Annotated in this window: 69 protein-coding genes (1 of these 69 running past the window's edge); 28 read left to right on the plus strand and 41 right to left on the minus strand. The window is 34.9% G+C overall.

Annotated elements, in window-relative coordinates; all coding sequences use genetic code 11:
• The first annotated feature begins 131 nt into the window (after positions 1 to 131).
• The 19 genes from SC79_RS18195 (at position 132) to SC79_RS18290 (ending at position 18,438) form a co-directional block, all read left to right on the plus strand.
• Complete coding sequence (locus tag SC79_RS18195; protein ID WP_039076282.1) at positions 132 to 1,088, plus strand: hypothetical protein; 957 nt, start codon at positions 132 to 134, stop codon at positions 1,086 to 1,088.
• Positions 1,089 to 1,210: 122 nt separating this feature from the next.
• The gene (locus SC79_RS18200) at positions 1,211 to 1,552 is read left to right on the plus strand and encodes a CagC family type IV secretion system protein (RefSeq protein ID WP_052245633.1); all 342 of its coding nucleotides are present in this window, start codon (positions 1,211 to 1,213) and stop codon (positions 1,550 to 1,552) included.
• A gap of 64 nt (positions 1,553 to 1,616) precedes the next feature.
• A complete protein-coding gene (locus SC79_RS18205) occupies positions 1,617 to 2,021 on the plus strand; it encodes a hypothetical protein (RefSeq protein ID WP_039076283.1) in 405 nt (134 codons plus the stop codon).
• Positions 2,018 to 2,596, plus strand: a complete 579-nt coding sequence (locus tag SC79_RS18210) for a hypothetical protein (RefSeq protein WP_039076284.1) — start codon at positions 2,018 to 2,020, stop codon at positions 2,594 to 2,596. Before SC79_RS18205 ends, SC79_RS18210 begins: the two co-directional genes overlap by 4 nt.
• A 22-nt stretch (positions 2,597 to 2,618) precedes the next feature.
• Positions 2,619 to 4,628, plus strand: coding sequence for a VirB4 family type IV secretion system protein (locus tag SC79_RS18215; RefSeq protein ID WP_052245634.1), 2,010 nt, complete (start codon positions 2,619 to 2,621; stop codon positions 4,626 to 4,628).
• An 11-nt stretch (positions 4,629 to 4,639) separates the two neighbouring features.
• Entirely contained in the window at positions 4,640 to 6,028 is a 1,389-nt protein-coding gene (locus SC79_RS18220) for a hypothetical protein (RefSeq protein ID WP_156122681.1), read from the plus strand.
• Positions 6,025 to 7,098 carry a bifunctional lytic transglycosylase/C40 family peptidase gene (locus tag SC79_RS18225; RefSeq protein ID WP_052245635.1) on the plus strand — a complete coding sequence of 358 codons (1,074 nt, stop codon included), beginning with the start codon at positions 6,025 to 6,027 and terminating at the stop codon, positions 7,096 to 7,098. The genes SC79_RS18220 and SC79_RS18225 overlap by 4 nt, the downstream gene beginning before the upstream one ends.
• 12 nt (positions 7,099 to 7,110) lie before the next feature.
• Positions 7,111 to 7,692, plus strand: a complete 582-nt coding sequence (locus tag SC79_RS18230; RefSeq protein ID WP_039076287.1) for a hypothetical protein — start codon at positions 7,111 to 7,113, stop codon at positions 7,690 to 7,692.
• Positions 7,693 to 7,701: 9 nt separating this feature from the next.
• Positions 7,702 to 8,127, plus strand: a complete 426-nt coding sequence (locus SC79_RS18235) for a hypothetical protein (protein WP_039076288.1) — start codon at positions 7,702 to 7,704, stop codon at positions 8,125 to 8,127.
• Positions 8,120 to 9,709, plus strand: a complete 1,590-nt coding sequence (locus SC79_RS18240; protein WP_039076289.1) for a VirD4-like conjugal transfer protein, CD1115 family — start codon at positions 8,120 to 8,122, stop codon at positions 9,707 to 9,709. Before SC79_RS18235 ends, SC79_RS18240 begins: the two co-directional genes overlap by 8 nt.
• Positions 9,710 to 9,711: 2 nt before the next feature.
• Positions 9,712 to 10,572, plus strand: coding sequence for a conjugal transfer protein TrbL family protein (locus SC79_RS18245; protein WP_039076290.1), 861 nt, complete (start codon positions 9,712 to 9,714; stop codon positions 10,570 to 10,572).
• Positions 10,573 to 10,584: 12 nt separating this feature from the next.
• Positions 10,585 to 11,922, plus strand: coding sequence for a hypothetical protein (locus tag SC79_RS18250; RefSeq protein ID WP_039076291.1), 1,338 nt, complete (start codon positions 10,585 to 10,587; stop codon positions 11,920 to 11,922).
• A 52-nt stretch (positions 11,923 to 11,974) separates the two neighbouring features.
• Positions 11,975 to 13,021 (plus strand): DUF3991 domain-containing protein, encoded by a 1,047-nt coding sequence (locus tag SC79_RS18255; RefSeq protein ID WP_052245636.1) that lies wholly within the window; start codon positions 11,975 to 11,977, stop codon positions 13,019 to 13,021.
• A 54-nt stretch (positions 13,022 to 13,075) separates the two neighbouring features.
• Positions 13,076 to 13,432: a hypothetical protein gene (locus tag SC79_RS18260; RefSeq protein WP_039076292.1), complete on the plus strand. Its 357-nt coding sequence runs from the start codon at positions 13,076 to 13,078 to the stop codon at positions 13,430 to 13,432.
• An 86-nt stretch (positions 13,433 to 13,518) separates the two neighbouring features.
• Entirely contained in the window at positions 13,519 to 15,570 is a 2,052-nt protein-coding gene (locus SC79_RS18265) for a DNA topoisomerase (protein ID WP_039076293.1), read from the plus strand.
• Between the two features lie 46 nt (positions 15,571 to 15,616).
• Positions 15,617 to 16,252 (plus strand): restriction endonuclease, encoded by a 636-nt coding sequence (locus SC79_RS18270; protein WP_231559214.1) that lies wholly within the window; start codon positions 15,617 to 15,619, stop codon positions 16,250 to 16,252.
• Positions 16,253 to 16,283: 31 nt separating this feature from the next.
• On the plus strand, positions 16,284 to 17,381 hold the full coding sequence (locus SC79_RS18275) for a DUF6012 family protein (protein WP_039076294.1): 1,098 nt from the start codon (positions 16,284 to 16,286) through the stop codon (positions 17,379 to 17,381).
• A 25-nt stretch (positions 17,382 to 17,406) separates the two neighbouring features.
• Positions 17,407 to 17,646 (plus strand): hypothetical protein, encoded by a 240-nt coding sequence (locus tag SC79_RS18280; RefSeq protein ID WP_039076295.1) that lies wholly within the window; start codon positions 17,407 to 17,409, stop codon positions 17,644 to 17,646.
• A gap of 567 nt (positions 17,647 to 18,213) precedes the next feature.
• Positions 18,214 to 18,438, plus strand: coding sequence for a hypothetical protein (locus tag SC79_RS18290; protein WP_039076297.1), 225 nt, complete (start codon positions 18,214 to 18,216; stop codon positions 18,436 to 18,438).
• 105 nt (positions 18,439 to 18,543) lie between these two features.
• Here SC79_RS18290 and SC79_RS18295 read toward each other — a convergent pair whose 3' ends face one another.
• From SC79_RS18295 to SC79_RS18320, 6 genes are all read right to left on the minus strand, one after another.
• Complete coding sequence (locus SC79_RS18295) at positions 18,544 to 19,356, minus strand: ATP-dependent DNA ligase (protein WP_039076298.1); 813 nt, start codon at positions 19,354 to 19,356, stop codon at positions 18,544 to 18,546.
• 125 nt (positions 19,357 to 19,481) lie between these two features.
• A complete protein-coding gene (locus SC79_RS18300; RefSeq protein ID WP_039076299.1) occupies positions 19,482 to 20,123 on the minus strand; it encodes a hypothetical protein in 642 nt (213 codons plus the stop codon).
• Between the two features lie 190 nt (positions 20,124 to 20,313).
• Positions 20,314 to 20,583, minus strand: a complete 270-nt coding sequence (locus tag SC79_RS18305; protein WP_039076300.1) for a hypothetical protein — start codon at positions 20,581 to 20,583, stop codon at positions 20,314 to 20,316.
• Positions 20,584 to 20,602: 19 nt separating this feature from the next.
• Positions 20,603 to 21,073: a hypothetical protein gene (locus SC79_RS18310; RefSeq protein WP_039076301.1), complete on the minus strand. Its 471-nt coding sequence runs from the start codon at positions 21,071 to 21,073 to the stop codon at positions 20,603 to 20,605.
• Between the two features lie 337 nt (positions 21,074 to 21,410).
• A complete protein-coding gene (locus tag SC79_RS18315; protein WP_039076302.1) occupies positions 21,411 to 21,968 on the minus strand; it encodes a hypothetical protein in 558 nt (185 codons plus the stop codon).
• Between the two features lie 100 nt (positions 21,969 to 22,068).
• The gene (locus SC79_RS18320; RefSeq protein WP_039076303.1) at positions 22,069 to 22,659 is read right to left on the minus strand and encodes a hypothetical protein; all 591 of its coding nucleotides are present in this window, start codon (positions 22,657 to 22,659) and stop codon (positions 22,069 to 22,071) included.
• A gap of 350 nt (positions 22,660 to 23,009) precedes the next feature.
• Here SC79_RS18320 and SC79_RS18325 point away from each other — a divergent pair, with 350 nt between their 5' ends.
• Positions 23,010 to 23,201: a hypothetical protein gene (locus SC79_RS18325; protein WP_156122682.1), complete on the plus strand. Its 192-nt coding sequence runs from the start codon at positions 23,010 to 23,012 to the stop codon at positions 23,199 to 23,201.
• A 1,418-nt stretch (positions 23,202 to 24,619) separates the two neighbouring features.
• On the opposite strand, the gene SC79_RS18330 is transcribed toward SC79_RS18325, so the two are convergent.
• From SC79_RS18330 to SC79_RS18390, 13 genes are all read right to left on the minus strand, one after another.
• Positions 24,620 to 27,655: a DEAD/DEAH box helicase gene (locus SC79_RS18330; protein WP_039076305.1), complete on the minus strand. Its 3,036-nt coding sequence runs from the start codon at positions 27,653 to 27,655 to the stop codon at positions 24,620 to 24,622.
• A 55-nt stretch (positions 27,656 to 27,710) separates the two neighbouring features.
• Entirely contained in the window at positions 27,711 to 28,502 is a 792-nt protein-coding gene (locus SC79_RS18335; protein WP_039076306.1) for a hypothetical protein, read from the minus strand.
• Between the two features lie 1,116 nt (positions 28,503 to 29,618).
• Entirely contained in the window at positions 29,619 to 29,975 is a 357-nt protein-coding gene (locus tag SC79_RS18345; protein ID WP_039076308.1) for a hypothetical protein, read from the minus strand.
• A 13-nt stretch (positions 29,976 to 29,988) separates the two neighbouring features.
• Positions 29,989 to 30,246 (minus strand): hypothetical protein, encoded by a 258-nt coding sequence (locus SC79_RS18350; RefSeq protein ID WP_039076309.1) that lies wholly within the window; start codon positions 30,244 to 30,246, stop codon positions 29,989 to 29,991.
• Positions 30,243 to 30,590: a hypothetical protein gene (locus tag SC79_RS18355; RefSeq protein WP_039076310.1), complete on the minus strand. Its 348-nt coding sequence runs from the start codon at positions 30,588 to 30,590 to the stop codon at positions 30,243 to 30,245. Before SC79_RS18355 ends, SC79_RS18350 begins: the two co-directional genes overlap by 4 nt.
• Positions 30,587 to 30,847 (minus strand): hypothetical protein, encoded by a 261-nt coding sequence (locus SC79_RS18360; protein ID WP_039076311.1) that lies wholly within the window; start codon positions 30,845 to 30,847, stop codon positions 30,587 to 30,589. Before SC79_RS18360 ends, SC79_RS18355 begins: the two co-directional genes overlap by 4 nt.
• A gap of 1,156 nt (positions 30,848 to 32,003) precedes the next feature.
• On the minus strand, positions 32,004 to 33,569 hold the full coding sequence (locus SC79_RS18365; RefSeq protein ID WP_052245637.1) for a DNA cytosine methyltransferase: 1,566 nt from the start codon (positions 33,567 to 33,569) through the stop codon (positions 32,004 to 32,006).
• A 535-nt stretch (positions 33,570 to 34,104) separates the two neighbouring features.
• On the minus strand, positions 34,105 to 34,470 hold the full coding sequence (locus SC79_RS18370; protein ID WP_039076312.1) for a hypothetical protein: 366 nt from the start codon (positions 34,468 to 34,470) through the stop codon (positions 34,105 to 34,107).
• A 29-nt stretch (positions 34,471 to 34,499) separates the two neighbouring features.
• On the minus strand, positions 34,500 to 34,760 hold the full coding sequence (locus tag SC79_RS18375; RefSeq protein WP_039076313.1) for a hypothetical protein: 261 nt from the start codon (positions 34,758 to 34,760) through the stop codon (positions 34,500 to 34,502).
• A gap of 88 nt (positions 34,761 to 34,848) precedes the next feature.
• Positions 34,849 to 35,070: a hypothetical protein gene (locus SC79_RS18380; protein ID WP_039076314.1), complete on the minus strand. Its 222-nt coding sequence runs from the start codon at positions 35,068 to 35,070 to the stop codon at positions 34,849 to 34,851.
• Positions 35,054 to 35,728, minus strand: coding sequence for a hypothetical protein (locus tag SC79_RS18385; RefSeq protein WP_039076315.1), 675 nt, complete (start codon positions 35,726 to 35,728; stop codon positions 35,054 to 35,056). Before SC79_RS18385 ends, SC79_RS18380 begins: the two co-directional genes overlap by 17 nt.
• A gap of 22 nt (positions 35,729 to 35,750) precedes the next feature.
• Entirely contained in the window at positions 35,751 to 35,909 is a 159-nt protein-coding gene (locus SC79_RS21085; RefSeq protein ID WP_156122683.1) for a hypothetical protein, read from the minus strand.
• 43 nt (positions 35,910 to 35,952) lie between these two features.
• A complete protein-coding gene (locus tag SC79_RS18390) occupies positions 35,953 to 36,210 on the minus strand; it encodes a hypothetical protein (RefSeq protein ID WP_039076316.1) in 258 nt (85 codons plus the stop codon).
• A gap of 642 nt (positions 36,211 to 36,852) precedes the next feature.
• On the opposite strand from SC79_RS18390, the gene SC79_RS20805 reads away from it, so the two are divergent.
• A complete protein-coding gene (locus SC79_RS20805) occupies positions 36,853 to 37,131 on the plus strand; it encodes a hypothetical protein (RefSeq protein WP_082022836.1) in 279 nt (92 codons plus the stop codon).
• Here the strand turns inward: SC79_RS20805 and SC79_RS18395 are convergent.
• The 3 genes from SC79_RS18395 to SC79_RS21455 all read right to left on the minus strand — a co-directional run bounded on the left by SC79_RS18395 (position 37,095) and on the right by SC79_RS21455 (position 38,763).
• Entirely contained in the window at positions 37,095 to 37,829 is a 735-nt protein-coding gene (locus SC79_RS18395; protein WP_039076317.1) for a DUF2786 domain-containing protein, read from the minus strand. The genes SC79_RS20805 and SC79_RS18395 overlap by 37 nt on opposite strands.
• Before the next feature lie 144 nt (positions 37,830 to 37,973).
• On the minus strand, positions 37,974 to 38,204 hold the full coding sequence (locus SC79_RS18400; protein WP_039076318.1) for a hypothetical protein: 231 nt from the start codon (positions 38,202 to 38,204) through the stop codon (positions 37,974 to 37,976).
• A gap of 7 nt (positions 38,205 to 38,211) precedes the next feature.
• Positions 38,212 to 38,763, minus strand: a complete 552-nt coding sequence (locus SC79_RS21455) for a hypothetical protein (RefSeq protein ID WP_231559215.1) — start codon at positions 38,761 to 38,763, stop codon at positions 38,212 to 38,214.
• Between the two features lie 101 nt (positions 38,764 to 38,864).
• Here SC79_RS21455 and SC79_RS21570 point away from each other — a divergent pair, with 101 nt between their 5' ends.
• The 7 genes from SC79_RS21570 (at position 38,865) to SC79_RS18430 (ending at position 42,656) form a co-directional block, all read left to right on the plus strand.
• On the plus strand, positions 38,865 to 38,990 hold the full coding sequence (locus SC79_RS21570; RefSeq protein WP_269423621.1) for a hypothetical protein: 126 nt from the start codon (positions 38,865 to 38,867) through the stop codon (positions 38,988 to 38,990).
• Between the two features lie 523 nt (positions 38,991 to 39,513).
• On the plus strand, positions 39,514 to 40,050 hold the full coding sequence (locus SC79_RS18410) for a RipA family octameric membrane protein (protein WP_039076319.1): 537 nt from the start codon (positions 39,514 to 39,516) through the stop codon (positions 40,048 to 40,050).
• 137 nt (positions 40,051 to 40,187) lie between these two features.
• Positions 40,188 to 41,030: a phospholipase D-like domain-containing protein gene (locus SC79_RS18415; RefSeq protein WP_039076320.1), complete on the plus strand. Its 843-nt coding sequence runs from the start codon at positions 40,188 to 40,190 to the stop codon at positions 41,028 to 41,030.
• 200 nt (positions 41,031 to 41,230) lie between these two features.
• A complete protein-coding gene (locus tag SC79_RS21705; RefSeq protein WP_124048666.1) occupies positions 41,231 to 41,317 on the plus strand; it encodes a putative holin-like toxin in 87 nt (28 codons plus the stop codon).
• A 223-nt stretch (positions 41,318 to 41,540) separates the two neighbouring features.
• Entirely contained in the window at positions 41,541 to 41,843 is a 303-nt protein-coding gene (locus SC79_RS18420) for a hypothetical protein (RefSeq protein ID WP_039076321.1), read from the plus strand.
• Positions 41,830 to 42,210, plus strand: coding sequence for a homing endonuclease associated repeat-containing protein (locus SC79_RS18425; protein ID WP_039076322.1), 381 nt, complete (start codon positions 41,830 to 41,832; stop codon positions 42,208 to 42,210). Before SC79_RS18420 ends, SC79_RS18425 begins: the two co-directional genes overlap by 14 nt.
• Before the next feature lie 176 nt (positions 42,211 to 42,386).
• Complete coding sequence (locus tag SC79_RS18430) at positions 42,387 to 42,656, plus strand: hypothetical protein (RefSeq protein WP_039076323.1); 270 nt, start codon at positions 42,387 to 42,389, stop codon at positions 42,654 to 42,656.
• A 332-nt stretch (positions 42,657 to 42,988) separates the two neighbouring features.
• On the opposite strand, the gene SC79_RS18435 is transcribed toward SC79_RS18430, so the two are convergent.
• The 19 genes from SC79_RS18435 to mobQ form a co-directional block, all read right to left on the minus strand.
• Positions 42,989 to 43,339: a hypothetical protein gene (locus SC79_RS18435; protein WP_039076324.1), complete on the minus strand. Its 351-nt coding sequence runs from the start codon at positions 43,337 to 43,339 to the stop codon at positions 42,989 to 42,991.
• 103 nt (positions 43,340 to 43,442) lie between these two features.
• Entirely contained in the window at positions 43,443 to 44,693 is a 1,251-nt protein-coding gene (locus SC79_RS18440) for a Y-family DNA polymerase (RefSeq protein WP_039076325.1), read from the minus strand.
• The gene (locus SC79_RS18445) at positions 44,686 to 45,018 is read right to left on the minus strand and encodes a YolD-like family protein (protein WP_039076326.1); all 333 of its coding nucleotides are present in this window, start codon (positions 45,016 to 45,018) and stop codon (positions 44,686 to 44,688) included. The genes SC79_RS18440 and SC79_RS18445 overlap by 8 nt, the downstream gene beginning before the upstream one ends.
• 136 nt (positions 45,019 to 45,154) lie before the next feature.
• Entirely contained in the window at positions 45,155 to 45,352 is a 198-nt protein-coding gene (locus tag SC79_RS18450; RefSeq protein WP_039076327.1) for a hypothetical protein, read from the minus strand.
• 530 nt (positions 45,353 to 45,882) lie between these two features.
• The gene (locus tag SC79_RS18465) at positions 45,883 to 46,440 is read right to left on the minus strand and encodes a site-specific integrase (protein ID WP_231559217.1); all 558 of its coding nucleotides are present in this window, start codon (positions 46,438 to 46,440) and stop codon (positions 45,883 to 45,885) included.
• Between the two features lie 261 nt (positions 46,441 to 46,701).
• Positions 46,702 to 47,193, minus strand: a complete 492-nt coding sequence (locus tag SC79_RS18470; protein ID WP_039076331.1) for a hypothetical protein — start codon at positions 47,191 to 47,193, stop codon at positions 46,702 to 46,704.
• A gap of 49 nt (positions 47,194 to 47,242) precedes the next feature.
• Entirely contained in the window at positions 47,243 to 47,392 is a 150-nt protein-coding gene (locus tag SC79_RS21095; RefSeq protein ID WP_156122684.1) for a hypothetical protein, read from the minus strand.
• Between the two features lie 24 nt (positions 47,393 to 47,416).
• The gene (locus tag SC79_RS18475; RefSeq protein WP_039076332.1) at positions 47,417 to 47,626 is read right to left on the minus strand and encodes a hypothetical protein; all 210 of its coding nucleotides are present in this window, start codon (positions 47,624 to 47,626) and stop codon (positions 47,417 to 47,419) included.
• A 47-nt stretch (positions 47,627 to 47,673) separates the two neighbouring features.
• On the minus strand, positions 47,674 to 48,498 hold the full coding sequence (locus tag SC79_RS18480; RefSeq protein ID WP_039076333.1) for a DUF3895 domain-containing protein: 825 nt from the start codon (positions 48,496 to 48,498) through the stop codon (positions 47,674 to 47,676).
• A 392-nt stretch (positions 48,499 to 48,890) separates the two neighbouring features.
• Positions 48,891 to 49,364: a hypothetical protein gene (locus SC79_RS18485; RefSeq protein ID WP_039076334.1), complete on the minus strand. Its 474-nt coding sequence runs from the start codon at positions 49,362 to 49,364 to the stop codon at positions 48,891 to 48,893.
• Between the two features lie 35 nt (positions 49,365 to 49,399).
• Complete coding sequence (locus tag SC79_RS18490; protein WP_039076335.1) at positions 49,400 to 49,624, minus strand: hypothetical protein; 225 nt, start codon at positions 49,622 to 49,624, stop codon at positions 49,400 to 49,402.
• A 165-nt stretch (positions 49,625 to 49,789) separates the two neighbouring features.
• Positions 49,790 to 50,896 carry a DUF262 domain-containing protein gene (locus tag SC79_RS18495; protein WP_039076336.1) on the minus strand — a complete coding sequence of 369 codons (1,107 nt, stop codon included), beginning with the start codon at positions 50,894 to 50,896 and terminating at the stop codon, positions 49,790 to 49,792.
• A gap of 50 nt (positions 50,897 to 50,946) precedes the next feature.
• On the minus strand, positions 50,947 to 51,102 hold the full coding sequence (locus SC79_RS21575) for an aspartyl-phosphate phosphatase Spo0E family protein (RefSeq protein ID WP_082022840.1): 156 nt from the start codon (positions 51,100 to 51,102) through the stop codon (positions 50,947 to 50,949).
• A 313-nt stretch (positions 51,103 to 51,415) separates the two neighbouring features.
• Positions 51,416 to 51,979, minus strand: coding sequence for a hypothetical protein (locus SC79_RS18500; protein ID WP_039076337.1), 564 nt, complete (start codon positions 51,977 to 51,979; stop codon positions 51,416 to 51,418).
• Positions 51,976 to 52,398 (minus strand): hypothetical protein, encoded by a 423-nt coding sequence (locus SC79_RS18505; protein ID WP_156122685.1) that lies wholly within the window; start codon positions 52,396 to 52,398, stop codon positions 51,976 to 51,978. Before SC79_RS18505 ends, SC79_RS18500 begins: the two co-directional genes overlap by 4 nt.
• A gap of 277 nt (positions 52,399 to 52,675) precedes the next feature.
• Positions 52,676 to 53,392: a ribbon-helix-helix domain-containing protein gene (locus SC79_RS18510; RefSeq protein ID WP_039076339.1), complete on the minus strand. Its 717-nt coding sequence runs from the start codon at positions 53,390 to 53,392 to the stop codon at positions 52,676 to 52,678.
• 168 nt (positions 53,393 to 53,560) lie between these two features.
• Entirely contained in the window at positions 53,561 to 53,734 is a 174-nt protein-coding gene (locus SC79_RS21100; protein WP_156122686.1) for a hypothetical protein, read from the minus strand.
• A 14-nt stretch (positions 53,735 to 53,748) separates the two neighbouring features.
• The gene (locus SC79_RS18515) at positions 53,749 to 55,230 is read right to left on the minus strand and encodes an ArdC-like ssDNA-binding domain-containing protein (RefSeq protein WP_156122687.1); all 1,482 of its coding nucleotides are present in this window, start codon (positions 55,228 to 55,230) and stop codon (positions 53,749 to 53,751) included.
• A gap of 25 nt (positions 55,231 to 55,255) precedes the next feature.
• On the minus strand, positions 55,256 to 57,281 hold the 3' portion of the coding sequence (mobQ, locus tag SC79_RS20260) for a MobQ family relaxase (RefSeq protein WP_052245638.1). It continues 71 nt past the right edge of the window; the window shows 2,026 of its 2,097 coding nt (coding positions 72-2,097); the start codon falls outside the window, past its right edge — the gene reads right to left on this strand; it ends in the stop codon at positions 55,256 to 55,258.

The raw sequence follows: 57,281 nt of genomic DNA on the forward strand, positions 1-57,281 counted from the left end.
GATTATTGGTGTAGCAATCGGCACATTGCTTGCCGCAGCATTACCTGAAGTATTCCAGCAGCTGATCAACATCATGAACAAAAAAATCAATACGATTGTTTAAGTAATCTAAATTATAGGGGGAATCGAAATTGAAAGAAGACAATTTGTTAGACATACAACGGACTCTCAAAAATGCTCTTGATTTGTTGAAAAAAATGACGAATCCAGAACTTAAAGATGACTTGTCCGTATCTGTTCAAGTGATTGATCAGATGATTGATAAAAATGAATTGAAAAAAGATGATTTGTCAGAAATTAAACGTGATCTTAATAATGCCTTGGATTTCTTTAAAGGTGGATCAAATGATCTAGAAATCGTAAAAGAACTATCAGAATCAGTTCAAAAGGTAGATGGGTTGTCTCAGCAATTGTTAACTGAGAAAGGTTTGGGAAACCTGAATCAGCAGCCTGATGTGTTTGAGAACATCGAAAAACGCTTTGCCGAGATTGAAAGGATGTTGAAAAGTATTGAGGTAAGCATTCAAGGATCTGGGAAAAATGAAATTAATGTGAAAGAAGAATTCGAAAAAATATTAGAGCAATTAAAGGAATTAGTCACAAAATATGTCGACCAACTTAAATCTTCATTAGAGGGAAAAGTTGATCATATTAAAGCTGAAGCTAATCACTTAATTGCAAGTAAGGTTCAAAATGTTAATCAGAAGATTAAAGATTTATCTGAAACCATTGATAAAACCTTCCCTTTAAAAAGTGACCAGCAAGCTACTAAGGAACTAGCAAAGGCACAATCGTTAGACAAAACAAAGGATATATCTGAAAAAAATAATACTGAACAACGACCTGGTGAAAAGAAAGGGAAATATCACCACAGTGAAGTGCAGCCAGTTAGCAAGATAGAAAAAGAAAACGAAGGTTTAAAAACTTTTCTCAAAGCTTTTAAAGAAAGATATCCGAATGAATTCAACAATGTGCTTGATTCGATGAATCAAGCAATACAGTCGGGTGACAAAACAAATGATTTGACTAAAAATAATTCACTTCAGAAAAAAACTGTAGTTGAAGAAAAAGAAGTATTGGAGTTATAAAACATATATTTCATCCATCTGAGTAGTGCCACCAACACTACTAGATTGGGTATTCTTAATACTTTGAAAAACGACATGATAGAGAAAATTGCTTTTTTGATGAAGATAAAAGGAGAATGGAAATGAATTTTATAAAAAAGAATTGGATTATGCTTGCAATGATTGCATATGTACTTGTATTGACCTTTTTAATTCCAGACACCAGTTTCGCTGCGTCATCAACTGGACAAGTTCAAACAAAATTGAATAAAGGTATTGTGGCTATCCAAGGTGTTGCTACGGCTATTATTGTAGCAATAGGTGTATTCGCTGGATCGAAAATTGTTGGTAAATTTTTACCTTCATTAGATGATCCTCATAGTAAAACGGAAATGTGGAAATCGTTGGGGGCAGTAGCTATTGGTGTTATTGCCGGTGCTGCAATGCCGTGGATTCTTCCTTGGCTATTCGCAACTTTCAAATAAACACTGTTTTAAAAAGAGGATTAGGGAACACTTAATCCTCTTTTCTCTTTGGGAGGGAAACTTTATGAATATTATGGACAAGGAAAATGTAAAGGAAGCAATTGTAGAACTCCTCGGTGAGAGTAGTTATAAAGGGAGAAAGTGGTTCTTTCCTAAGAATGTAGATAACAAATACAAAATTTTTGGGAACGTGACTGTCAAAGAGTTGTTTACTGTTATTGCACCATTCATTTTACTTGCTGTAGGAGTAGCTGCTTTACCCCCCTACAGTTCTATTTTCTTCTGGATATTTAAATTTTTTATGGTTGTATTACTTATACTTATTCCCACTATCTATATAAATTATAGGCCAGTAAAATATCGAGAGAACATCAGAACGAAGGATTGGATAAAAGAAGTAATTGAATACCGAAAAAAACAAAAAGTATATTTTATTAATTCTAAAGACAAAGGAGTTGACCCTTTTTGAAGTCATTTAATGATATTAGTCCACTGGAAGGCGTTTATTCTGACTTTGTATTCCTTAAAGAAAATGCCTTGGTTACCATTATAAAAGTTCCTGGTATAAATGTTGATCTATTATCATCGAATCAGCAAAATTTGCTTTTTGACAGTTATGGAGCGTTTGTGTCTCAATACGTTCATTATAAATTGCAAACATTATCAATGACCGTTCCTGTTAAGATGGATGGTTATATAAAAAAATGGAAAGAAAGATACATTGAATCACTAAATGATCGTAATATGACTAATGATTTAAAACAACTTATAGCCTCATATCTATATGAATATCAAAAAAGTGAAACAGATTTGGACACTGCTGTTAAGGCACATTTTATGGTATTGAAAGAAGAACTAAAAGAAACTACTCTCGAAAATTTAAGACTGGCTGAAAAAAGGTTGATTGAAAAAAGGGATGAGGTTGTTAGATCGCTACATTCAGTTTTAGAGGAATACGATAGTAATCCAGAAATTTTGACAGCCACTGAAAGTTTATCACTTTTACACCAGTTTTTAGATTATCGTTCTTCGATGTTTTCATAATAGAAAGAAAGGATGGATTATATTGAGTTTATCTGCGTTATTTAAGAGTTTTAAGTCGAAAGAACAGAAGAATGACAAGGGAAAAGAAGTAAATGAAATTAAGGGGTTAATTGATAAGGATGTAATTGATAGCATATACCCCTTCGTATTTGAAACTAACAGGGATCACATCGCAGCAGGAGGAAATTTTATAAAACCTTATGTTGTTTTGAGTTATCCAGGCGAGCCAACAGGGAATTGGTTGTCGCCTTTAAAAAGATTAAAAGGTAATGTGGCTATTTCCCAACATCTAGAGCCGGCAAACGGGGAGACATTAAATCATTTCTACAATGAGACAATTAAGAATAAAGAAGCTGAACTGTTAAGAACTCTTGATCCATATAGAAGTGAAAAAATAAAAAAAGAGATTAAATCTGCGAGAATGCAGCTAGAACAATCTTTAGATGAAAAGAGCACATATTTATATTTATATACTTATATTATCCTTCAAGGGAAGTCTGAAATGGAACTGAATTCACTAGAGGAAGCATTAAATCGAGTTTTAATTAAAACTAACCTAAAAGCGATTGTTCCATACAGGAAAATTGATGAGGCTTTTTGGTCTTGTCTACCCCTTGGATTAAATAAACTCAGTGAATATACCTACTCTATGACTAACTCTGTTAGTGCTAGTTCTTTCATGCCATTTGATGATAATGAAATATGTGATTTAACACAAACATCCACAATAGAAGGGAAAAATAAGGATACAAACAGCTTCATAGCTGTAGATTACCTTAATCGAAAGAGGACTTTAAATCGTAACAAAAGTGTTCTAGGTACATCCGGTGGAGGGAAATCAACATATATCGGGAAAAACATTTTGCAAAATGTTGCAGAAGGATCATCAAATATTTATTTAATTGATCCAGAAGCTGAAAGCAGTCAGAGAGTTCTTGCACTTGGTGGTACTGTCATAGATTTATCAAGTGCTAGTCCTGTCAGATTAAATCCTTTTGAAATTCAGTCTGTATATTTGGATGCTGATGATGACGATACAGTAAAACAAATAGACAGACAGCTGAAAGATGAAGAGGTTGACAACTTGATTAGACAAAAAGTCCAAAGGCTAAAAGGGATACACAGAGCTATCATGCCTGAAATGAATCGAGTTCAGTTATCCATTATTTCAAAGGAAACAATGGGGATTTACGATACGTTTAGAAAAACTAAAAATTTAGGAGAAATGAGTTCAAGTGATTTCCCTATCCTTGAAGACTTATATAATGCTTTAAAAAGATTAGAAAAGACAGACATAGAGAAATACAAATTGATAGAAGAATATTGCTTTATTTTAGAAGACATGGTTCATGGATCAAGCACTATTTTAAATGGGCATACTAATGTTGATTTGTCATCAAAATTAATTTCTTTCAACTTGAAACCATTACAAACTGAGACAGACATGCAATCAGTGGTTTATTTGAATACATTTGGATTCTTGTGGGATATGATTACCAGCAATAAATCTGTATCAGATTTGCTCTTCTGTGATGAATTTCACTTCTTACTTAAAAATGAAGATAGTGCTGACTTCTTCTTACAAGCATATAAACGCTTCAGGAAATATAACGCCGGAGTTACTGTAACAACTCAACAAATTGGTGATTTGCTAAAATCGACATCTGAAGGCGATGAATTGATTGGGACAGCTATTTTAGGAAATAGTTATACGAAGGTCTTTTTCGGAATGGAAGACATGGAGGTTGAGACGATTAAAACTAAGTTAAAAATAAATCTCTCGAAAAAAGAAGAAGACTTTTTGAAAAGCAAAAGACAAGGGGAAGCACTGTTTATGTACGGGAAAAAAAGAGCAGAATTAAAAGTTAACCTGACTCTCGAAGAATTGAGAATTTTCAACCCAGAAAGATACAAAGAGATAACTGGCGAAGATCCTAAAGTAGTCCCTGATTGGTCTTCTAAAGTTTACCTTACTCAAAGTGAATTGTTGCAACTATCCTCGGATTTAGATAGGAGAGATCATGCAGTATGAAGAGGATTACAATGATTGGTGACTTAACGTCATACGTTAATGAGAATGAGTATAAACTCGAAATCGATGAAAAGTTATCGAGTGTTACAAGTTTAGAAGATTTGGAGGACTTAGAATATCCTTCAAACAATTTTTTTGAGTTGGAAAGCGCAAGCAAACAAGAAAATAAAATCTTTTTAGTTTATAGTATCCCCAAAGATTTTAAAACATTACATGCAGCTAAAAAATATAATAGGGTTATAAAGCTACAGATGATTAAAAACCTTCTTGATAATGATCCATTAGGAGAGTGTGGAGGGAAGACATATCTTGATCTTAACAATATTTTCTTCAGGGGTTTTAACGAGATTAAGCTTATGTATAGGTCAAATGGTAACACTCCTTATTCTAAAGAAAGTATTTTAGATCAATATAAGTTATTTATATTTGGGTTCTATAGTGATCAATTTTCATATAAACGATTTGCAATAAACAAGGATGAATTGTTAGTAAAAGAAGACAGTGAATTCATGTTTTCTATAAATCACTCGGTATCGTTTGCAGAACTAAAATCTTATGTTGAAAAAGAGCTTGAAAATGAACAAATTCGAACTTATAACCAAATCCAAAAGTCTACCAAAAAGAAGAAAAACTCTTGGGTAAGAAAACTGATAATTGGTGGTGCATCAGTTGTAGTGTTGCTTCTTCTCATGGTCATTGTAATCAAACATACTGAAAGTAGTGTTGCCTCAGAATATGAGCAAGAAGCTAAAGATGTTGAGTTACAGAAGGATCTGTCTATGGCTTTGTCTAGTGGGGATACTGATAAGGCAATAACACTTATGAAAAGACAGGGTAGCAGCAAACATGATATTGCTAAGATGTTGCTCGATGCCGGTAAATATGATGAAGCTATTTCATATGATGGTTCAATTGAAGAGGAAGTTGTTAAAAAGCTATATAAATTAAAGAATACTAAACAAATTTTAAAATTAAAATCCAATTCTCCTTTTATGGCGGTAGAAAAAGATATTGTGCGTTTCAATGTTGATGATTTGTCTACACAGGCTACATTAATTGAGAATAAGAATTCACTCAAAAGGTTGGGAATTGCCTTTTTAGATCATAATGAATATGAGTTAGCCAAAGATGTCTTTGACAGGATGGTTAATGGTGATGATTCAGACGGACTAAAACTGAATAAAAAAGACAAACGGGAAGCATCATATTATTCAGAAATAGCGAAGCTGAAAATTGAAATTGATGAAATAAATCAAAGTATCTTGGCCATAAAGGATAAATTTAAGAATGATCCAGAAAAGTTGAAAAACAATAGTGAAATGAATAAATTAGAAGACAGCTTGATGGATAAACAAAAAAGACTTGCTCAATACGAAGAAAAAACGGGGCAACAAAAATGAGTGTTGCAACTGTAAAATTGGCTACTACAGTAGCCCAACATGCTTATAAACATAAAGGAAAGCTTTTCATTATGGGTGCTTCCGTTTCAATGCTCTTATTTGCAGGAGCATTTTTTGTTTTTTTAGGAAACGATTCTTCGCAAGGTACAGTTGATAGTGGTACAGCTAACGTAAATGAAAAAGTTGCAAAATGGAAACCAGTGGTGAGTCAATACGCCGATAAATATGGAATCCCTGATTATGTGGATGTAATACTTGCAATTATGATGGTGGAGACTGGAGGCGATTCACTTGATATCATGCAAAGTTCAGAATCGATGGGGCTACCACCGAATTCAATATCTGATCCATCCCTATCCATACAAGTAGGTGTAAAATACTTTGCGGAAACAGTAAATGATGCGAAAAAAAAGAAACTTGATTTTTGGACTCCGGTTCAAAGTTATAACTTTGGAGGAGGTTTCAATAATTATGTTTCAAAGAATGGGAAAAAGTATACATTTGAATTGGCTAGTGATTTTGCGAAAAAACAGGCGAATGGTGCGAAAACAAAGTACAGTAATCCTGTAGCCGACTTCAATGGGAATTTTAGATACTCTTATGGGAATATGTACTACGTAAAACTAGTACAACAGTATCTTAATGCACCATCAGGCGAAGTGGGCAATGCAGATGCTTCAGCCCTAGGCGTAAAAGCTTATAAAGATTTAATAGCAGAGGTCAGTAAGTATAAAGGTTGGGGATACACTTGGGGTGGCAGTAGTCCAACCGTTGGTTTTGATTGTAGTGGTCTTACGCAGTATGCTTTTGGGAAGATAGGTTATACTCTTCCAAGAACAGCAGCAGAGCAATATAATAAAACAATTAAAGTAGGTGACCCTCAACCGGGTGATCTTATTTTCTTTAAAGGAACAAATACAGATCGACCTTTTGATTCTATTACGCATGTGGGGATTTATGTGAATGAAAAACAAATGTACGATGCCAATAATTCAGGCATAGGGTATTCCACTTGGAATCAAGGTTACTGGAAAAGTCATTTAGCCGGATTTGGAAGAGTCTCTAAATAGGAGTGAAACATAATGAAAAATATCATTGTAAGGACTATTTTTATAGTCTTATTTTTTATATCAATTTTTACGAATATTACACTTGGCTTTAATTTGTCTGATCAAAAAAAGGCCTATGAGCAATCGGAAGCAAAAACAAAAGAGCTTGAAACAGAACTATATAAAGTAAAGAAACAGTTAAGTGATGCCCAGGACTCAATTAAAGAAAGTGAAACTGCATATGATTCGAAAAAGAAACAATTAGTTAAAGATTTTTTCAAGGCCCAATATGAATATACAACAAAAAGTTATAAAGAACGTTACGACAAAATCAAACAATATGTTAGTAATGAAGTTTATGGACAACTTACAGCAGCCGGTGTTCCTGACACCCCAAAAGTCTCCTTTAAAAACAAAATCACAGATTTGCAATTGTTTTTAACGCCTTCTAATGACGGTCAAGTAAGTGGGTTGGTGTTGTTACAAACAGAGTACGAAGTAGAGGGGCTTAAAAACCCAAAGGTAACACAGCTATTCAAAGTTAAAGTGAACAATAATCGAATCAATAAATTAGAAACTCTTGGGACATTTGCAGAATCTATAAAAGAAAGTTGAGGGAAGGTCATGAAAGGAAAAATATTTGCTTTTTCAGTTCTGGGAGTTTTCCTGATTTATATGTCAATTTTTATTTCGGGAATTATCCCTCTATTTGCGAAGTATAAAACTGATTTTACGTCTGAATTATTAACAGAATACACTCTAAACGTTGTGTTTCATCCAATAAAAAATACAACTGAATTTATGGCCGATCAAAACCCATTAATCTATTTCACTCTAATCGGATCTATTGTTCTTCTTATCTATCTCGTTTTTAAAATGAGGACTAAAGAGTACCAAACTGTTGGTAAATCATATGGCGTTCAAGGATCAGCGAGGTGGGCTGTTAAAACTGAGATATTCAACGTTCCTGAAGAATTAACTATAGCATCTGTTAAAAGTCTAAAACAGGATATCGAAAATTCTTTGAAAGGAGAAGTTAATCATGACTAGCGAATACACTGGTTTAATTTTTGGTGTCAAAGACAAAAAAGTGCTTATTCAGCATGAAACAAGTGAATTGCCTAACAGGAATGTTGCTGTTGCCGGAGGCCCTGGTTCTTTTAAAACTCAAAGTTTTGTTTTGAGTAATGTAATCAATAATACAGATTGCAGCATTGTTGTTACCGATCCAAAAGGAGAAGTTTACGAAAAAACAGCAAAGATAAAAGAAGCACAAGGTTATCAAGTACGAGTAGTGAATTTCAAACACATGTCTCTTTCAGATCATTACAATCCATTTGGATACGTAAGAAAAGACTTGGATGCCACAACAGTAGCAAACACCATTGTTAGTGCAAAAAACGATCCTAAAAAGAAAGATATCTGGTTTAATGCTCAATTAGGATTGTTAAAGTCCTTAATTCTTTATGCAAAATCAGAATTTCATCCTCATAAAAGAAACATGGAAGGCATTTTGGACTTTCTTCAGGAATTCGACCCAGAAGCTAACGAAGATGGAGAAAGCGAATTAGATCAGAAATTTATGGCTTTGGATAAAAGACACCCAGCTAGAAGAAGTTATGAGCTGGGTTTTAAAAAATCACAAGAAAAGACTAGAGCGAGTATTATTATTAGCTTGTTAACAACTATAGGTGATTATGTAGATGATGAGGTTGCTGGCTTTACAAGCAGCAATGATTTTTTCTTTGAAGACATTGGAAAAAAGAAAATCGCTTTATATGTATTGATCCCAACAATGGACAAAACATGGGAAGGCTTAATCAATTTATTCTTCACACAGATGTTTCAGGAATTGTACTTATTAGGGGATAAGCATGGGGCTAAACTGCCAACCCCTGTGGTTTTTCTTTTAGATGAGTTTCCTAACTTGGGTAAATTTGATGCCTATGAAGAGTTTCTGGCCACTTGTCGAGGCTATAGAATATCTTGCTGCACAATTTTTCAGAATTACACGCAGCTTATGGACAAGTACGGTAAAGAAAAAGCAGAGTCGATTCTAGGGAACTGTGCAATTAAGATTTGTTTAGGAAACGTAAATGAAACAACTGCAAAATATTTCAGTGATCTTATGGGTAAGACAACGGTCAAAGTTGATACAGGTAGTTCTTCTTTATCCAAAGGTAAAAGTGGGAGTTCTTCTTCCTCACAAAGCTTTAATTACACAGGAAGAATGTTGATGCATCCAGATGAGATACAAACAATGAATAAAAAAACAAGTTTAGTTTTGTTATCGGGTAAATCACCTATTAAATGTGAAAAAGCATTTCAATTTGTTTTGTTTCCGAATTTAGTTGACAAATTTGAAGTTTCGCAAATGGATTATAAGAGGGAGATTAGCGCCGAAGCGAATGAGCAATTTGAAAAAGATGTACAGGATTATGAATCTAGGATTGAATATGGAAATGTGCCTGAATCATTAGATGAGGATGAGTTAGAAAAACAATATTCCGCAGATAAGGAACAAGAAGCTGTGTTTGAAGATATGAAAGTGAATATTGAGGAATATAAACAATCTCTTGCTGTTATCAATGCAATAAACTCTTCGGATGAAGAGGAAGAAGAAGAGGTGTAATTGTGTTTGATTGGATAAAAGATGCCTTCTCGGGTGTAATCGAAGATACCCTTAACGGTTGGGTCGAATCATTTATGAATTGGGTATTGGTAATGATTAATGAGTTTGTTTTTAAGCTGCCAGAATCTAAATTTGCCACAGATGTTTCAAATTTTTTAGTATGGTTTACAAGTACATTTGCGGTCGTGGTTGCCTTGTACAAGATCATTGAATATATCATCAACACACAAAATGGAACGCAGCAATACCCCTTGGATGAAATATTTCTCCGTGTGGGAAAGAGCGCAGTTTCGCTGTTAGTCCTCCCTTGGTTACTCAAAACAATTGTCATGGATTTTGCTTTGCCGATTGCTAATTATTTTGCTGCTTCAGGTACAGATTTTGATGGGAAAGGTGGCTATGCTGTTATATCAGCAGCATTAACAGGAAGTGCGTTAGGTTTAAGTGGTGGTGGCATAGTGATCACAGCACTACTGATATTTTTTGTGATTTCTTTTATTATGTTTGTTTTTTCGACTTGTGTATTTTATGCAGATTTCCTGGTAATGCAACTGCTTATAGCTCCTGTCTCGCTGTCAATGATAGCTGACGATAATAACTATTTCAGTATTTGGTGGAGAGAACTATTGTCAATGGTTGTATCGTTATTGCTTAAGTTATTTTTGGTTACTTTAGTTATCAATATCCTTTTCACAGGGGGAAACATTTACCTTGCTATCGGGGCTGCAACGTTAATTATCAAATCACCTTCTATCCTTAAACATATGTGGTATGCCGGTGGAGGAACAAAGGCGATGGCAAGAAGTGGCGGTTCAATTGGTTCTATGGGAAGTCGGATGTTACTTTCTAAGTTGATAAAGTAGGGGGATAATCACTTGTATTACGTAATATATAAACGAGGGCAAAATGCAGAAAAAAGTAAGGTGGCTTTTGAGAAGCCACTTACTTTTTCTAGTGCAAATGATATGTTGTCGATAGAATGTGAGAGGTATCAGCAAACTGGTATTGATATGAAGTTCACATACAAAATTATTGATGCTGAAACAGAAGAAAATGTTTTTAATAGTAAGATCCAAATAAACAAAAACACCCTTTCGTTTTTTGAGACAATCAAAAACAATTCAAATGTGCCAGAAAAGGTCGTTAAATATCTAGAGAAAATTGAACAAAAAGAAATTGTCGAGTCTGATGAACACTTGACGCATATTAACGATTCTGAAGCACGGTTAAATTTAGAGAACCTTAAAAGTAAAAAAGTTACACTTGAAAAAGCATTGGAAGATCAAGAAAAGATAAGCCGTGAACGAGAAATTGAATTCCAACGTAAAATGGATAAATTGGCAGCAGAAAAAGCTTCATTGGAAAAAATAATGGAAAGCAAGGAAAAAGAAGAGACAGAAAAAGAGTCCCTTCGAATTGAGAAATTAAAAAAACTTGAAGAAGAAGCAAAAAGAGCCACAGAAAGCATGAAAGAGCAAAGGGCTATTGAGAAAAAAAGCAAAGAACAATATGAAGAGCAACTTAAAGAAGTTGAGAAGTCAGCACATAAAGCCAAAAATGATTTAGAAAAAGTGGTAGCTGAATATGAAAAAAAACAAATTGAAAGAGCTAAAGAATTAAAGGCCATTGAGGAAGAAGCGAAGGAAGCAGAAAGGAAAGCACAATTATTAAAGGCAGAAATGGAAAAACAAGATCTGGAACACGAAGTGGAAAAAAGTGATTTGGAGACCAAGTTTATTCATGAAGTTCCAAACGAAAATGATCTTCCTGAAGATGGCAACCTTTTAGATGATGAACCTGAAGATACTGAACAGGATGAGAAAAATCCAAAAATGAATATTGTATCTAATATTGCCGGTACTTTGAAAAAAACAAGAAAAAAACACATCTTAAAAGATAGTTCAAATAAAGAGAATGATGTGAATGAACTGGTCGAGAAAAAACTGAAGTTTATTCTGGATCAAGTCGCCAGAGATCATAATAAGGAAAAAAAAGCTGCTGTAAGACAAGCCAAAATTGAATCTGAAGCCATGAAGAACATAAATAAGAGTCGTTTGCATGGTCATTTTTATAGTAAGACGAGATATCGCTGGATAGGTATTCTATTGGCAGCAGCTGCATGTGTTTATATATTTGACATTGATTTATTTGCAGTTGCAAACGAGCTGAGACAATACTGTGAGGAATTTTCATCATTAGTTTTAAAAAAATAACTTAACCAAGATGCATTAATGTGCTTCTTGGTTTTTTTGTGGAGTGGAGAAGATGAGAGCTATTTCAAAGGTAAAAAAAAGCAAACGTCCTCTGAGTCAAGAAGAGATTGATAAAGCTAGCGATATAAATATACTTCAGTATTTACTTTCAATTGGTGAACCCATCAAACCTGACTCAAATTCAACCAAATACTATAGGCACGAACAACATGATAGCTTACTCATCAGTTCACACAAAAATTACTTCAGCTGGAACAGCCGCAATGAATCAGGGAATGCAATAAAGTATTTGATGCTAGTACATGACCTTTCATTTCGAGACTCGGTGGAGAAAATAAACAAGGACTTGGAAAATGGGAAAGTTCATGAGTTTAAACCATCAGCACCAAAATACCCAGAAAAGTTCGTTTATGATGTGGTTGAAAAATCAACGACTGAAAATATCGTTAAATATCTGGTTGATGAAAGAAAGATTGATGCCGACTTGGTTAATATGTTGATCCAACATGATTATATCAAAGAGGACAAATATAAAAATGTGGTTTTTAAGTGGAAGGATAAAGAGGGGAATCTAATTGGTGCAAATTCACAAGGGACTAGAGAGATCCCTTTGGAAAAAAGGATTAGAGAAGATAGAGCTTATTTCAAAAAAGAATTGCCAACAACTAAAAAAGCTACGTTTACGGGGTTTTCCTTAACCCTCGGTTATCCAGACAATCTTCTATATTTTGAATCAAATATAGATTTGTTGAGTTATTTGACTCTGTTTCGAGAAAAACTTCTGAATTGCAGATTGATTAGCATGGGTGGCTTAAAAAAAGAAACATATATTGAAAACTTAAAGTTGGCAGTCAATGAATTAGATATGGCAGGAAGGTCTTTAAAGTCAGTGAAGAACTGTGTGGATAATGATCAAGGAGGTAGAAAATTCGTGGAGGATGTAAAAACGATTGAAATTAAACATAAAGGTGAGGTAGTGCCGGTCATTGAGGATATCCCTATTTTGCCCGTTGGCTTTGATAAATGGGATTGGAATAATGAATTGCAAAAAAAGATTGAAAAAACGTTAGCAAAAGATGAGATAAATAATGAGTTATGAAGAAAGGCTGTTCGTTCAATTAGCTCAAATTGTTGTAGAAGGAATGAGAAATAGATGAAAAAATATGTGATTAGACTTCACAATAATAGTAAAGATGCTCATTTAATTTTTCATGCCACCCCAGATTTATCACATTTTTTATATCAATGGTATCTAACTGAAAATAAAAATGTATCGGGACTTCCAATTGAGGGATCGCAATATGAAAGTTACGTAACAACAACTGATATAGTAAAAGAAAAGGGCTATGACGGCCTATATTTATACTGTAAATGTATAGATTTAAACACAAAGCGAGAATTTAAAACAGAACTTATTAGATTATATTCTGATGTAAATAAAATACTAGATTCTGACACAGTTTTTGATGAAGTATCATATTACGATCAATCCGGTCACATTATTTCATAAAATAAAACTTTGAAAATTGAGGAAGTCATCTAATAAATAGATCGACTTCTTTTTTAAAGAACTCAAAAAAGGAGCTTGTTGAAAAAATGAAAGAATTGTTTGTTTGTGAAAAACCTAGTATCGCACGCTATTTAGCTCAAGTAATTTCAGGAGGATTTACAGAATCTAATGGTTATTACACCGGTAAAGATGGCCGTGTTTATGGAGCAGCAATTGGACATTTAGTCCAATGCAAGTCACCACAAGAAATTAATGAGAAATGGAGTTGGAAAGGTGACCCTTCTAATTTCCCATTCTTCATGACAGATATTCCTTTGAAAGTAATTGATACACCTGCTCATAAACAGAAATTTAAGTTGCTGGTCGATTTAATGAAGAAGGCAGACACTATTTATGTTGCTACTGATGCAGGACGTGAAGGTGAGCATATTTTCAGGAAAATCTATAAGTTGAGTGGGGTGAATAACAAGAAGTTAAAACGTGTTTGGTTGAAAAACCTGACCGAAAATGGTGTAAGAAAGTCTTTTGAAAACGTTAGCGATGCAAAAAATTACGATGGTTTGGCGTTGGCAGGGCAATTGAGAGAGGAATCTGACTTGATGATTGGTACAAATGCAACTGTCCTTACTACAAAATTGAGCAACAGCAAAAATGTTTTATCACTCGGCCGAGTACAAACGCCTACTTTGGCCATGATCGTCAATAGAGATAAACAGATTGAAAACTTTTCAAAAGTGACTCATTACACAGTTGCAACAGTCGATCAAGTAGGGAACAAATTTGAATTAGTCCTGGATAACGATACACATTTAAATAAAGAACAAGCAAAGAAGATCATTGATCAGCTAGGCAGAAGAGAAAACTTTTCAGTGAATAGCGAGACTAAAAAAGAAAAGCCTGAAAAATTATTTGACCTTACTGAATTGCAAAAGCATATGAATAAAAAACATAAGTGGAGTGCTAAAAAGACATTAGAGATAACTCAAAAGTTGTACGAAAAACAATATGTGACATATCCACGAACAAATTCTCAGTATATTGCAAGTGATGAGGAACTATCTGGTGTATTGGCAAGCCATTCAGGTAATGGAGTTATTAAAAAGATACTTGAAGAAGGTTATTCCATTGAACCTTCTTTTGTTAATCCAGAAAAAGTGACGGATCATGAAGCAATCATAATTACTGAAAAACAGAAAGGCAGTTTAGATATAGATGAAGATTTGCTTTACAATGTAATCCTTACAAGGTTTGCAGCTGCGTTCTATCCGGCGGCTGTAAAAAAAGAAACAGTTGCTTTATTTGAAGACGGTGAGTCTCAGTTTAAATCTAAAGAGACTGTATTAATTGAACCAGGATGGAGAGAACTTTATAACTCAGATATTGAAGAGGGTACATTGGAACAATCAGATTTGAGCCAATTAGGAGATTATACATTGCTCGAAAAAGAAACTAAACCACCAGGTAGATATACTGAAGCTTCTTTGCTTAATGATATGAAACATGCTGCAAAGTTCTTAAATGTGTCCGAAGACAAAAAAATCATGAAACAAGTTGAAGGTATTGGTACGCCTGCCACTAGAGATTCGATTATAGAGACGCTTTTAAATCGGGGGTTTATAGAGAGAGACAAAAATAAATTAGTATCCACTAAATTAGGTAGAGAGCTAATTAACATGATGCCTGAAGATTTTAGCCTTTATAGCGTTCAGCTAACAGCATTATTTGAAACACTGTTAGCTGATGTTGAAAGGGGAGAATTAAGCAAAAAAGAATTTTACAAGGAATTAGAACAGCTGGTGATAAAAACATCAGAAGAAATTAGAAAGAATGTAAAGAAAGTGACAATTGAAACCGAAGAAAAAGAAGTCATAGCTGTATGTAAGAAGTGCGGCAATCCTATTTATGAGAGCAGTAAAGTATACGGTTGTTCGGGTTATCGGAAAAATGGGTGTAAAGTAGGCCTATTTAAAAACGGCTTAGAAAAGCTAGGGAAGAAAAAAGTCTCTAAAAAAGAAGCAAGTCAGTTATTAGCAGGAAAAGTTGTGAAAGTGCAGCTGAAGAGTAAAGGGAAAACATTCAAAGCAGACGTTGTCTTCAACTTCGATAAAAACTGGATTGAGTTTGCAAATAAGAAATAAAAGCCCCCGAAAGGGGCTTTTTATATTGAAGAAAAGAAGGGTTAGAATGAATGAAAACCACATGTTTGCTGTATTAGGAATAGTCATTTTCCTTTGGTCAATTGTTTTTTTAAAGCACCTTATAAAGTCAAAGCGAAATAAAAGTAACCTTAAGAAAACAGGAATTAATGACATAGACAATATGGATGGATATCAGTTCGAAAGGTACTTAGCTTTGTTGTTTGAAGCAAACGGATATCACGTCAAAGTCACGCCAGAAAGAGGGGATTTTGGTGCTGATTTAATATTAAAGTTTGAAGGGAAAAAAGTTGTTGTCCAAGCAAAGCGTCACAAAGCAAAGGTAGGAATCAAAGCCATTCAAGAAATTGTGGCAGCTAAATTGCACTACAAAGCAGATGAAGCTTGGGTTTTAACAAATAGCTTTTATACAAAGCCCGCAACAGAGTTAGCATTGAGTAACAGTGTCAGTTTGATGGATAGAAATGATTTAATGAAGTTCATACAGAAAATGAACCCTGCTGCTAATACTACTGCGAAAGAATTTATGGATAAGGTGAAGGCGAAGCCTATTAAATGTATCTGTGGGGAAAAAATGATAGGCAAAAAAAATAAAACAACAGGTCAGTTTTTCTATGGATGTTCGGCATATCCAAAATGTAAACATACAAAATCAATGTTGTGAAAGATATTGACTTAAGAAATGAGGAGAACAAATGGATAAGGCATTAGCAAGTTTATTAAGGCAACTCGGTCTTTATGAAGGAACGCCGATAATGGAAGAACGGATTTTGAAAGAAGTTTTGATTAACTGTAAAAGAGAGAGGAAGAATCTATCTAAAGATGAAATTAAGGAAAAAGGTCTCAACATTTATGAAAAACAGGGAATACGTGTCTCAGAACTCCTTAATGAAGCCATAAATAGAGGCTTAGCTGATTCTTTATATAATAACTATGGTGAACGAAAAGTATTTATTTCTCGTGAAGGTACAGACTTTTTAACTCGGTTTTATACAAATGATTTTTCATGTGAGTATATGCAATTTGAAAAGGAAATCAATAAAATGATGAGAGAACATGATGAATTGGAGTTAAGACAATTACAATTGGCGTCATTATTTTGGCACGGCCAGACTGTAGAAAATGTTTATGACTTTTATAGAGATAGTACAATTCAAAAGGAAAGTGCAGCATACCACAATTATTTACTTGAAATGAATGGGGTGAAAGATAAGAAAGATCAGAAAGATCAGTATATCTTTCATTTTATGCCTAAACTCTTTCTTCCTATTGAATGGGTCAGTACAGAAGTTGAAAATGTTGGGCTTCAGATTGAAGGTATTGAAACACCATCAGAAATGATACTAACCAAGCCCTATCCTAATACAAGATATGTGGTAGCTGGCAGAAAATTCGGTAGAGAAAAAACATCAGCTGGATTTTATCCAATTATTGCTGCCAAGGAGGATTTCCCTGAAGAACTTGATATTACGCTTCGATGGAGCATTGGGGAATATACTCATATAACCCATAAAATAAGAATAAACTTTGCGTTTGATGATCATGCAGGAAGTTTCTTCTCAAGCGAGCAGCATTTATCTCGTCAAAGCAAATTGGACGAATTCTCAATAATCACTTTTTTTGAGGATGACATTGAATTGTATGGAGGCCGAGACTATTCATATCAAATTAAAGAGACTGATGAAATTGTGATTGAAGAAAATGTAAAGCTGACTCACTTCCCAATCAAGTTGCATTTTGCTTTTCATGCTGATTCTCACTTTAATAAGTGGAGCGATAAATCTGGATTCTAATGGGTGAATGAGAAGAGGTGACAGAATGGGAAACCATCATGAATTTTTTTATAGGGGATATTCCATACAATATAAAATAATCAATGCCCCGGAAAACCCCGGATTGGATTATTTTCTTATGTTAACAAAGTTTCCCGCATGTTTTGGCAAAATAGAGGGGGATTTTTTTCAGGATGAAGATGATATTAGAAGGCATATTGATTATTTGTTAGGTGAAGAGTATGAGAGTATCCAGGATACTGAGTGTGGAGCCATCAAGAATTAAGATAATCACGCTGTCCTCCCTTGTAAAAAAGGTAGAGGGATGCACATGGCAAAATGATAAATATACTATGAATATTTAGTACAATGTACAAAATATATATTATCTTTTTACTTGTGAGTTAGATTGAACCTTACAGTCCTATAAGATATAATAAAAGTAAGTAGCATATATAATCAGAAAGCGTTTTAAGGGGTGACTTATGAGGAATTTCTTGAAAAAAGTTGCAAAGTATTCTTTAATAATAATATTGGGTCTTTGGTTAGCCTTGTCTGTGCATAGTTATACCGTGACAAATGCAGCTAGCCGTAATTACATTCCTCTGCTCATTCTTACTGCATATATAATCATTGCTGTTGCTTTTAAAATATTACGTCGCCTGGTCATATCCAATAATAAATAAGTTACAGAAGGATGATCACGAGACCATTTGACATCATGGCCGCAGACTTTAATATAATATAATATAAATTTGAATGAGAACCTCTTGAGCTGATAACCAGTTTGAGAGGTTTTTTATTTTTCCAAGTTTCTAATTGTCCTAGAATACTTTCTATGGGAGGAAACTAAATGCAAACCATAAAGTCAATTACGGTTAATTCTGAAACCTATACCCTTGGCCAAACATATAAGCCCCCAGGTTTTTTGGATGGGGCAACAGTAACTGCCATAAGGGATAAACGGAGTTTATTTTCAAAGCGTAAAGGTGGGTTTGAAATATTATTTGATACAGGGGAGCTTTTACAGATACATTCAACCAATGTAATTGTTCATTTTTCGCCACCTCATGAATAGAGACGTAAGGTAACAAGTAGCCAAGCTGTTGTTAACACAAAAACCCCCCTTGATCAGGTGTTGGGGTTAAGCAGCAATAAATAAGATTGTTATGTACTGGAGAGGTTACTCTCTCCAAGAAACAAATGAAGACAAACGAAGTTTTCCATGCTTAGTCCTAAACCGGTGCTTAACTTTGCATGGGATAGGTTCAATAAAAACAAAATCTTCAGTTTCAGAGGTTAATTTTTTCACTGAATGAAACTTGTGACGTTCAGACTTTGGCATAAATTCCATCATTCCAGCAGGCGTACCGTCTTGATATGTCAGCAAGAATTTTATATCTTTACGGGAGTATCCGGTTATCAGCACTTCAGTAAAGTCATAGTTGATGACTTTAATCCAGTTCTTAGAGCGCCTGCCAATTTCATATGATGAGTTTGCTTTTTTTAGAACAATACCTTCGAGTCCTTTTTCTTTAACCATGCTGAAATAAGAGACACCATTTCCTTTTATCCCTTCAAGTACAAAAGCGTTCGGATGGTTTATTCCAAGGGCTTTAAGAGCTTCCTTTCGTTGTGTCAGTGGCTTTGATGCAATAGATTGGCCATTTGAATATATAACATCAAAAATGCAATAAACGATCTTATGGGGGGATTTATTAGACACAAATCGCTCCATGACAGCCTCAAAATCAGGAGATCCGTCTGCACCGGTTACAATTACTTCACCGTCTAGCACAGTACCGTCCGGCACATCCAAATTCAATAATTCGGGAAACTTGCTGCTAACCTCATTCTTGTGACGAGTATATAGCTTTATTTGATTATTGAATTTTGATAGTACAAGCCGTATGCCATCAAATTTCAGCTCAGTTATATAAGAATCATCATCGAATGGATCTTTTGTGGATTCGAGCAGCATAGGAGATATAAACAAAAAATCACCTTCTTTTAGACTTGATAAGGTGAAGGGACGCAACCTATATTAACAAATAATAATTTTCTTTGTTACAAGTAAGTTTTTCCTAAAAAAAGTACCTGAAAACCTTCAGGTACTTTTTTTTAATTTGTTTTATTCATTTTTTCTTCTTGCTTTTGGATCATGGGCAGTAGTTCTTCATCTAATCGGGCCATATTCCATTTGTGAAAGTAAATCCTTCCGGCTACACCGAATAGAGGTTTTGAGTTAAACACTGAGTATAAGAAATCTTCTGCTGTCCGTTTCAGAACAATGGCCATACGGATTTCATCTTTTACATTACTAGCAGGATTAAGATATTGATCAAAATACTTACCTGCTCGATCATCTTTATTCAACTCTTGTATATTATATAAATCCTCTATGTCATATTCTCGATCAAAAGATATTTGAAGACGATACTTTTCTCTGGTGTTATCAAGCATGTCGTCCAAAACTTTAGCGTCAATTGAATACTTCCCAACAAGCTCTCTTTCCATTGAATCATACAGTCTTAGAACTTCTTTTATATTAACGAGGTTTCTTGTATGAGTTACTATACTTAAGCAAACCATCATACAACCAATAAAACTTAATATAAACAGCATTTCTGAAGGCAATTTAACACCTATCAATGGAAGTCCAGCCCCTATAAATGCTGGATATAATACAAAAAATAATGATCGCCAAACAACAGAGAAAAGAATACTGCTCTTCATCTTCTTAATATGCTCTATATTCTTCATGTCTACCTCCACTTTCCAATCTTGTACTTTTTATCGGTAAATTTTAGAATATCTTCAATGTATTCCTTAAAAAACCCCGGATGGTCTAGTTCCGGGGCAGGTAGCAATCAATCTTCAAGCACAAAGATTGATTATATGTTAATAATACATTATTGCAAAGTTATGTGTAAAACATGAATTTCATTAATCTCTATAGGTCATTTATTCTCCAAACACCATCTAATTCATATTTATCAACCAGGTTCTTCAGAAATTCAAAATAGCTCTGGCCGGTTTCTTTATAGCTCCATTTTTCATCAATAAGTGTTGTGATTAATGAGATTTTTCCTCTGATATAAAAGGATTTTTGTTGATAGGCTAAACCTGTTTCCGACTTTTCAATTCGAATGAATTCATTGATAACATCGGTAAGCATTTTCCTTAGTGCCACTTGTGATATATTAACCGGTGGGAGTTCCATAATACATATCAACATCCTTTCAGTCAGAATACACTCTCATTTTTGCCGTGTTTTTTTTATTTGCAATCAACTTATGAAATTCTTTAAAACACTGGTCATCCAGTTTTTCAGGAATATAGCCGAATCGTTGCCTTAGAAGGTTCTCCAGCACATAGGTTTTCTTTGAAAAATATTGATAGTCCTGATGAGCATGTTCTACAGCTGTTTTATTATCTTCAGTGCGGTCAATCTGTGTTAATTGTGTGTAAGCAGATTTCCGTTCCTTCCTTGCTATTCTTAACAAGTGTAATAATTCGATGGTTTCTAAAGTCATCAATTCAGGAGTTGTTTTGTTAAGAGCATTTTCTGACGAGTTATCAGAAAAGCTGATTATACTGCGATTCCCATCCTCCTGTACCTGGTTTGGTGTTATATTGAGGCAGCAGAAGTCACAGTAGTAGTGATTCTTTTCTCTTTCAACTGGACTTGCACAGTAAGGACATGTCTTCATTTTAACTTCTCCCATTAGATAGTTTTTATATTCCGGTGCTTAGTGATTCTGCGAGTTTTATTTACAATCACCTCGTCAGTTTTTGTATGAGATATGACGTGCTGAATCCTGTTACCACTTGCACCGAAAAAATCATTTTTTTCATTTTATCTTATATTTTCTGTGTTGCTGAGGGCTTCTCTGACGCAATTATTTTTTGTTTCACATATAATTATCCTTTAACTTCTTTATATAGGGGGCTTTTAGTCTTACGGTTGAGTTTCTAAATGATTTAGAAATACCCCCTGCCTTTAAGGCAGGGCACTGACATCCTAATTCTGTTATGTTGCTAGACAATTCAACTTATTGATTGTAACTCTTGTTCAGCTTCTGCAATCATGAGTTCAGTTTCTGCAATCATGATTTTCAATTCGGAAATTTCATCGGCGAATTTTTTGTTTTCAATCGCCGTTTTTAACCATCCATTTAACATTCCGATCCATTTTTTCAGTTTGTCTTTCTTATCAATTATCACTTGTTTTCTAAAATCTTGTATAAAACTATTGTCACCGTAGTAATTTTGCTTAAGCACCAAATCTTTATGTTTATCAAAGAAATATGCTGAATAACCTGCGTATTTTCTTCCAAAACTATAGAAGTTTCCATATTTTCCAGTCACTTCTTTCTCCGACTTGAAATATTCAAACTCGTCTGTTGCTTTATTGAAGACAACAAAGGTTCCCTTTTCCTTCACCCTTTTTTTGAACTTCTCGTTCTCTAAATATGCGTCATATTCTTCTTTCGATACTTCCTCGATTCCTGACCCACTACAGTCAAAGCATTCGCCACCGTTTATATGTCTGTAATAAGGGATTACGCCTTTACCACCGCATTTTTTACATGGAATTTCAAACATTTTAATCTCTCCTATTCGCCTGTTTTATGTCCTGGTATCCATTCAAAATGGATACCCAGGACAAGTGTAATTATTAAAAAAGACGACCATTAAAACATCTTTAATGTTCATTTGGTATAAAATAAGCATCTTTAATTTCGATAAAGTCAGGATTGGAGACATTTCTGATTTCCACTTCAAATACCAGTTCCTTCTCTGTATCTTTAAAGGGGTTAGAGTAAATAATCTTATTGGGGTAAACAGAAAATCGATGTTCTGCTATAAAGCCTAACTTTTCAGCAATACGATTAAGCAAGGCTGGTTTTATATTTAATCCTATATAATCATAAAGCCTTTCAATCTCTTTACCGTGTTTTTTATCTGGCCCTGAATTAATCGTATAGGCAAGACTTATTTTTTCACCATTCTTAACAGCTTCTAGAAATTCGGCAGCAATATCATCCATGGATGTTTGAAAATATTGATCAGATCCATTAAGGAATGCAGAACTTAAGTCGTCATCACAATCCATCCTTACATATACAGGGATAATCGTTCCTTTCCCATCGCAATATTTGCAAGCATTTTCAAATGAACTACATAGAGTATCATGTATAAGATACATTTTCCGATAAATTAAAAGTCCTTCAGCATTGCTATCGTATGTATTTTGAAGCTCTTTTGGAGAAAAATCAATATTCACTACTTTCATGTAAATCACTCCGTTGTTTGGTTTTTTCTTTTCTTTTTTGTTTTTGACTAGCCTTGCTAGTCAAAATCTTTTTTTGGTTTTGTTGCCGGCCAATGAGCATTCCCATTAAAAAGCAGGCAAGGGGTTACGAGTCCGTTGGCTTTTAAGCCTTACGGATCGTTAAGCTCAAACTTTTTGGGCTGCTGGTTTATCAGCTGCCGGTTTTCAAAAAGTTTGACGACCCTTGCGGGCTTTTTATGAAACACGGGTAGGAATGCGGGGGGCAGGCTCCGCCGCATTACTTACCGATGTTGAATTGGGACATGCTAAAGCCCCCAGGGCAGCCTCTGGCTGCCCATGGTTGGGGGCGTTTGGCTAGACAAAAACAAAAAAAGGAACTTAATCGAGCCGGCCATGAGCCGGCTTTCCATTTGCGGGAATGCGACCAGGCTTTCGGGAGCATTTCTGCTTATTTTGATTTTGGATTTTCCGTTATCGCGGACTCGTTAAGAAAGGGAGAGGAACACTCAGGTGTTGTTCTCAGGCTTGCGAAGCGAGACTGAGGGCTTACAGCTGTGTGGTCACCTGCCTTTTAGAGCACGGCGAGATGCCGCAGAGAGTTGCCGGTTTGTACCGGCTTACGACTGCGAGCAGACCCGTAGGGGAACCCCACTATTTTTTAAGTATCTAGAACTAAATTGTAACGGATGATGCATTTTTAAAAATTACAGTGCGGTTTGAAAAATTGGTGGATCTAGTGAAGGAGTCGTACTACTTCTTTGAATTTAATGTCACATTTTCAAGAAAGATACCCCAACTTAGAAAAAATCGAGTCCAATTTGAAAGTATAATACGCAGTTATTTATGTAAGGAGGTTTTCTATATGTAATGTCCTAGAATATTTGCTGAATGCAAGTTATGAAGTGTAAAGGAAAAATAAGACCAATTTATTAGGAGGAATTATTTTTGGTTGCAACTTTAAATAAGGCATAAAAAAACACGCAGTCATGTTAGGTAAAAAAAGAACTTTTCGGGATTGAAAGGGAGAAGTGCTATATTAAAAGTAAAGGGGGAGTTACTGAGTTAAAGAAAGGTGATGTAAAGGCATAGTATCTGGTTTCACTAGAGGATGGGCTGAATTGTCAAAGGAAGGAGGGATAAATATGAACTTTTCACAAAAACAAATCTATATGTTGTGATTTGTACGGAACATAGTATACTAAATATAGTGTTACTAATAGAGAGAGAGCTTTAAAAACAAAAAAGACAACCACAAATACGGTTGTCTAGTGTATAATAATTCCTGTACATATGTCTGGCTAGATCCCCATGAAAGGGGGTGCGCTATGACAACATATGAGCTATTAACTATAATGATTCAAATTATTACTTTAATGCTCACGATTAATAACAACAACCCAGAGGCCTGAGAATCCAAGGGTTGGCTAATGCACCATCATAGTTAAAAAACCAAAAGGGAGCCAGCATTTGTACAGGCCGGAGTGTTGGCGCACTCCGGTATTTTTTATTTTATACAGAACTCTAAAGTGTTAACCCTATAAAGCTGGTTAAATCCTTTTAACCAACTATATATTCAGTATACATTGGTTCAGTTTACGTTGTAAACCGAAAACTGATAAAAAAAGTAACACTTGAAGTAATAACACATCTGCGGCTGGACAGTCAGGCAGATATAACTGTAGCCTTTATAAATTAAATTTCCCCTTCTGTAAAATCCATTGCATGAATGAATAACATCACCGTCTGGTGGTTTGCGTCAGCAAATCACCAGAGAAGGTTTTAGGGGTTTTAAAGGTTGCTTTAGCAACCTCCAAGCAGGTTTACCCTGCTTGCTCAAATATGGAAAACCTTAGTTTTCCATCCTCTTTGAGCCGGTTCGATACCGGCTTTCAATCAAAGGAAAACTTGTTTCCCTTCCATGCGAAAGCGAGTAACCGCGCCAATAGGGGCGGTTACTTCATTAAGATGATTTTAAGAACTTTTGATTTCCCCAAGCAATGTAGCTTTTTCCGTCCTTATCCGTTTCTTTTGTTAAAAGCATATCTAATATGTCACTATCAATGCCAAACCTTTCGTTTATTTCTTCATCGTCCATATAATCGTTTTTCATGAAAGAATTAAGTTTTTCTTTGGCCATAATCAATTTTAACAAATTGGCCTCGATGCTGTTTTTGACTGTGAGAAAGCGAATATCTTTTTGTTTATCTGAAGTATAACGAATAAAGCGAGCGAAAAACTGATGCATGGCCGCAAAATTCCATTGTAACTCCAAAAGTAGAACTTTATTTACAAAATCGATGTTCATGCTGCTGGATAATGATTGTTGGGTACAGATCAAAATTCCATTTTCAGTGCTTTTTAATGATCGGACAATTTCTTTCCGTCTTTTCAAGCTTACTTTGTCACCTGTAATAATGAAAAGAGGACGATCAGGAAAATGCTTTCTGATATAGGAAGCATAGCTCTGTACAGTATGTATGTGTGTACATCCTATGGCAACATGTTCACTATCCCATTTATTAAGCATAGACAGCATTTTCAAGGCTTTTGAGGGCATTTGAGAGCTGTAATACTCTGGGAACTTATCAGGCGTTACACACGCTTTCAGAAGGCTGTTTAACTGATTTATGATTTGCAGCAACGCATCTTTGCGGGCGTTCCCTGTTGATTTGAACATATGAGCCAGTTTATAGAACTCTTGAATAATTACACTGTATAGTTGCTCTTCATCCTGGTTAAAAGAACAGAAGGATGGAGTAAGTTTATACAGATTTTTGCCGGAAACCACTTCAAATGTCCTCGTAATCATTGTTTTGTCAATTAGAGTTTTTAAATACTCACCATTGTAAACGTCTTGATTTTGCTTTCCGATACCGAACACAGTCGTTTTCTCAGGTGAAAAACATCTTTTAAACAACGTATGTCCTTTTTTATATGCCGGAAATGGCTTTAAGTAATTATCCTGGTTATAGACACTTTTTAAATCTTTGGTTTCCTTGTCTTGAACATAAATAAGTTCGGCCTCACAAAGCATATTCACAGAATTATTGTATAGCAATTCAAAAGCTGTAAAAGCTTCAGCAATGTTGTTTCTCGTACTGGTGGCACTCAGTAAAAGCTTATATTTAACACGCCGGAAACAGTTTAAAACTGCTTTTGTGCGTTTGGATGAAGGGTTTGAAATGCCGTCCGCCTCATCTAAAACAAGCATGACCTTTTGACTCTGCATTTTGATATGCTTTTTAACAAACTTTTGATATTTGGTAAGCATACCGAAAGTCATTAAAACTATTTGGCCCTTTTGAATACTGTAAATGTCCTTCAGGCTTTTAATATGGGTAAAGTCCATTTCATAGTTTGCTAAAATATCAGCCCAGTTGTTTTGTATTGCGATAGCCGGCGCAATGATGAAAATATTTCTCACATTGTTGTATTTTTGCCTGTAAAGCATCTGAGCAATTGCGGAAATGCTTTTTCCTGATCCTGTTCCCCATTGAAGGTAAACAGAGTTTTTCTGCAAAAGTTTAGCTGTATCAGCTTTTTGAACATCGTTTAATCTGATTTCCTTATCATTTTCGGTGTCTTTTATGACAAGATCATCAAGAAAATTTGTTGTGCTGCTGTCTGGTTCAATATCGGAAAAGGCTGTATTTACTGATTTGAAAGCCCTTTGTTTCTTTTTGAACATGGCTAAATATCGCTTATCCGAAAAAGGGTATACCTCTTGTAAAAGCATGTCAGCGAAAGTCATTTCTTTAGTGTCTTTTAAGCGATTTAATAACATGCCTTGTTTACGGCTGTACGGCTTCAGCTTTAAACCGTATCTAGTTTTGACAAGCCTTGTTTCGTCCTTTTCGGTTTTGTGCTGCTTATTAAGTGTATTTTTTAGATACCGGATGACTTTGTTTTTTGTCACTTTTGTTTTGTTCCATTCGGAATAGTCCATCCCTTCAGGTTTTTGCTGCGTATGGTATCGGTTCACATATTCGCGGCATTTGCTGTAATATTTCTTTGTTTTTGCGTGCCGTTTAATATCAAATAACAACTTATCTACTTTGTACATGAATTCCTTTTCTTCTTGACCAGCTGAAGCGATTTCGAGTTTAATTTTTTGGCTAACCTTTTCTTTTTCTCTAAGGGCTGGAAGGACGAAACTGTTATAAATATGCTGCGCCCCTAACTCATCAATATTGATGTGTTCATATCTAATATTGAAAGGCTGTTCTTCTAAATGAATGCTTTTGTTTTGAAAAATCATGATCTTGGTTTCAAAATTTTTTACGCCTGTATGTTCAAAAGCGTTAGAAGGTAAAAGGAATTGACATATAAAATTGAATTTAGCACCTATTTCATGAATGATTCCGGCATCTGAAAAGTCATCATTCATGAAACTTTTTGGCACAATCAGCGCCATAAGTCCGCCAGGCTTTAAAAGCTCGGAAGATTTTAGACAGTAATACAACTGGCTCAAATAACTGTTGTTTTCAACATCCCATTTTAAATTAAAAGGGGGATTGCCTAAGATCAAATCAAACTTAATACCAGGATTATAAAATCGAATATCTTGGTTTGTTATATTGGCTTCAGGATATAAAAAACGTGCCACTTTGAAGGCTTTTATATCAAGTTCGTTTCCGTAAACATTCACTTCATTAGGCAAATAATTAAAGAAATTCCCCATACCACAGGTTAAGTCTGCAACTAGATCATGTTGTGAAGGCTTTAAGCAATCGAGTAAAAAACGTGAAATTTCGTGAGAAGTGAAAAACTGACCGTTTTCAATCTCTTTTTTTGCTTCTGTATAGCTGTGAAAATTCTTATATGCTTTGAATTCCAAGCCATGCAGACCACCGTCACCAGTGAAAGAATTAAAAACATCTGTTTTAGTGATTCCGTACTCTTCACACATATTATGATCAATGAGATACAATAACTTTTCATTTGCTGTTTTCCGTTCATGTTGAGGGATTTTATAATGACTTATGTTGTATTTCATTTGGTGAACTCCTTTTATTGCGGGTGTACACTGTACACCCGCATAACTTAGTGATTTATTTTTTTAGGTAAGTATTCGCAAATTCTTGGGCTAACGCATGATCTTTGAACTCTACAGTGATTTTTCGGTTTTTAAAGACCTTAATTGATTTAATTTTCTTATAATCAAATTCATATTTACTAAAAATGTCATATTGGTTTGACCCTTCTCTCAAGTGCTCAAACATACGATTGAGGGAATACAATGTTTCTACGCTGCCATTTTCAAAATGGCTAAGTGCTTGAAAAAATGTTCCCAATTTAGAATCCCAAGAAATTCTCAAACCTGACCATGTCCATGAATCCCAACATACATAATCGGTAATGCTTAAAGAGGCTTTTTTGATAGTCACTTTTTTATCAAAATTATATATTGTGTTTTTTGTTGCTTGAATTAATTCATGTACTGCTTTTTCTTCGAAACTAAAGCCATCTAGCTGTTCAAAAATTTCACCCATAATATCATTGTGATTAAGGTTTAAATCGTATTTTTCCATAATAATGTTAGTATCCAAGCTCACATTATACCGCCGTGAGAAATGGTTAACGATTTTTGAAACAAATTGTCCTTTAATTTCCTCTAATCGTTTTTCTAAGTAGTTAATATCGTAATAATTATCAAGGTAACTACCATAAAGGCTGTTTTTTTCTTTATCGTATACTGGCTTAATGATATCTAGAGCTTGTTGTAGTGCTTCACGTGCTGCCACATATTGATAATATTGATTTACACAAAACTTACTGTCTGTTTCTGCGATTCGATCATTATTATTGATAGTGATTTCATTTAATTTGCTTAAAATGTTCATGTGCTTGTTATCTCCTTTTGTATTGAAAATTGAGTGGAAGGGGAGACCAACCCCCGACCGATAACCCTTATACTTGTGTTTTTGATTGCTACCGTTTTTTATTCAGTTACTTCGTAATAAGTTGGAAGAGGGGGCATTAATTCGTAATCAACAATATTGAGTTTGACTATGATCATTTGTTCATCTCCTTTTTTGTTTTTGACTAGCCTTGCTAGTCAAAATCTTTTTTTGGTTTTGTTGCCGGCCAATGAGCATTCCCATTAAAAAGCAGGCAAGGGGTTACGAGTCCGTTGGCTTTTAAGCCTTACGGATCGTTAAGCTCAAACTTTTTGGGCTGCTGGTTTAACAGCTGCCGGTTTTCAAAAAGTTTGACGACCCTTGCGGGCTTTTTATGAAACACGGGTAGGAATGCGGGGGGGCAGGCTCCGCCGCATTACTTACCGATGTTGAATTGGGACATGCTAAAGCCCCCAGGGCAGCCTTTGGCTGCCCATGGTTGGGGGCGTTTGGCTAGACAAAAACAAAAAAAGGAACTTAATCGAGCCGGCCATGAGCCGGCTTTCCATTTGCGGGAATGCGACCAGGCTTTCGGGAGCATTTCTGCTTGTTTTGGGTTTTCGTTATCGCGGACTCGTTAAGAAAGGGAGAGGAACACTCAGGTGTTGCTCTCAGGCTTGCGAAGCGAGACTGAGGGCTTACAGCTGTGTGGTCACCTGCCTTTTAGAGCACGGCGAGATGCCGCAGAGAGTTGCCGGTTTGTACCGGCTTACGACTGCGAGGAGACCCGTAGGGGAACCCCTAGAAGAAAGGTTTTTTATTTATTGGGTGAAAAAATATCATAATCCTAACAATAATACCGATACTGAAATTAGTATTGATAGTAGCATTACTATTAGTAGTACTATGGCTTATAAGTATCGGGATCAAAAAAGTAATGTTCTAAACTTATTGGATTAAAGGGGATGCGTGAAAGGCTTTGTGTTAACACAAAGCCTTTCACGGGGGTTTGGTTTTTGAGCCGGTTCGATACCGGCTTTTTCAATCAAAGGAAAACTTGTTTTCCTACAATGCGAAATAAATAAAAAAATGCGGGTTTTCCCGCATTTATCAGTCATATCACAACTCCCATAATAGAGCTTTATCCAAGAGAGAGAACCAGTCATTTTCTGTACAGTTAAATTCATTTGTCATGTAGACGCGAAGTTCTTCTTTCTTTTGGTTATATTCAGCCATCTTTCTGTCATATTGAGCTATATCTTCCGTTGATCCTATAGGGGGGCCAGAGTAAGCTGTCTCATCCAGTTTGTGTATTTCTTCGGCTAAATAATCCGTATATTGTTCTATAATTTCCCTCCAGCGTTTATCAATTACTGATTTTGGATAACAATCCTCAAACATTCGTTTATAATGCTCTTCTTTGGATACCCAACCTTTAGAATCTAACCACTCAGAAAATGTTTTAAAAGCTTTCATTTAAACGCCTCCATTAAGAAACCTTAATATTGTTTATTTCGGACATGATTCTTGAACATTCTTGATTTATTGTTTCAAGCTGTTTATATAAATCATCTGCTTCTTTACCTCTTATGTCTTGAAAAATAGACCTTAATGTAAATGCACTAGTTGATATTATCGATGCTTGTCTAAATTTTTCTTCATCAGCTGTAATAAAGGTGTTAATGTACTTCAATTTAGTATTAAGATCATTGATTGACCGTTTAATGTTTCTAAAGAAAAGATTCATTTCATTGCCCTCCCCAGGTCTAAGGTCGATAACATATCATTTGCTATCTCCTTTAGCTTTGCATCAGCATGTTCACATGCGTATGTAAGTTCAGACACCACATGTAATGAAAGTGGGTGAGGGGCTAATAAGTGCTTCCTTTGAAGATCAAAACGTCCATTATATTGACTTTCATCTGTCCAAATAATACAAAAACCAACTTTATCATAAGCACCATCTTCGGGTGCAGTAGCTGCCCATTTACATAATGTCGATTCCGCCTCAGCCCATGAGGTTACGGTATTACTTACTGGAATTCCTTCATATCTGTTTAATTGTATTTCTTTTAGAGAAATTCTTTTCATGGTGTAGTTAACTCCTTTTTGTTTTGACGTTCAGCTATTTTTAATCCTCGCCAAAACTTGATATCAGAAATTCGCAAATCTCGCCTTATGTTAGATAACAGTCTCAACTTTTCTATAACAACATCACATTTATCTTGATAGTGCTTAGTATCATTTGGATCGTTAGCAAGTTCCTTCTCTTCCTCCGTTAATTCAAGTTCTTGTTCTAAATCAAAATAATATCTGGCTATTACCAGAGCTATGTCGTTTTTCGTCACTGAAGTTAACTCCTTTTTTGTTTTTGACTAGCCTTGCTAGTCAAAATCTTTTTTTGGTTTTTGTTGCCGGCCAATGAGCATTCCCATTAAAAAGCAGGCAATGGGTTACGAGTCCGTTGGCTTTTAAGCCTTACGGATCGTTAAGATCAAACTTTTTGGGCTGCTGGTTTAACAGCTGCCGGTTTTCAAAAAGTTTGACGACCCTTGCGGGCTTTTTATGAAACACGGGTAGGAATGCGGGGGGCAGGCTCCGCCGCATTACTTACCGATGTTGAATTGGGACATGCTAAAGCCCCCAGGGCAGCCTCTGGCTGCCCATGGTTGGGGGCGTTTGGCTAGACAAAAACAAAAAAAGGAACTTAATCGGCCGGCCATGAGCCGGCTTTCCATTTGCGGGAATGCGACCAGACTTTTGTGAGCATTCCTGCTTGTTTTGATTTTGGGTTTTCCGTTATCGCGGACTCGTTAAGAAAGGGAGAGGAACACTCGGGTGTTGTTCTCAGGCTTGCGAAGCGAGACTGAGGGCTTACAGCTGTGTGGTCACCTGCCTTTTAGAGCACGGCGAGATGCCGCAGAGAGTTGCCGGTTTGTAACCGGCTTACGACTGCGAGCAGACCCGTAGGGGAACCCCTAGAGAAAGGTTTTTGATCAATTTTTGATCTTGATAGTAAGCAATCACAAATGAATTAAATGATGTGCTATGCTTTGAAATATAAAGAGGAGGCGAGACAGATGGACAAAGATACGATTAATTTACTCATCGTTTCAAACGGAGCAACAGCAACCGTTTTAATTGGAATTTTCACTGCAATTATTACTGCAATGAAATAAAAAAGACCAGTGTGTTAACACACTGATCTTTGAGGTGATTTAGACTATGATGATACCAGCATCATTAGTCATTATGGCAAAACCATTATAACATTGACCAAAAAGAAAGAACAAAGGACATTAGCTGCGTTTCTGTTTGCCGATAGGGAAACAGAGACGCAATAGGTTTTTGGGTTGCTTTAGCAACCATCAAGCAGGTTTAACCTGCTTGTTTAGTCATGGAAAACCTCAGTTTTCCATCCTCTTATTAAGCCGGTTCGATACCGGCTTTTCAATCAAAGAAAAACTTGTTTTTCTTTCCATGCGAAAAACCAAAAAATCCAGTTTAAATTAAAACTGGACTTAAAGGATCGTGTCTCTTATTCACTTTATTGATAACAGATTTAATTGCATACGCAACAGATTTGGTTAGTTCCACAGGAACTGCATTTGCTATTTGTTGTTGCATAGAGCTTAAGCGACCTTTAAAGATAAAATTATCTTTAAGACCAAACAGCCTCGCACATTCCCTTATGCTTAACACCCTATTTTCAACCGGATGAAGGATATTGCTTTTTCTTACGTTAGTAATGGTAATTGAAGGCTTGTCATATTCCAGTCGTTTAAAAATTGAACTATGAGTTTTCCCTGTTTTCATTTTATCACTCTTCAAGAAATCAGGAATGAACGTCCAGTTGCCACCCTGCGGGATATATTTCATCTTTTCAAGTGTCTCTGCTCTCGGTTTTGTTATGTCCTTTTGGTTTGGAAGATTATCATGTAATCCCTCGAATGCTTCGCGAACAGTTTTATATGCACCAGGTACTCGAATTGGTTTTGGAATCTCAATCCTGCCAATCTTAGAACCAATAAAGATTGCTCTTTTCCTTGATTGAGCAGATCCCATATCAGCAGAATTGATGACACCAGTTGTAATCTCAAAGTCAGACAGTTCGCTTAAAATCTCGTTTTTAAAACGCCCATTTCCTGCCGTCAAAATCTCTTCCACATTTTCGAGAACAAACACTTTACAATGAGAGTTAGCTTTAATTGCCTCTATATAATATTTAATGTATTTGTTATTTGGATTATCTAAAAAGTTCGTTTTTCTGTTTGCGGACGATAACCCCTGACATGGCGGGCCTGCAATCATAATGGGAGCACCTATCTTATCGAACACCGTAAAATCAAACTTTTCAATATCAGCCTGAATTATATGATTCCCAATATTGTGAGCATATGTTTTTACTGCATCTTCATTTTTTTCAAGAGCAAATTTAATTTCAAATCCTGCTTCTACAAATCCTTGATCCATAATCCCCGCACCACTAAACAGGCTGATGACTTGTAAGGGGATATTTAAATTTTTAAGAGCGTGTTTAAAGCTTTTGGTATTAAAATATGAATCTGTTGATACTGTCTTAGACTCTTGAATAACATCAAATATGGTAAGCTGTTCGAAGTCTTGTCCGACAACATTTCTTAGTTGGTGCTTAGAAAACTGAACCTCAATTTTCTTTTTAACTTTTTTATTGGCAAAGGCAGTCTTCTTGTTTTTGAAAGGCAAGATGTTTTTTACTTTGGACAGAATATTTTCTTTTTCTTCAACTAGACCTCTGACTATAATCTGATCTTCATAAATTTCAACCTCTAATTGATCTGAATTTTTAAACACACGTAGTGCTTCTTTTCGTCTGATATCAATAACAGGCTTTAAAGTGTTGTCTTTCTGTTTTCTTCTTGAAACAGTGTTACCCTCAGATTTAGAAGGGACAATAACTATTTGTTTTTGTTTTGAATCAATAATGTATTTGAAATGGGATCCAGCTTTAAATTGAGTTTTGTTCAGCTGTGCATCCTGTAGGTATATCCCACGATCACTTTTTTTAGCTGTTCTTCTTTTGATTAGCATGATTTTTTAATCTCCTTTTGTCTTCCGAACGAAATTTGTCCCCAAAGGGGATTATTTTTCCCTTTTGACATGGAGAACGAACAGCCGAGGTTAGCAAAGGGACAAGAGTGACGACCAAAGGGAGGAATCGTTTAAGCGACAGCTGCGGATTGGCCGGCAAAGAGCCGGCAGCATAACGGTTGATGTAAAGACTCGAAGCAAAGGCTTTATTGCTTTGAGTTTTTACATCTTTACCGTTACGACTAAAGGAGTAGCTGCTCTTGTCGTTTTGCTCGCAGACTGCTCAGAATTACGGTAAAGAGCCGTAGGCGCAAACTTTGCCGTTATTCTGGGCTTAGTCTGCTCCGAGGTTGTACGCTTCGGAAGGCAAAAGGGAAAAGTAAAAGGGATACGCTTCAGCGTATCCCTACAATTTGGCGTTGTTTTACCTTGGTTGCTTCAGCAACCAAAAAAGCAGGCTCAATGCCTGCGTTATGAATCAAGGGAAAACCTTAGTTTTCCGACCTTTCCCGTTTAAAATATTCATTTCAATAAACTAGGCAACTCCCGCCAATTTCTTTCTTTGCTTAAGCTGTTCATCCAAAAGATTTTTCAGATTTTCTGTAGGTTTATAGTAATTTCCAAAAATCGATCTGACCCCTGTATCTAAAGCAAGGCCTTCTCTTACAAGTGCCGCCATCACATCTTCATTTTGGACACCTTTTCTTCCATCAAATTTAACGTTTAAATGAATGTATTTTTTCTTAAAACCTTCTAAACACTCTATTCTCGTTCCTATCTTTTTGGAAAATCCAACATCATATTGATATGAATTTAAAATTTCTTCTTCATCTTGAATACCGTTTAAATAAATATATTCTGATTTTAAAATTTCTACATCTATATAAAAATCTGCTTTCATACTTAACCATCTCCATTCTGTTTAAATTGTTATTTTAACCTTTCTATAGCATACAAATTCAAAATAGAAACAATATCTTCTGCATGATCTACATGGATATATCCGATTATGCCCCCATGTAATTCGCTCACAATACCAACCATTTCACTTTCACCATCTTCAAACCATTCCTTTGCGTCCTTTACATTCGGCTCTTCAAGATCTTGATCGTAGAAGGCATGATCTCCGTCTTGATAATACTTTGCAATCTTTAAACTATCTTCTTCGGTTAACTTCATAATATTTTTCATTCTATACTCCTCTTTGACATTTTATTTGAGATTAAAGGCAGGGAGACCAATCCCCACCTATCAATCTGTATGCTTGTGTTTTTGATTGCTACCGAGTTTTAACGTTGACTAACTCATATTCGCCATTAGTTCTCACCAGTTTAATTCCTGTATATTCAAAGGAAACAACTTCCCATTTTAAGTTGATAACCAATTGATTTAGGTATCTGCTAACATCTTCTATATAATCCGGCACAGGAATTTGAAGTGTCTTTACTTCCGGCATTGCAAATTTGGTGTTATATAAAGAAAAATCAACTGTCAGATTCATTTTGATACACTCCTATTATTTGAGATTTAATGTTGTCTTCGATAGCTGATAAAGCTGTCTGAAAAGCTTTTTCACTCTCAATATCGGTGTTAGTAAAAATGTACCCAACTTTGAAAAATACTTTTCTGTTATTACGTATAAAGATAGAATCGACTACACAGTGAAATTCCAAAAGTTCTTGATCTTCATCAATATAAAAATCAGGAACAGAATATTCAAACTCATCATCTGTAAAATATCCATTCTCGAATAGAAAATTATCTAAAACACACTCAAGAAAATGACAGAACACTCTTCCAGCAGATTCTATTTCACTAGAGCCTCTCGGTTCATTATTTTCAAAATTATAAAGAGCATGAGCAAATTCCATACCTTGATAGTTTTCAGATGCTACCTCACGAAATTCTGTATCAGCAAGACAATGAAAGTCATCAAGTGAAAATGAACCTACCATTTGATCATATTGTTTTTGAGAAATAAACGTATCGGGATCAGCATTTTTAATAACATTCTCTAAAGCGTTAAATGCATGTTGCCTAATTTGTTCCCACGTTTCATTAACATCAAGTTTTTCCATGTGTTCTCGTGTGGGAGCAATACCACATTTTTCGAAAGTGTCCTTAATGCATGAGTTACTGATTTTAATTACATATTCCATGTTTTTTCATCCCTTCGTAAAATCAATTGAAAAGCTTATCTAAAAATACAACTGTTACTAACAACAGCGCTGACACGATGCAGAAAATCACATAGCGCTTACCACGATCTTTTGTTTTCAATGTGTAAACAATGAAGATAACTGCTAATAATACGGCTAATATGCAAAAAATTTTGTCCATATTTTCACCTCCTTTCAGTGTGTATTGTTAACGCCTAGCCCATTTAAAAAGTAAAACCGTTGGTTCTATTCCAAAAAAAATAAATAGTAGACAATGGAATATCCCTTGTTGCTGGCAGGCTATCAAATAAATTCAACTCATCATTACTTTTTAAACAAACTTTGGATTCTGTAATGTCAGTGATAATACCGATGTAATGTTTAGAGTCGAAGTCGCTTCCTTCACTTGAAATAAAAGAGACAGATAGTTCGTCTCCTATCTTGCAGTGCTTGTTAAAGGTTTTGATTCCTTTTTCATTCAAGGTTTTTTCCTCCTTTTTTGTTTTTGACTAGCCTTGCTAGTCAAAATCTTTTTTTGGTTTTGTTGCCGGCCAATGAGCATTCCCATCAAAAAGTAGGCAAGGGGTTACGAGTCCGTTGGCTTTTAAGCCTTACGGATCGTTAAGCTCAAACTTTTTGGGCTGCTGGTTTAACAGCTGCCGGTTTTCAAAAAGTTTGACGACCCTTGCGGGCTTTTTATGAAACACGGGTAGGAATGCGGGGGGCAGGCTCCGCCGCATTACTTACCGATGTTGAATTGGGACATGCTAAAGCCCCCAGGGCAGCCTCTGGCTGCCCATGGTTGGGGGCGTTTGGCTAGACAAAAACAAAAAAAGGAACTTAATCGAGCCGGCCATGAGCCGGCTTTCCATTTGCGGGAATGCGACCAGGCTTTCGGGAGCATTTCTGCTTGTTTTGGGTTTTCGTTATCGCGGACTCGTTAAGAAAGGGAGAGGAACACTCAGGTGTTGTTCTCAGGCTTGCGAAGCGAGACTGAGGGCTTACAGCTGTGTGGTCACCTGCCTTTTAGAGCACGGCGAGATGCCGCAGAGAGTTGCCGGTTTGTACCGGCTTACGACTGTGAGCAGACCCGTAGGGGAACCCCTAGAAGAAAGGTATGAGGTATGAGGTTTGAAGGGTTTGAAGAGTTTGAAGGGACTGAAAAGATGCAAATAGTAGCAATTAAAGAGGTATTGGGAAAAACAAAGAGAGCGAAGAGAAATAAGGCTTGTAAGGATTGGTTTAACAAGCCTTACAAGCCTTGGGGGTTAGTGGTTTTGAGCCGGTTCGATACCGGCTTTTCAATCAAAGGAAAACGTGTTTTCCTTCCATTCGTAAAGCAGCTTAAACAAAGCTGCTTTACTTATCAAAATATTTCGTCATCAATTGTTGATTTTGTATAATCAATGGAATTGCCGTCCTTATGACCTTCTTGATAGGCGATCATGTCAGAAATATTTGGTATATTTATTTTCCGTGGTTTTCCAAAGGTTTTTGACAATTCTTCATAAGCTTTCTCAACTTCATAAGGTTTAATGACCATCAAACCATGTTCAGACTTTAATTGGCTTAATTGCTCCTTGAATTTATCTTGCAAGCCATCTAAGAAACCTTTCATATAACTGTTTTTGATGGATCTGGTAAGATTGTTAAACCTATTAGTGATTTGATTCTTTTCATAATATTGATCAACATATCGTTCAGCATAAAGAAGAATAGCGTCATAAGCTAAAACAAACATTTCTTTAGCCAACTGAACATCATTTTCAAAACCGAAAAAAACAACACAAGATTTTCTTCTTTTTTCACCATTTAATACTCTATTATTATAATAATGTTGTACTCTGAAATTGCTTGCAATAATACCAGCTAATCGAGTTTCCCACCAGTATAACCTCTTGTAAGCTGTGGCCTGTCCATTTATGATATCTGCTTTTTCATTTTGGTTTTCAACCTCACTTACAGATATATCATGCTTAATCATAAGCTTTTGAGCTAATAAGAACGCACTTTGAGATTCTTCATCGTTTTTATTGTCATTGGCAATAGCCAGTAAACCTTTAACTTTCTTAATAATTGCTTCATTTCTGCTCTTAATCATAATTGCACCTCAATTTAAATTTTACTTTGGCAAAGGTGACCAACCTTTGCCATCATTGTGCTTGTGTTTTTGAATGCTACCGATTTAATTACAACGTAACGTAGTTTTCACATTGACTGTTACTTTTTTTAAAGTATTTTTAATTCAGTCGATAATCTCATAATCCCAACTTTTCAAAACACTCTTCTTGTATTCTTCAGAGATGTGATTAATATATTTTGGACATTGAGAAAGAAACACGAATAGTGTGTATTCTTGATTTTCATAAATATCAGAAGCACCTTCTGAAAGCTGAAGAGCTTCCAAAAAAGCCTCGTTTAATGTCATTTTTCTTTTTTCATCATCCATGACGTGTTTGACCCAAACTTTTTTCATTTCATGATCATCCTTTCAATAACTTCTGTTGCGTAAATACCCACTTACCTATGTTCTCTGCAACTTCTTCAAAATCTTTATCAAATGGGTAGTCATCACAAAGATTGCTGTGTGTTTCCGCATCAGTTTCAAGCCATATTCGCTTTATTTCTTTTGCACAATTTTCAAATTGTGATAAAGCATTTATTAGTTTATCGATATCGCCACTATTTTTGTAGGTAATGAGATTTCCGTTCGCTAATTGCTCTCTTTCACAAAAAGTACAAATATCATCATCATAATCGACCATGTTTATCTCTGTTTCGGGATAGTCACGGCCACAAAAAGCACACGTTGCTTGCTCATCATGATCAATTATTTCAACTTCAACATCACTTGGTTTTTGACTACAAGTTGCTACGCCCCCTAAGACTTCAATAACAATATCATTTTCATTTTTAGACTTTACCATTTCGTGTTCATTTTCATTATCCCAATCGACAATTAGAATACTAGCATTTGATTCATTTTCTTGGATATCTGCAACCCCACCACGAACTGAAATAATTATTCTTTTCATGTTCTTTTCTCCTTTTTTCTTTTGACTTCCGAGGGGATTAGTCCCCAAAGGGGATTATTTTTCCCTTTTGACATGGAGAACGAACAACCGAGGTTAGCAAAATGACAGGAGTGACGACCGAGGGGAGGAATCGCTTAAGCGACAGCTGCGGATTGGCCGGCATAGCCGGCAGCGAAACGGTTGATTTAAAGACTCAAAGCAAAGGCTTAATTGCTTTGAGTCTTTAAACCTTTACCGTTACGACTAAAGGAGTAGCTGCTCTTGTCGTTTTGCTCGCAGACTGCTCAGAATTACGGTAAAGAGCCGCAGGCGCAAACTTTGCCGTTATTCTGGGCTTAGTCTGCTCCGAGGTTGTACGCTTCGGAAGGCAAAAGGGAAAAGTAAAAGGGATACGCTGAAGCGTATCCCTACAATCTGCGGGAATGCGACCGGGCTTTAGGGAGCACTCCTGCTTGTTTTGATTTTGGTTTTCCGTTATCGCGGACTCGTTAAGAAAGGGAGAGGAACACTCAGGTGTTGCCCTCAGGCTTGCGAAGCAAGACTGAGGGCTTACAGCTGTGTGGTCACCTGCCTTTTAGAGCACGGCGAGATGCCGCAGAGAGTTGCCGGTTTGTACCGGCTTACGACTGCGAGCAGACCCGCAGGGGAACCCCAGGGAGTTTTTTCAACAAGTTTAAGTTGACAATCCCACAAATGTTGAAATAATAATTGAAATATAACTTAGTGGGTGCTTAGATGGGAGGATTATGGGTGAGTAATTCAAAAAATAATAATAATGACACAAAACAATTTGATGTAAGTTTACAGATTCGTAATTTTGAAATCGAGTTGTTTTGGAAGAGATCATTGTTTTTTTGGGGGTTTATAGCATCAGCATTTGTTGGTTTTTCTAGTTTATACGGAAAAAACTTTTACTTATCAATTATTATTGCTGATTTCGGATTTATTTGTTCATTATGTTGGACATTAGTTAATCGTGGTTCGAAATTTTGGCAAGAGAATTGGGAAAGCAAGGTTGAAAACAAAGAAATCAACAAACACTCTGAGTTGTTTACAAAAATTGAACCAATACAGAAAAAGTTTATCCTGCTGCAAGCAAGAAAATATTCAGTGAGTAAGTTGGCTATTGGATTAAGTGATTATGTTGTAATTCTTTGGGCAGGAATTATTATCTCTGCTATTTTTAAAGATTTTTTAAATGCAAAAACAATTACTTGTGGTTTTTCAATCTTTACATTGTTATATGCAATTTACATGATGATATTTGGAAGAATCACAAGTAAATAAGTTGTCACAGGTTTTGTGTCTTGAGCCGGTTCTATACCGGCTTTTTCAATCAAAGGAATACGTGTTTTCCTTCCACTTTTTATACGAAAAAAATTTTTGTATAGCTGTATTTAACTGATATGAATGGGGGAAGTACCTTGAATTTAACGGAATATACACTGGATAAGTTAAAAAATTTCATAGCATGTGGTAATGGGGAAGAATCGTTTTACTTTAGTGGTCCTCAGCTAGTAAAATTATTCGAATCTGTTGGATTTGAAGATATGTATGAAATGGGTAAGGGGTTTGTTGGTAATGATCTAAGAAAGAGTAATATGAGTAGAAAAGAGTATGTTATTAATCGATTAAAAAGAATAAATAATTCTAAAAAACTAAAAGAATTTATAGAAGTATTTTTTAATGCAGTGTTAATTGATGTAGATCGAAATACAATTGAAGATAAAGAAGAAAAAGTATTTATTGCTAATCTGAATAAAATTATTAAATCAAATGGTTATAGCATAGAAAAGATAGAAGATAGATATTGTGTGATGGGTAACGAAACTTACGATGAACCAGTCGAACTTGAAACCCATTTTGAAGATATTCAAAATCAAATTATTGAGGAAATAAAAAGAGCTAAATATACCATTTGGGTTGCTGTAGCATGGTTTACCGATCAAAAACTATTTGAGGAATTGGTTCAAAAAAAGAAAGAGGGTTTAAATGTTCAAGTTATAGTCATTGATGATGATATTAATAGAAAATCTGGTCTTCGTTTTGAAGATCATTTTGAGACATATCGATTACCCAAACAAGGAATGTATAAAAACATTATGCATAATAAATTTTGCGTAATTGATCTCAATACAGTAATAAGTGGCTCTTATAATTGGACAAAAAAAGCTCAATATAATGATGAATCTATAGATATAAAACATAGTCGTGAAGCTACTGAACCATATGCAACAAAATTTATAAAGTTAAAAAAATCGATTTAACTTTTTTATAAAGAAGTTAGTCGAGTACATTAAATAAGAGCATGTTTTGAACAATCTTTTTTCAAAACATGCTAGATAGAAGCACTTCAGAAGTTTAAATGCGTTTACCAATGTTTTCATGTATAATGAAAGCTGTACAATTGATCGGCTAGCTCAAAGGTGGTCTACTGGCTAAATCCCTCTGAAGGGGGGTGATGCCAATGTCAACTTTCCAAGCAATCACATTAATGCTCGGATTCGGGATGTTCATACTATCTCTGTTGACATATCTAGAGAAAAAGAAATAGACCACCCTTTGAGCCTGAGAAACTTCTAGGGATGGTCTATTTACCAAATCAGATAGCCAATAGGCTCCAATGAGAGCCAGGCAATTGTACAATGACAAGGTGTTGGTAGCACCTTGTTCTTTTTTATTTTATGCAATAAATAGGGTTAGTATTCGTCATTAATTATATCATAAGATAAATAAGAAAACCATATAGCAGCGACGTGGAGAGGAGATTATAAAACATGAGTGCATCTAAAGAGCTTTATGCTTCTATGGGATGGAGCCAGCCATTGGCAAAAGAAGATCCAATTTTTGAAGTTGGCCAAAGATTTACAATAAATTATGGTTGCCAAAAAAACCTTTTTGGGGTTTGGGAAATTGTTGATATCAATGATTCTCCTCATTACCTATGCGTCAAAGTTTTGAAAGGTGGCAAACTTTCAAAAGGGAAAAATCTCAACTGCAAAAGACTTTTTTATGTCTCAAGTATTAAACAAGCATTGGCAGCTGATTGTGATTTTGGTGAGAATAATGGAACGCAATAAGTACGGGAAACGCTACTCAGATGATGAGCTTTTCCAGATATTAAGAGACAAAGAAAAAGAATTCGGAAGGCCACCATATAAACGTGAAGTCTCACAACGTGGAGCGATTTGCTATAGATTCGGTAGTTGGAAAAATGCACTTAAAAAAGCAGGCATAGACTTATCAAGAAAACCTGAAAAAACGATCTATTCAGATGAAGAATTAATAAGAATTCTCATCAATAGTGCAAAAAAACATGGTCGACCTCCTAAATTTTACGAAGTACAACAAGCTACTACAATGGCATTTAGATTTGGCAGTTGGAATAAAGCATTAGCAGCTGCCGGATTAAAAGCTTATTACAGGAACCAAAAAAACAGTACATAAAAGATGTACTGTTTTTTCCTTACATGTGAAATAACATTTTAAATGTGTATTTTTTTGGAAAACTTTTTTCTTTCGACAAAATTTTACAATTTTTTCACCCTTGGATTGGTAGGATGATGTTGTCTACTAGGTTGATATCCATTAGTAGACCAACAATATTATAAGGGGGATTACTAATGTTTAAAAGCAAAATGAGGAAAGCAGTGGGTGCAGTTGCGCTTGTCGGAGCATTGTTAGCATCTGGAGCACAAGCAGCTGATGCAGCAACTAAGCCAGGGAATTTAACTCCAATTCGAAACAAACAATTTGATGATAAGGTTGAAGAATACAGATGGCTTGGTAATGACACTGTAAGAATTTTCTTTAGAGACAGTGATGGAAAGTATTATTGGGATGATTTTACTTGTGTAGCAGTAGACAATGGAGTTTGTTATGTATATGAATAATAGCAGATTAGCTACTTGATCATATTGAATTTGATAAAAAGAGTGGGAAGGCCAGTGGAAAAGCTCAATTCTAGAAATGCAACTTGATGACAGCTAAAACAAAATCAAAAAAGATATGGTCTTAATTTATATTCCGTCTCACTATACAAGTATACTAAAGATAATGAGACGGAATTTTCATTAAAATTTTAACTTCCCATAATAAAGATTATGTAAACTAATATTTTAAAAAGCCTATTTTATAAGGGTTTTAATGTTTCGTAGTGACAGAATTATGACTCCACTTCCATTCTTACTTCATACCAAAAAGAACCTGCGAGAACAGGTGCTTTTTAGTTTATCAAGCTCTTATAATCTGTCTCATGCAGATTTTTAGCTAGTAAAAACATACGATCATATTCTGAACGAATTTTTTCAGGGTCAAATTTTGCATCAATGCTAAGAGATACATCATCTTCATTTGGGCTTAACGTCATTCTGACTAGTTCTACACGTCTTTTATGCCATGTTAAGCCTACTACGCCTCTTTTTCCGACTTCAAAAATTCTAAAGTTATCGCTTATTCCATAGACTTCAGATATCTTATTAAAATATAATTCCCTATGTTTCTCAGGTATTTCATTCAATTTGCACACCTTCTCTTTGACTCTAAATTGTTCTTGCATTGCTTCTATATGCCCCATTATAAACAGGAATCTCCTCGATTAAATTCTACCGGAATATAGAAATATATTCAAGATTATGAAATTTTACAATTGCTTTGTTCCTGTAAGGTCAGTTCTTGGTTTATGATTTATGTCCACCAGTCAGCCCAGCTCTTTGAAGTGCGGTTCCAGCTGGCGTATAGGAAACTGCTCTAAGAAGCGCTTTCGATCCATATTTGCTTCTAATTCCGTCCATAACGAACCCAAGCTTTCTTCTCTTTTCATTATCCGCCTCAAATAAACTCAGCTGCTGATTAACGTCATCTTCAATATTTGATAACGTAACAGAAACACTTCGCACCGTTTTACCCGAATAAAACTTATTAAAGAGCAATAGGCAACATTTATAAATGTCCATTGTGATATTTGTGGGAAAGTCAATCGTTTTTGATCGGTGAAATCCACCACCCAGATCATCTTTACTGTAGCCAATTCCCAGGCTGATTGTTCGACCAACTTTATTATGTGTACGTGCCCTTCTTGCAACTTCCTCACAAATCTCCAGAAGTACAGCCTTAATCTCTTCTCTCCTTGTATAATCCCTCAATAAAATCTGACTCTTACCAAAACTAATCTGACCTTGCATTAATGGAGCACCTATTTCTGATAAATCAATTCCGTGAGCATGATAATACAACTGGTTCCCCATTATTCCAAATTTCTTTTCAAGCAGCTCTAAAGGAAATTTGGCTAACTGACCTACAGTCGATATTCCCATCCGATTTAGGTTTCTTTCCATCCTCCCTCCTATCCCCCACATCTTAGACAACGGGTGAACCTTCCAGAGTTTATTTGGTACATCTTCATATCTCCAACGTGCAATACCACTTTTTGTTTTCTTACTCTCCAGGTCAAGTGCAAGCTTACTGAGCAACATATTGTCTCCAATACCTACTGTGCACATGAGACCAAATTCTCTCCACATGCTGCTTTGGATTGCTTTGGCCATTTCTTCAGGATCTTCTTTTCCTGCATCTAAAAAAGATTCATCAATTGAATACGTGTGGACACATTTTTCAGGAACAAATCTGTAAAACAGTTTTGTAATCTCAGTCGAAACTCTGATGAAAAGCTTCATTTGCGGATTTACAATGTGTATTCTTAGATCTTCAGGTATCTCGAACAATCTCGATCCTGTTTTGATTCCAAAATCTTTTTTAAGTGCAGGAGATGCGGCTAACACTACACTTCCCTGTCTCTCTGTATTTCCTACAACAGCAAGATAACATGTTAAAGGGTTAAGCCCCATTGTTACAGCCGATACAGAAGCATAAAAGGATTTCATATCGACACAAAGTATATTCTTACGTGGAAATTGTGAGTAATCAATCATTGTATGTAACTCCTATGATGTTATTCATGTTGATATAAACTGTATTGTCGTTCTGGTCTTTTACGTGTAGCTTTTGTTGTTCAAAATTAATGTAATGGACTCTGCCGGCAACATTTTCAACGAACCCATTGTTAAAGAGTTTGAATTTCAACTCTTTATTAAATTCAAGTGCCTCAGAGACGAGAAGATTCATCTCTTCGATTTGTTGATCATCTAAGGATGGTTTTTCAATTTTTGACACATCAATTAAATCTTGTTTAAGCTGTGTTAAATGTTCCGGAAGCATCATTGATGTCCATTTGATTGTTCCTCGATCTCTAAGCATATCGACTCACTCCTTTATTGATCTAATATTAACAGAACAAATGTTCTTTATTCAATACAAATACGAACGAAAGTTCCCTGTAAATGTTGGAAATAAAATAACCCCCTTAAATAAGGAGGCTGATCAAAAGGATGCCTTAAAGAACTTTGTCTATGTCTGTAAGATTTCTTCTTTGATCCAATTCAGATTTTACATTCCTTTCATATATTTTAATTTCTAATTCCCTCTTAAAATCCATGTATTTACGATAAAGTAAGATCACCAGCATTAACATTCCCCACAGACTGAAAAAGGTTAAAAGTTTTACATACTTATTTATGACTAACTCATCCATATTGAAATCTCCCTTTTCAAAAAATTCATTGAATAAATAATTTAGAAAAGCCCATCTGCTGAAAAATCCCCACGATTGATATGAAAAACCCAAGCATGAAGAGGAAACCACATAATACTGGAATTGATATCAGATGGTTTGATCCATATTGTATTCTGAGGGGAACCCCCAATAACAAACCAATCCCAATCAATATCAAAACAATGGCGAAGCCTATAAATAACATTCAATCACCCTTTCTTTTTATTTGCTCGTAGATTGAACATCCCTAATGAAACTAGCCACTATAAAGAGTTGTAATTCTGAATGATGCTCAGTGTCATCCAAATACCTATAAAGATAAGTATTAAGATGATAACGCTAGTCACCATTAATTTTTGCATCTTTTTAGATGGATCTGGCCCCAGCACTGAAAAAATAATCCGTTGAATAACTATTAGACTTATGCCTAAAACAAATAAAATCAAAATTGGAAACATAATAGCAAGCAAAAAATCATCCCCTTATTCCGAGTTTCTTCTATTATATAGTTACAGATTCATACCTCTGTAAACATCATCAAGAGCCTCTTGTGTAATCCCCAGGTACTTTTTCGTCATAGCAATACTTGAATGATTTAAAGCTTCCATTATTAAAGCTAGGGAATACCCTCTTTTATACGCCCAATATCCCCAAGTCTTTCTCATACTATGTGTGGAAACAGGCTCTTTAATTCCAACAAAATCCGCAGCAGAAGATAATATATTTGCAGCTTGTTGTCTGGTGATTGGTTTATTTCCGATTCTGCTAAAAAACAAATATGACTCAAGTTTAGGATTATATTCTTCCATATAATCAATGATTGCTTTTTCAAGATTTTCAGTTATAGGAAATCTTTTATACTTCCCTGTCTTTTCTTCATGAAGATAAATGAAATCTTTACACATTTTTCCGTCCCAAATATCTTTGACTTTCAATTTAAGAATGTCACTAATTCTTAAAGCTGAACTTATCCCTACCATGAACATTAAGTAATCCCTTTTGCTTTTTGATCTCAAATACATTTTTAGTAAATCAAGTTGTTTTTTGTTTCTTATAGGGCTAACCATATTCACACCAATCACCTACTTACCAATTTTACATAACTTAATATATTATATGTTATGTAAAATTCAAGAGCAACGAAAAGTCTTCTTTTTTTATAAACCTTGATATGAAGGGATTTATGACTTTACTTAATGTCATTGTGTAAAATTCAAAAAGAGCATAAAAAAATTCAGTTTTTCAGCAAAACAAAACTTGTTTTAATATTCTTAAAAATGTTGTGATAGGCCGATCAAACATCTTTATTCCACCTTTCCATAAATAATTCAGTTGAGTTGCTGCACCTGTTCCATTGAGCTATCCTCAACAGCATTTTTAAATGCTACTCTTTGCTGTTCCATCAGCTGTTTTTCGAATTCAACAATTTTCTTAGCATGTTTAACATCAATGTTAAATAAATCGTTTTTTTCATCACGATATGGTTTTATTGTGTTTTCGACTTCCTTTTTAATAGTCAAAATAATATTCGTTACTTCATCACGAAGATCATTGATCTCTTTTATATGAAGATCATCATAATCACCATTGATCAAAGTTAAAAGTTGATCAAATATTATTTTCAATGGATCGTCATAACGCATAAGCAACACATACACCTCAAAAAATGATTGTGGAAAATTCCTCACTAACAAGTCATTTTTATTATGAAAACGGGATGAATTTATATTGAGCACATCTAGTAGTCTGTTAAATTCACCCACCAAATTTTTTAAATCTAGAGAATCGTTTGATTTTGAATGGCCTTCTACTGTATCCAATGTACTCTTCAAATTATCATGTATTTTTAAATACTCACTTATTAGTCTTTTATTTGTTTTGAATTTTTTTAGAAAGCCTTCTCTTTTCAACAAAAATTCTATTTAAAATTTCCATCGGGTCACGGCCAGTTTCTTCAGCATACCCTAAAAAACATAGAATGGGAATCATCCCGATAATAACTATAAACATCAAAAGCATAAGCTGGTCTCCCTTCTGTCAAAATCAATCAATAACCTTAAAATAACCCCAAAATGCAATGACCAAAAATACAAAGACTGAAAAGCCAAAAGTAATATAAAACCAAATTTTGAGTCCATTGCTGTATAGCCATTCTATTAATAGAACATCCCCAAATGCGATGCTAATAATCAACATAACAACAGAAGCCATTACTACTGCTTTTAAAAAATCAGAACGTAAGCGTTCATTCATAATAATCCCTCCCTAATTCTTTAAGTTACAGGTGAAATTAAGTTTCTTTAATTACCTTTGATCTCTTCAAGAAAAACACAAACATTTGGAAATATTTTCGGTTTCCCTGTAGAGTAACGATTCGAAGGAGCTATTTTGTCTTCAATTAACATTTCGCAAATAACTCTTGAACTTTTAACTCCTCTGTTGTATAAATCTCTTATCGTTTCTTTTTGAGTATCAGTTAGAGAGAAAACTGTTGAAATCTTTTTTGGCTCATCATAATTAAATAAGTCGATATTTTCAGGAGTAAACGTTTTAGCTGCCTTGTTATCCGAAAGAATCGTTTGATTAACTTCCTTCATTAAAGAATTAACCTGTTTAGCTGATAGGGCTAAACCCATATCTAATTGCCGGTTTATGTTGTCGGTACTGAACTTGTAATCATTAGGGATATAATGAATTACATTTTCTATTGACCATTTCACTCTTGTTCTTTCTGAAATTTCCGACACCTCTTTATCTATTAAATCAAACTCTTTTTTTATTTTTTTGACAACATGTTTTTTTAAGGAAATATGTTCTTCAAAATGATTAATCCCCAGCCTTTTGATCTGACCACTCTTGTTGTTTCTTACTATATATTGATACCTAAGTGCCCTTCCACACTCACATGGTGTGTTCTTATCAACAAAACCATTATCGATGTAGTCGATTAAGACCCACTCGTCTATCAATAATTGCAGATCCTCACTTGAAGCACCCTCGAATCCTGCGTATCCAGTACTTGCTTCTGTCTGAATTTTATTGAAAGCTTCGAGCTTTTTTGTTTTAACATAATCTATTAGGAACTGTTTCTGTTCTTCATTAAGAAATGAAATCTCCTTATCCAAGTCTTCTCACCCTCTCAACTTTTTAACTGTCTATAACCATAAATTTTTGTTAATTCTTTTGAAGCAAAATGAACATTGAAACCATGGTGCATCTACATCACTTTTAAGGCAATCGGCACATTAAACGAATTAGACAAATAACAAATCGGACATTTCGAACTTATTGTTTTAAACATTAATAATTACTCCTTATCAAGTCGATTGAAAATTACTTTGTAATAGCAAATAAATCAATACCTAACATATGGACACATGCTGCAACTATAAATAGGGCTAACACGATATTTATTACTAACCCTACTGATTTTAAAAAATTCCCGAACATATTAAAACCTCTTTCTTACCATCTGGTTGAAATAAAGTAGTTTATAAAATTGTTGTTTTATTCAGAGTTAGTCTTTGTCTATTATACGTTTAGTTGTTCCTGCAAAAAAAGGTATTCTATCGCCGTCTATGACATTTTCAACGTCATGAAAACTGAAATATTTTTCTTTTGTTTTGTCATCCAAAACACACCAAAATCCATCTTCCTCAACCTCTGTTAGAGTTCCATGATAATATAGTTCATCTTTCAAATCTTTTATATGAAGATATCTGACAACAACTGTCACATAATCACCTTTAGCAAATGGAAAATACCCTTCACCATGACTGTACTTTACTTTTATAAACTGTTTCCCTCTTTCCTTGTCCCCTTCCACTTCCTTATCCTTCAATAATTGAGCTGTTTCAAGTATTTCTCTAAAATGTGACAATGCATGAACATAACCCTCATAATGCTGTGGGGAATATAGGCTTTTGATGTCGTCCTTTGCAGCCACCATTTCTTTGAATCCCTTAATAATGATTCTGTCTGTGTGATTCATTCCGTTCCCTCCTTTATTGGAAAACTTAAATATTGTTACTTAATAGGGAGCATATAACTTACACACACGTCAATATCGCTTTCTGTTGAGTACACCTTGACTTTATCAGGATCAGGTTCGATCTTCTCGATAAGTCGTTTCGCACTCTCGTTCCCATTTTCATTATTAGCAGCTACAATCCAAGACCAATAATTCCATTCCTTAATACACGATTTTATTTTTTCGGGTATTTCATGACCAATAGTGTAAACTCTGATCAAGACTACCCCCCCTTTCATAAACAAAAGCCAACACTGCAAATATATTAAACATAAGTTCATTCATATCCTCATATTCCTCCAGTCTTTAAAATAAAGAGTTGCATTGGCAGCAGCCCCTACAACTCCCTACCACTTCATTTTATAATTCATAGGGTATTTAACGGATCATGAAATTAGCTTATGTACTTTCGCATACTCCTCAAAGTGTCTAACCATTTCCTTCATTCGACCTTCAGCTTTATCTCGGTCTGTTGTTCCTTTCCCTGTAAAGTCTTTATAATTAGTTGGAATAATGGTGATTGTGTTTTCAGTACCATCTTTTTTCTTACTTGGTTTAAATGCTTCTTTAAATGCCAATACCCAATCACGAAAGTCCTCCGGTTCAATTTCAAGTTCTTTTGCACGAAGAGCAGTAACGAGTGTCATCGGGAAATGAACCTTTTTAAGCAACAGTTTTTCCTTACTACTAAAAACATCTACCAGGTAATCCATTGCGTCTTTTACTTTCTCACACAACAATAATTTTCTTTCTGTATCTTCTTTAAATGTTTCAGTGTATTCCGAGATAACTTTTTGGGAAACATTTTTATAGTGAAATGAATCATCCATCATCATCATTGTTTGAATAACAGCTGTTAAATGACCTTCACTTACAATTTGAGTTTTAGAAAAAGCACTCAATTCTGTCACCAACACATGATTACCTAATTCTTGAATACGTGTTGCCCATTCTACTCCCATATGGGCTTTGGCCTTTTGCTGGATAGTTAATGGTGACCCGTTGTTCATTCGGAAAAACAAATCTTCAATTTCTTCATCAGATGCCGTGTTTGCATCAATCGTGTAACAAAGCAAGCCACCTGAAAGGATTGCATCCTGAACTTCCTCATCTAATTCATCAAAAAACTTTCCTTCCATTTCATACTCCATTCCATCAATTTTCACATCAGGAGTAGCAGGATCTAATTTATATTCGTTTTTGATGAATTCGTAAAGATTGGTCAATCTCTGTTTCCCATCTAAGACACTCCGCACAGTAACCAATTCTTCAACAGTTTTATCTTTCTTCACAACTTCAATCGTTTCTTTATCCCCCAGAAAATAAAGAGGTGGAATAGGATAGCTTTGGGCAAGAGAATGTATTAGATAAGATTTTTGCAGTGACTTCCATTGTCCTCCGGCTCTTTGGATAGGGTAATCAGATCGAACTGTTCCTCTATCAATCATGCTCACAAATTGTTTTACACCAAATCTGTTATTTTGAATGTCCATAATATATCTCCTTCCGAATCACTTTTGTTATAACTGATTTCCATTTTACATCATTTGTAAGACTTAATCATTGAAGCATTTATCAATTTATCTAAGTCCATACTCAATTTTAGTGTATCGTAACTCAATAAACCTTTTTCCATTCCCGTTTGAATCATTTCTATACGCTTCTGTTCAATTTCACAACAGAGAACATTTTGTTTCAATGGAACTCACGCCTTTCGATATCTTAATATCGACAAAATAGTCTTACCATTTAAAGAATCTCCTGCAAATTATTTCAAACATTACATTTTTCTGCTCTATGCGAGCATCGCCAGTTTTTAATTCCCCCCTCTCTCTATATATAATTATAGCATAGTTATATATAAAAAGCATCGTATAAATTTAAAAAAATTCCTTTTTACACAGGTATTTTTCAAGGCAAATAAAATAACTTGCATAAAAAAAGCGACCAGATGACCACACTGATCGCAGCAGTTTTTCAGGGTAACCGTTCCCTTAAAAATGTTTCCTAAATTATTGTAACGCAGCAATTAATCTTTCAATCATCTTTTCCCCATAACCTCTCATAAATGCTTGTACAAAGTCGTTTAAAAGAATTTCCAAAATTTCTTCAATAGTTAAATCGGCATCAGATCCGCAAACATCATAAATGAATATTTCACCCCTTAGAACATGGTCTCTCTCCATCAATATTTTGTATATGGCCTCTTCTTCCCCACCACCCAGCACAAAATTTTCCCCATTATGCACTGACAAGGAAACACCATTATCCCTTCGAACAATTATTTTTCGATATATTTCATTTAGAGACGCTAGATCGCCTGAACGTTTAACTCTGGCCATGAAATCCATATAGAGCACGTTAATTAAGTCAGACAATTTAAAGTCATCTTCTGCCTGTTCTGCTATGTCTTCACATAGTGATTTAGCTTTAAGTAATATATACGGCTCAAAACGAAGCTTCAATAGAATATTCGATGCAAAAACTCTTGAAACAAAGCTTGTACATTTTGAGAGGAACGTATCACCACTTTTCATTAAATCCAACTCTTCATTAAGAACATGAAAATAACTCATAAGCCATGCTGCTCTCTGTAAATCATATTCACAAGAATCCTATATGCCGTTTTCCTTTGAGACGTATAACCAAATTCAAGCTGGAAATCAAATAAATTACTGTACTCATATTTTGTTAATTTTGCATGTACATTCTTAAACTCTGAATTGTAAGGTACTGTCGGAACCGGAAATAAATTATAAGACCTCTTCATCCCAACTCGAATTAAATATGCTGCATATTGCGTGGGTGACATTGCAGCACGAAAAGCTTGCTTACGAAGCCTTTTCATTAACTCTTCACCTAGTGGTATTTTAATATCATGTTTTTTGTCTACTCGTTGGTTTCTTTTAACTTTCGGTTCATTTTGTTTTTCTTTCCGGACACGCACTGTAGCATTTTTATCAAACATCGGATTTAAGCTGCCATCAAAACTCACTCTCTCATCTCCCCTTTCAGTCAATGATATTTCTTCCCTTATCTCAGGGTCATTTGGTTAGAAAGTTATATAGTCATCTTATTCAGGGAGGAGGAGGGTTAGAACTCAAAGGATCTGGCAATACTGGAGACTAATAGAAAGTTAAAGGAGAGGTATCTGTATGAAAAAACAAACCGTATCAAAAAAACACGCCGCAGCTTTAGTCAAACTATCCAAAAAAAATAAAATTATTAAAGAAGCAAAATAAAAAGAGCATCTATTTCACATGATGCTCTTTTTATTTTGAATTGTAGAAGTCACGTACAATTTCCCGAACTCGTTCTTTCCCCAAAATCTGATCATACTTCACCAAACTATTTCTAAAGCCTTTTTCATTCTTAGAAATTTCATTGTTAAATAATTGTCTTACAACATCACGCATTATTTCAGAATTCGAAGTGTTTTTTCTTTTTGCAATATCGGTCAGTTTGGAATGGGCCAAAACATCAAGGTCAATTTTAATTTCTTCTGCATTTTTGATCTTAAAGTTCTCCCCAACAAAACGTTCAGGATCATAATCAGTTTTTAAAAAATATTCGATTTTCGAACTTCTATCCCAAGGCTTCATAATTTGATCTAATTTTTCGCGTGTTCCTTCGAAAAAATAATACGAAGAATGTACAATCTGGTCACTTGTTTTATAACGTTCTTGATCATCAGATTCTAACACTGTTAACAATTGATTCAAAACATCACGAACGACTAATGATCGATTACAACCTTTCCCATGCTCCTTCACGATCTGATCAATCTTCTCAAGACATTCCTCATCCAAAGAGATAAGCTTCACCTTAAATTCTTGGATCTTTGTTTCATCCTTAAAACCTTTAGATGGACTGTACTCATTTATTATGTAATTCCGCAAAATCTTGCTTAATTTATTTCGGGCAACTTTATTTTTCACTGCATCATAAACTTCAGCATCTAAATTAATAGACACTACTTGTATTGACATTAAGGCATCCCACTCCTGTTTATTATAAATAAAAGACCTCTTGGCGAAAGAGGTCATTGTAATGTTTAATAAACAAGCAGGAGCTTATTTATTTACTTTATTATACCTTTAAAACAAGTGATAAATCAAGATCACACGATGCCTTTTTTATATAATATGTAAACACACCTACTTTTTGAATAGCTCTACAAATTGATTCCCTTCTTTTTCACCATAAGCAAAAACCTCTGACGATCCTGCAAATGCTTTTTCACAAGTCAAATTCTGTAGGTTTTCCCATTCCCCTTTTTTGAAAATCGGCAGGCCATTGGCTTCTATTTCAAACAATTTATATGTTCTCATGATTATCCCCTATTCTATAATGTTAATTCTTCACCTTTATCTGAAATTCTTGGACTACGATCTTGGCCATCAGGAATTCCATCACCATCAGTATCAGGATTTAAAGGATCAGTGCCGAGTATCATTTCTTGGTAATCAGTCAAACCATCATTATCTCTATCTCTCGTTTTAAGATCGTTGATAATTTTTTGTTGGCTGCTTAACCCTTCATTTTGAACGATATCTTTAAATAAGACCTCCATCACTCTTTTATCAGGACAAACAGGTGTCAAGGCTTTAACATTTGTAAGACTGGCAGCACCGATAAAATAAACACTGCTTTTCCCATCATCTAATGTTCTTTGATACATATGAACTTGTCCTTTTAACTGATCTAACTGCTGACAGTCATTCAGATTGATATGTCCTTTTAAAGATTCAAACTTTTTCAACGCTTCCTCTTTTTTATTGCCGAAATATTCTCCCAGGGATTTAATTAATTCTAAATTATTTAACGCGCCTGCCTTAATATCACCTTTAATCAAACTGTAGTTGTTACCAAACTGTATTAAAGTTATTGGGACTTCATTTTCAAGAAGAGACATTTTATTCTCTCGCAAGACAACAGGCACATCAAAATTTATTCTATTCTCTAAAACAACATCCTCAACTTTCCTAATCATAGATGCGCTTTCCTTCTGAATATCTGTTTGCAGCTCTATAAGTACCTTTTCATCCATCCCAGAAGTCCATCCTTTTAGATATGGAAATGTATAAGCCCCTGTATCCAAACCAAAAGATTTTGAAGTGAGGTAGGCTACACTCTCAGCCTGAAATTCCTTTGTCTTAATATCAGCATCTTTATATTTACCAAACATATTATGAAAAATTGAATGAGCATACTCATGAATCATTGTTCTAAATTGATTAGTAATATCTCTTCCATTGGTTTTCACAACAATTTTATGTTCTAGTGGAGAATAGTATCCATTACCATTCTTTTTATAATTATCATCTAAATGAATCGGAAGTTCTTTTCTTAAGGCATCAAGTAATGGATGAAAAACCTTTTCTGCAAATTGATTTTCCGGCACGTTATTCGGCACTATAGGATTTAAAGGTAAAGGAACACCTTTAGTATCCTTAACATCAAATACGTTGACTAACCGGTATCCTTTCACAACAACTTTTTCAACTTCTTCTTTGGTTTTCTCATCTATTTCTTTTTCTTTTTTGGTTATTGGAGCAAAGATTTTTATTCCTTTGGCTCCTTTAATTAATTGCCTACCTTGTTTATTCCAGGCGACCATACCTGCTACTAGATCAGCATCTGGCCGTTGCGAAAATATCATCATTTGATTCCTAAATGATCTTAAAGGGAATTGACTAGCATAATCCAAAAATCTTTTGTATTCTTCAGGATCTGCACTAATTCGCTTAACTCCCTCAACTAATAAATTGTAGTGTTCAGTCATTTCTTTTTCTTTTTGTTCTTTAGTTTTTCGTACATAAGCCAATCTAAACATCCCCATCCATTAAAAATTATAGACTATGGCCTCCACTGCGATGAATGTTTTTCTTTTTAGATTTTCTTCGTAAGTCTTCTTCAAACTGTTTCTTAGAATCATAACTCCTATCTCTGGTCAATTCACTTAAGATTTGATCAAGAGTTCCAAGTAAAACAGATGAAGATTTTTCAAGATTTGATTCTTCGGAGTGCATAAGCAAACCATATTTTTCGTTCGAATCAATTCTTTGATTTATAGACCAATTTATATTTCGCACAAAATCAGTTTTATTCATTTCATCATTTGCAAATTGTTCTGGATTAATTTGTTTTAACAACTGCACATCTTCTTTAGATAACTTATCAATATTTCTTAAACACTCATCTTTAAAGAAAAGTAAATACCTTGGATTTGATAATTTAAAATAAGGAAATTTCTCTTTCATTTCATTATGTTTCAGATATTTACTATGGCTCTTTGTAAGAATATGAATAATTTTCGATTGTTCTTTAACATCGTATCTTCGCAGATCAGAAATAACATTTCGATCAATAGGTTGTTTATAATATTCATAACCAACAATTAAGAATTCTTTTTCTTCTAATGTTAATCTATTTGGAGCATTAGGATATAGTTTCTTTAACTCCATATCATAAAGTTCATGCATCATTTCTTTTGTTTCCATGAGTTTATCTAATGCATTAACAGCATCTTTCAAGTGCTTAAAGTCTTTCGGATTCTTCAACGCTGCCTCTTTTAGTACAGATGGATTAGTATGATCAGAAATACCGATTTTCTTTTCAATCAATGTTTTAAAATTAGAGATTTTATCAATTTGATTATCTACATTCATTACAAACGCATATCGGTTATGCAAGACCATATTAACCTGTCTAACAAGATCGTCTTGGGCTACATCTTCTTCAATTTCTAAAATCTCATCTTCATTGAGTATCCTTTTAAGGTTAATTGTTTTATCAACTATTTCTAGTTTCTCAGCCTCAGAGAAACTGTCAATATCCCATGTTGGATAATAAGATTTCAAGAAACGTTCACTCTCAACATTTAAAATGGAAAGCGCCTCTTTTAGTAAATCACTCTCTTTATTGATTCTTTCCATTTTTGCTATTTTATCTTGACTATCTTTACTAAAGACTAATGACTTATTCCACTTATCCAATTGATTTTGACGATTAATAATCGAATCATAACCAACAAACATTTTCAGTTCTTTTGCAATTGAAGATAGCTTTTTCTTTTCAGATGGTGAGAATTTTCTTGAAAACTTTTGTTGATACAAAAATTGTTCTTTTTTCTGTTTGTACTTATTTAATTCTGATACAATACCGTTATATTTTTTTACTTCTTTGTTATATTCTATACGCTCAGATTTAGCACCTTTTTCAACCATTTTTCGTGCAACATAACCTTCATGAATAGTCGGAAGTTTTTCTAAACCTCTTTCTTTATTTGAAAGATGTGTAATCTTTTGATCAATATTATTTTGAGTTAAATACTTATTTGCTTTATCAGCCCATAACTTTCTCCAACTATTGAAAGTCTCTTTTTTGTTCCAATCAGTTGTATCAACTTTATCAAAATCTTTTTGTCCATTTTTCTTCAAAATGTGATTTCCAAATTCGTCAAACTTGTATTCTCTTCTTGACTTCATTCCCCAAGATCCATCTTGCTTAAATGGTCTAACAGTCAACATTACATGGAAATGAGGATTGTTTTCATCATCCCTGTGAATTGCAATATCAGCAACCATTCCTTTATTAACAAATGCTTCCTGACAATATTCAATTGCTAAATTTTCTTGTTCCTCATGAGAAAGTTCTCTTGGAAGAGCTACATTAAATTCTCTTGCAAATTGTGCATTGTAATTTTTCTCAATCTTATTAACTTCATTCCAGAGCTTTTCACGATCATAAACCCAATCAGGAGCATGATTTGGAGCAAGGATATGAGTCACTGGCTTTACTTCTCGATCATAATAAAATTTATCTCCAGTAGATTCATCAAGGAGCATTTCTCCTGAACGATAAGCAGCACATGCT

It is taken from the genome of Bacillus sp. MSP13, assembly GCF_000815295.1.
Lineage (GTDB): Bacteria > Bacillota > Bacilli > Bacillales > Bacillaceae > Bacillus > Bacillus vallismortis.

Bases quoted from the DNA above. Each gene is read 5' to 3' on its own strand.
- SC79_RS18200 (WP_052245633.1), top strand. From the start codon at position 1,211: ATGAATTTTATAAAAAAGAATTGGATTATGCTTGCAATGATTGCATAT.
- SC79_RS18205 (WP_039076283.1), top strand. From the start codon at position 1,617: ATGAATATTATGGACAAGGAAAATGTAAAGGAAGCAATTGTAGAACTC.
- SC79_RS18220 (WP_156122681.1), top strand. From the start codon at position 4,640: ATGATTGGTGACTTAACGTCATACGTTAATGAGAATGAGTATAAACTC.
- SC79_RS18225 (WP_052245635.1), top strand. From the start codon at position 6,025: ATGAGTGTTGCAACTGTAAAATTGGCTACTACAGTAGCCCAACATGCT.
- SC79_RS18230 (WP_039076287.1), top strand. From the start codon at position 7,111: ATGAAAAATATCATTGTAAGGACTATTTTTATAGTCTTATTTTTTATA.
- SC79_RS18235 (WP_039076288.1), top strand. From the start codon at position 7,702: ATGAAAGGAAAAATATTTGCTTTTTCAGTTCTGGGAGTTTTCCTGATT.
- SC79_RS18240 (WP_039076289.1), top strand. From the start codon at position 8,120: ATGACTAGCGAATACACTGGTTTAATTTTTGGTGTCAAAGACAAAAAA.
- SC79_RS18255 (WP_052245636.1), top strand. From the start codon at position 11,975: ATGAGAGCTATTTCAAAGGTAAAAAAAAGCAAACGTCCTCTGAGTCAA.
- SC79_RS18260 (WP_039076292.1), top strand. From the start codon at position 13,076: ATGAAAAAATATGTGATTAGACTTCACAATAATAGTAAAGATGCTCAT.
- SC79_RS18265 (WP_039076293.1), top strand. From the start codon at position 13,519: ATGAAAGAATTGTTTGTTTGTGAAAAACCTAGTATCGCACGCTATTTA.
- SC79_RS18270 (WP_231559214.1), top strand. From the start codon at position 15,617: ATGAATGAAAACCACATGTTTGCTGTATTAGGAATAGTCATTTTCCTT.
- SC79_RS18275 (WP_039076294.1), top strand. From the start codon at position 16,284: ATGGATAAGGCATTAGCAAGTTTATTAAGGCAACTCGGTCTTTATGAA.
- SC79_RS18280 (WP_039076295.1), top strand. From the start codon at position 17,407: ATGGGAAACCATCATGAATTTTTTTATAGGGGATATTCCATACAATAT.
- SC79_RS18290 (WP_039076297.1), top strand. From the start codon at position 18,214: ATGCAAACCATAAAGTCAATTACGGTTAATTCTGAAACCTATACCCTT.
- SC79_RS18300 (WP_039076299.1), bottom strand. From the start codon at position 20,123: ATGAAGAATATAGAGCATATTAAGAAGATGAAGAGCAGTATTCTTTTC.
- SC79_RS18305 (WP_039076300.1), bottom strand. From the start codon at position 20,583: ATGGAACTCCCACCGGTTAATATATCACAAGTGGCACTAAGGAAAATG.
- SC79_RS18310 (WP_039076301.1), bottom strand. From the start codon at position 21,073: ATGAAGACATGTCCTTACTGTGCAAGTCCAGTTGAAAGAGAAAAGAAT.
- SC79_RS18315 (WP_039076302.1), bottom strand. From the start codon at position 21,968: ATGTTTGAAATTCCATGTAAAAAATGCGGTGGTAAAGGCGTAATCCCT.
- SC79_RS18320 (WP_039076303.1), bottom strand. From the start codon at position 22,659: ATGAAAGTAGTGAATATTGATTTTTCTCCAAAAGAGCTTCAAAATACA.
- SC79_RS18330 (WP_039076305.1), bottom strand. From the start codon at position 27,655: ATGAAATACAACATAAGTCATTATAAAATCCCTCAACATGAACGGAAA.
- SC79_RS18335 (WP_039076306.1), bottom strand. From the start codon at position 28,502: ATGAACATTTTAAGCAAATTAAATGAAATCACTATCAATAATAATGAT.
- SC79_RS18345 (WP_039076308.1), bottom strand. From the start codon at position 29,975: ATGAAAGCTTTTAAAACATTTTCTGAGTGGTTAGATTCTAAAGGTTGG.
- SC79_RS18350 (WP_039076309.1), bottom strand. From the start codon at position 30,246: ATGAATCTTTTCTTTAGAAACATTAAACGGTCAATCAATGATCTTAAT.
- SC79_RS18355 (WP_039076310.1), bottom strand. From the start codon at position 30,590: ATGAAAAGAATTTCTCTAAAAGAAATACAATTAAACAGATATGAAGGA.
- SC79_RS18365 (WP_052245637.1), bottom strand. From the start codon at position 33,569: ATGCTAATCAAAAGAAGAACAGCTAAAAAAAGTGATCGTGGGATATAC.
- SC79_RS18370 (WP_039076312.1), bottom strand. From the start codon at position 34,470: ATGAAAGCAGATTTTTATATAGATGTAGAAATTTTAAAATCAGAATAT.
- SC79_RS18375 (WP_039076313.1), bottom strand. From the start codon at position 34,760: ATGAAAAATATTATGAAGTTAACCGAAGAAGATAGTTTAAAGATTGCA.
- SC79_RS18380 (WP_039076314.1), bottom strand. From the start codon at position 35,070: ATGAATCTGACAGTTGATTTTTCTTTATATAACACCAAATTTGCAATG.
- SC79_RS18385 (WP_039076315.1), bottom strand. From the start codon at position 35,728: ATGGAATATGTAATTAAAATCAGTAACTCATGCATTAAGGACACTTTC.
- SC79_RS21085 (WP_156122683.1), bottom strand. From the start codon at position 35,909: ATGGACAAAATTTTTTGCATATTAGCCGTATTATTAGCAGTTATCTTC.
- SC79_RS20805 (WP_082022836.1), top strand. From the start codon at position 36,853: ATGAGGTTTGAAGGGTTTGAAGAGTTTGAAGGGACTGAAAAGATGCAA.
- SC79_RS18395 (WP_039076317.1), bottom strand. From the start codon at position 37,829: ATGATTAAGAGCAGAAATGAAGCAATTATTAAGAAAGTTAAAGGTTTA.
- SC79_RS18400 (WP_039076318.1), bottom strand. From the start codon at position 38,204: ATGAAAAAAGTTTGGGTCAAACACGTCATGGATGATGAAAAAAGAAAA.
- SC79_RS21455 (WP_231559215.1), bottom strand. From the start codon at position 38,763: ATGAAAAGAATAATTATTTCAGTTCGTGGTGGGGTTGCAGATATCCAA.
- SC79_RS21570 (WP_269423621.1), top strand. From the start codon at position 38,865: ATGACAGGAGTGACGACCGAGGGGAGGAATCGCTTAAGCGACAGCTGC.
- SC79_RS21705 (WP_124048666.1), top strand. From the start codon at position 41,231: ATGTCAACTTTCCAAGCAATCACATTAATGCTCGGATTCGGGATGTTC.
- SC79_RS18420 (WP_039076321.1), top strand. From the start codon at position 41,541: ATGAGTGCATCTAAAGAGCTTTATGCTTCTATGGGATGGAGCCAGCCA.
- SC79_RS18425 (WP_039076322.1), top strand. From the start codon at position 41,830: ATGGAACGCAATAAGTACGGGAAACGCTACTCAGATGATGAGCTTTTC.
- SC79_RS18430 (WP_039076323.1), top strand. From the start codon at position 42,387: ATGTTTAAAAGCAAAATGAGGAAAGCAGTGGGTGCAGTTGCGCTTGTC.
- SC79_RS18435 (WP_039076324.1), bottom strand. From the start codon at position 43,339: ATGGGGCATATAGAAGCAATGCAAGAACAATTTAGAGTCAAAGAGAAG.
- SC79_RS18440 (WP_039076325.1), bottom strand. From the start codon at position 44,693: ATGATTGATTACTCACAATTTCCACGTAAGAATATACTTTGTGTCGAT.
- SC79_RS18445 (WP_039076326.1), bottom strand. From the start codon at position 45,018: ATGCTTAGAGATCGAGGAACAATCAAATGGACATCAATGATGCTTCCG.
- SC79_RS18450 (WP_039076327.1), bottom strand. From the start codon at position 45,352: ATGGATGAGTTAGTCATAAATAAGTATGTAAAACTTTTAACCTTTTTC.
- SC79_RS18465 (WP_231559217.1), bottom strand. From the start codon at position 46,440: ATGGTTAGCCCTATAAGAAACAAAAAACAACTTGATTTACTAAAAATG.
- SC79_RS21095 (WP_156122684.1), bottom strand. From the start codon at position 47,392: ATGCTTTTGATGTTTATAGTTATTATCGGGATGATTCCCATTCTATGT.
- SC79_RS18475 (WP_039076332.1), bottom strand. From the start codon at position 47,626: ATGAATGAACGCTTACGTTCTGATTTTTTAAAAGCAGTAGTAATGGCT.
- SC79_RS18485 (WP_039076334.1), bottom strand. From the start codon at position 49,364: ATGAATCACACAGACAGAATCATTATTAAGGGATTCAAAGAAATGGTG.
- SC79_RS18495 (WP_039076336.1), bottom strand. From the start codon at position 50,896: ATGGACATTCAAAATAACAGATTTGGTGTAAAACAATTTGTGAGCATG.
- SC79_RS18500 (WP_039076337.1), bottom strand. From the start codon at position 51,979: ATGAGTTATTTTCATGTTCTTAATGAAGAGTTGGATTTAATGAAAAGT.
- SC79_RS18510 (WP_039076339.1), bottom strand. From the start codon at position 53,392: ATGTCAATACAAGTAGTGTCTATTAATTTAGATGCTGAAGTTTATGAT.
- SC79_RS21100 (WP_156122686.1), bottom strand. From the start codon at position 53,734: ATGAGAACATATAAATTGTTTGAAATAGAAGCCAATGGCCTGCCGATT.